Raw genomic sequence first — 46,122 nt, 5'->3', positions numbered from 1 at the left:
TACGAAAATCAGTGCAAGTGTTTTTCGTTTTTTGGAGTCGGCCATGCATTATTATGGCCCAAAATAATCCCCAGAATTTAGATGCGCTCGCCCTGCCTGCTTGGATGTGGTACACTAAGCGCAAGCTGAGGAGTGCTGCAATTCGTTATTTTACGGATCAGGCTCAGCTATCAAACCGCGCTCACCAGGGAAGCCCCCCGGTGGGCTTTTTCTTTTGTTAGACGAGACAAATAAGACAACTATCATGACTGAAAACAAAACGGACACTAAAACACTGGCTACCGATTTTATCGTGGCCGATCTGGGGCTCGCGGAGTGGGGACGCAAGGAGATTGCGATCGCCGAGACCGAGATGCCCGGCCTCATGGCCATTCGCGCCGAGTACGCCGCCGCGCAGCCTTTGAAGTATGCACGGATCACGGGCTCGCTGCACATGACGATCCAGACCGCGGTTCTGATCCAGACTCTGGAGGCACTAGGCGCACAGGTACGCTGGGCGAGCTGTAATATCTACTCGACCCAGGACCATGCCGCCGCTGCCATTGCCGATGGGGGAACCGCCGTCTTCGCCACGAAAGGCGAGACACTGACCGAGTACTGGGACTACACGCACAAGATCTTCGAGTGGCCCGACGGTAGCTACACCAACATGATCCTCGATGATGGTGGTGATGCGACGCTTCTTCTTCATTTAGGCACCAAGGCCCAGACGGATCTCTCCGTTCTTGACAACCCAAGCTCCGAGGAAGAAACCATCCTCTACGCCAGTATCAAGGCCAAGCTCGCGGTTGATCCGACCTGGTATTCTGTACGGCTGGCCGAAGTAAAGGGCGTCACCGAAGAGACTACCACAGGCGTTCACCGACTTTTGGAGATGAGCCGCAAGGGCGAGCTAAAGATGCGCGCCTTCAACGTGAACGACTCAGTTACCAAGAGCAAGTTCGACAACCTCTACGGCTGCCGCGAGTCGCTAGTGGATGGTATCAAGCGCGCCACCGACGTCATGATCGCCGGAAAAGTGGCGGTTGTCTGTGGCTACGGCGATGTGGGCAAGGGGTCTGCACAGGCACTGCGTGCGCTCTCCGCTCAGGTCTGGGTGACGGAAATTGACCCGATCAACGCGCTCCAGGCTGCGATGGAAGGCTACCGCGTGGTCACGATGGAGTATGCCGCCGATAAGGCTGATATCTTTGTGACCACCACGGGCAACAAAGACGTCATCACGCGCGCACACATGGACCAGATGAAGAACCAGGCGATTGTCTGCAACATCGGGCACTTCGACAACGAGATTGATGTCGCCGGGCTAGAGAGCCTTCAGTGGGACGAGATCAAGCCGCAGGTGGACCACGTGATCTGGCCTGATGGCAAGCGAATTATTCTGCTGGCCAAGGGCCGCCTCGTGAACCTTGGCTGTGGAACAGGGCACCCGAGCTACGTGATGAGCTCCAGCTTCGCCAATCAGACCCTGGCCCAGATGGAGATCTGGATGAACCCCGACAAGTACGAAATCGGGCAGGTCTACGTATTGCCCAAGCACCTAGATGAGAAAGTGGCCCGCCTCCAGCTCTCGAAGCTGGGCGCAATGCTCACCGAGCTCACTCCGGCACAGGCTGCGTATATCGGTGTTGACCAGCAAGGGCCGTACAAAGCGGATACCTACCGGTACTAGCATCCCTCCCCTTCCCTAGCTAAGATTTAGGGGAGGGGAATAATTTTTACTTGGGATCTGAAGGTAGGCGGATTTTTGTAGATATGGTCACTTCGCCATTTTCAGTATGCCCTGTGACCGACATCAAAGTTTCTTTTTTATCGAAATTAACTACTTCGCGAAATTCAATTTTTGTAGATAGATCATAATAGAAGCTCTCAATTTTTTTAGAAATGCATTTTTTGAGTAATAAAAGCGCGGAAATTCCTAATAATTCTAAAATAATTTGTTTATTTTTGGTTTTTAAGAATCGAAAAGAAATCGGGCCGTTTTTCAAAAAATCCGGTTGCACATCTAAAAAGAATGTTTTTAAATCAATAAGATTTTCAATTTTCAGATTGATATCAGTTAAGTTCAAAAAACGAAAACTATCCCCAGGTAAAACCATCTTAATATCATCTGCTAAATATCGAATGTCTGATTTTGCAGAAGGGATAGGACGGAAAATTTTAATTTTATTTTCAGATATTAGTTGCCATTTCCAATTATTCATGTCGCATAAAATATCTAAGACTATATTTAATGGCTGGTCTGATAAAACTATTAAATTTATTCGTTCTGAAAGAGATTCATGAATTATGAAATTAATATTTGTCATTTTTGATATTTGATCAAAAAAATCAAGTGCAGATCCATGAGATTGAATCGTTATTTTTTCATTCAGAACTTTTCGGGCTATCATTTTAAATTTTTTCTGCTTCAATAAGGAAACTTCCAATAGGATATATGATCTTATTTCTGGGTCTTTCTTTAAAAAGTATTAAAATCATGGTGGCAATCTTTAAATTCTTCTTTTTATCTTCAGGAAAAATTGCGTCTTGGACGGAAAAATCGATATAGAAATCTTTCTTAAGATTTAACAATGTATTGTTTTTATCCCACTCTCGAAAAGATTCCCGGACTAGAGTAGAGTTCATGACTTGAAAGAAGAGTACTCGCTGTGATTCTGTTAATTCATGAACAAAAAGATGCCTTTGTCGAAGTGTATTTTTTTGAAACTCATTCAATGTCATATAGATTCGACCGAAACCTTCTGATAATTGCTCATTATTACTTAATCTTCTTTGTAAAATATCAACCATCTCAGAACTTAACTTGCTGATTTCATTTAATTTAATCTGAGGTAACGATCCGTCGCCGTGAAAGACTTTATAGAGGAGAATACATGTATTTTTTTTCGTCCAAGTGTATTTTATTATCTCGCATAAATGATCTAATACTTTTTCTAAACTTCCAGTCACTTGAATTTTTTCGATATCCACATCTCCCGTGTCACTGATAAAATCATATCCTGATTTTTGATTGATATACTCTAAAATAAGCGATAGCTTTGTTTTTTGAAAATTAATATTCAGGAAAATAGTTTTATTTTGTAGCCTTTTAAATAGAAACATTTTGCTGTCCTTATAGCTGAATTTTCATAAATTTGAATATAAGGGGTGATATATTGTCTGATTACCACCCTTTATTTTCAAATCGGTGATTAATTTATTACATCTGAGAAATTAGCAAGGATTGAAGTAGTCATTGATATCGCTGTTGTACTATAACCACTAGCAACATGCCCTACAAAAGGATCTCCAACTGAGCCAGCAGGTGGAGTGTATCCATAGGGTTTTTTACCTGTAAGAGCTGTGCAGCTTGAACCAGAGATTAAGTAATTTTTTGGGGCAGAGTTTCGTGTCCAGTTACCAGATGGGGTAGCATTGGTATCAGTTCCTGCATAAGGATTGCCAATAACCGCTGATCCATTCACCGTACCACTACTCATTGCATAAGAAGAGTTGGTAATAGTGATACCAACCGAAGGGGGCATACCTCCCGCTCCCAATGCGAAGTTATACGTACAGGCGAAAAGCGCATCGCAAGCCCGACCTGCCGTTGCGCCCTCACCAGGATTTGGAGTAGGCGAAGAGAAAGATGCTGTGACATACCCAAGTTTCCCGGTCATGCTGAGCGCACTCCCAGAAGTAATGCTTCCTGTTTGTCCTGGTAGGAGAGCCGGTTCAAATTTACCAAAAATTGTTATAACAACATCTTCCTGGGTCCAAGTGCCATAATAGTTACCATAACCTCCTCCTGAACCACCTGGATACTGTGCAAGAGCAGGCAATCCAACCAAAAAAACAGGCCGACTGTGGCCTTAATAAACCGTGTTGACATATTATCTGATCCTTTCTCATTCGTAGAGACATAAATCACTCAAATCTTCGAGTAGGGTAATTACACCGCTGCTAAGATATTAGTCTAGATATTCTCTTTTGTCAAATTTATTTTTAGTTAGGGGGCCATTTTCACCAGTCGAAATTGGGCCGATGAAAGTTCTCCTTTTGGCAGGAGATGTCTTCAAAACCTATGGTTTATCGGCTGTTTTTCGGAGCGCCCATGGCACAAATAATTCAGAAATGGCCCGAATTGGAATTTCGGGGCATATCTGCCAGGGGGCGGGAATCTCTTTTCCAGGTTCAGGCGGCTTATGAGGCCGTCGCGCTGCCGCTGCGCTACACCGCACTATCTCTGTATCCAGCGGCTTTTCAACCACGTGCAAGAGCAATATCGCATGCTCTTGTCCGCATCGCGGGCATCTGTCCGCGTGCTAAAATGCGGCATGAAAAAAATTAGCCGACGAGAGATGGTCACGGGAGCGGCTGTGGCGACGGTGGGGGCGATTGTGGGTGAGGCGCAGGCCCAGGAGCCGATGAAAAGTGAAAAACTCACCGAGAATGATCTAGCCATTGCCGACAAACTCGTCGGGCGAGAGACGACAGAGGCGGAGCGGACACAGCTACTCAGTCGGATGGCAGAGTTTCAGCAGAGCTTAAAGGCGGTGCGAACTAGCCCGCTGATTGGGAATCTACCGCCCGCGTTTCACTTCAATCCCGTGATCGCGGGCGTGACACTTCCCACGGGCAAGAGTGAGGTGAAGCTCGCCAAAGGAAAGCTACCCGACTATAAAGGGGACATCAAGAGCCTGGCCTTTGCGAGCGTCGCGACTCTCACCAAGCTTTTAGCCAGCAAAAAAATCACCTCGCGTCAGCTCACCGAGATGTATCTGGAGCGTCTCAAGATCTACGGGCCGCGCCTGCTCTGTGTCGTTTCCTTGCTGGAGGATGCGGCCCTGGCTCAGGCGGATGCGGCGGATAAAGAGCTCGCGGCGGGGAAGTGGCGCGGGCCGCTCCATGGCATTCCCTTTGGGCTAAAAGACTTATTTTTTGTCAAGGACACGCGCACCACCTTTGGTGCGCCGCCCTACAGAAACCAGGTACTGGCCGGTCTGGATGCCACCGTGGCAGTGCGCCTGCGCGATGCCGGAGCGGTGCTCTGTGCTAAGTTCTCGATGGGGGAGCTGGCGATGGGCGATGTGTGGTTTGGCGGGATCACGCGCAATCCGTGGGATGTCACCCGTGGCTCGTCGGGGTCGTCGGCGGGCTCGGCGAGCGCGGTGGCGGCGGGGCTGGTGGGTTTTGCACTGGGCACGGAGACTTACGGCAGTATCGTCTCGCCCAGCCGCGAGTGCGGTGCTACTGGCCTGCGCCCTAGCTTTGGCCGGGTTTCGCGCCACGGTGCGATGGCGCTCTCCTGGACTATGGATAAAGTCGGCCCGATCTGTCGGAGTGTCGAGGACTGCGCCCTGGTCTTTGCCGCCATTCAGGGGGCTGATGGCCTGGATGACAGCGTGCTGGAGAATATTCCGTTTACTTGGAAGCCGGAGAGCAAGCTCTCGGCGCTTCGCGTGGGCTTCGATGAGGCGGGTTTTGAGCGGGCCAGCGGGGCGCAGAAGGAAGTGCTCACAGTGCTGCGCGGGCTGGGCGTGACGCCTAAACCCGTGCGGCTTCCCAAGTCCGACCCCGCCTACGCCGCGCTGCCTGGCATCACGATCCACGCCGAGGGTGCGGCGGCGTTCGCCGAGCTCGCGGCGGCTGGAGGGCTACGCGAGCTGGTGCAGCAGGGCAGTAGCGCCTGGCCCAACACGTTTCGCGAGGGCGCACTGATTCCCGCCGCAGACTACTTGCAGGCCCAGCGAGTGCGGCGGCACTTACAGCAAGAAATGGTCGGTGCACTGAGCGAAGTGGATGTCTACGTGACACCGGCGGGCAGTGCGCCTAGCATTACCTACACCAATCTCACCGGCCAGCCGACTCTCCTCACCCGCTGTGGCATGAGCGAGCGTGGCCTGCCGATCTCGATTGAGTTCACCGGTAATCTCTTCCGAGAGGATGCGATTTTGCGCCTTGCTTTTGCTTACGAGCAGGCAACCCCGTGGCATACGCAGTGGCTCGATGTCGAGAAGCTCCCTGTGGAGCCGCCGCCGCTCAAGCGCTAAATGAGGGACAAAGGCACATTTGCTTTCGACTAAGAGACCGCAAGAACGGTAAGAAAGGTAGGACAAAGGGATAAATTAGTTCGATGCGAACAAAGCGATTCTGGCCTGCTATGATGAAAAGGGCTTCGCTGCCCCTGAGCAGGCAGTGTTTGTCCGTCAGAGCTAATCGTTCGAATTCCCTCCTCACAAGATCGGATAGAATAGTCACTATCCGATCTTTTTATTTTGTTGCTTAAGGAGAGATTTTTGGAAGAAACGCCCGTCCGCCGCTCTGTTCGACTAGAAGATATTGCCCAAGAAGTCGGGGTCGCACGTTCCGAAGTCTCGCGGGTGCTCAATGGCCGGTTGCGGGCAGGCCGCAGTGTTGGCATGGAGAAGCAGGAGCGTATTCATCAGGTTGCCCAGGAGCTTGGCTACCAGCCTAACAAAGCGGCGCAGAACCTGGCGCACGGACGGACAGATACGGTTGGTTTGTTGCTCCAGCCTGGAGCGAGCTACGAACTCTCGCCGCACCACCATGAGATCATTGGAGTTCTGACCAGTAGCTTGGCGGAGCAGGGGCTCCACTTACTACTCCATCAGTGGTCTCCAGAAACGACCGACTCGCTGGTGCGCCTTGCGCGTGCGCGCACCTGCGATCTTCTGGTTCTCACCGACCTTTTCTGTGATGATCCCCGGCCTGCTCTACTGCGTGAGATGCGCCAGCCCTTTGTGATTCGTGGCTCGGCTCCGGAGCCGGGGATGCTTGCGGTAGGAATGGACAATCAGGCGGTGGGCCGTCTGGCGGTGGAGACTCTCATGCGCTATGGGCATCGCCAGATTCTTTTTCATAATATTGGGCGCAGGTTTATGGCGGGTGAGGGGCGTTACCAAGGCTGTAGGGCGGCCTGTCTGGAGCATGGCCTGGACCAGACTCTGCACTACGAAGACCAAGTCTGGGGTGAGGAAGGAGTCTATACCCTTGTCCGGGAGCGCTTCTCGCAACCTAACCCGCCAACGGCTATCTTCGCCTCGGATGAGTTCGCGACCATCGGGGCGCTGCGCGCACTGGAGGAGCTGGGGAAGCGGGTACCCGAAGATGTCTCCTTGCTGACGTGTCTCAATGCTCGGTTCATGCGCCGTGTTCTGCCCCATATCACCACGATCCTTACTCGCCAGCATGAAATCGCCACTGAGGTCGGTCGCACCGTGGGCCGCCTTCTAAACGGCGAGTTATTGGAACTGAAGCAGCACTTCTTGACGCCGGTTCTCGAAGAGCGCGGCTCCTGTGCGCCTCCGCCCGCATAGGCTACAATGGCGCATGTATCATATTCTCTGTATTGGGGCGCACCCTGATGACAACGAACTCAATGTGGGCGGACTCGCGACCCGACTGCGGCGGCGGGGTGACTTGGTTAAGTTCGTCTCCGTGACCAACGGCGACAAGGGGCACTTCGCCGATGTGTACAAAGCCGCTCCTGAGAAGCTTGCGGCGCGGCGCTTGATTGAGGCGCAAGAGGCGGCAGCAGTAATCGGAGCAACCTATGAGACACTGGGCATCCACGATGGCGAGGTCTATGTGGATAAGCCCACCACCGAAGCCATGGTGCGCTGCATCCGCTCGTTTGGTGAGCCGGGACGTGGGCCGGATCTAGTGATCTTCAACCGTCCGCTCGACTACCACCGGGATCATCGCTACACCGCTCAGCTCATCTTAGATGCAACCTACATGCTCACCGTCCCCCTGATGTGCCCCGATACTCGCCACTTAGACCGTATGCCCGTCTTTGCTTACTGGTACGATACTTTTAAAGACATCCAGCCCTTTGTCGCCGAGATTCAGGTGCCGATCACCGACTGTCTGGAAGAAAAAACCAGCATGGTCTGTCACCACGCCTCGCAGTTTTTTGAGTGGCTCCCCTACAACGCCGGAGTGCTCCACGAAGTCCCGAGCGACGACGAAGGCCGCCGCGCCCGGGTCCGAGGCATTGTCGAGGGGCGCGGTGCCTACCGCGCGGAGAAGTCCGCCAGTGCTCGCATTAACGGCGGTGCGTGCCACTACGCTGAAGCCTTCCGCCTCTGCGAGTACGGTCGCCAGCCGGACGACACTGCGCTACGGGCACTCTTCGGGCTCTAGCGCACAGGGCAGGGCCGTATGGTATCCTGAGGATGCGCAGGGCAGACCGGGAGCCAGTGCCCCTCTACCCGGCTTTTCGAGGAGAGAAATAGTTTCGATGAGTGTGACCTATGCCGATTCTGGCGTGAGCATTGATGCGGGCAACGAGGCAGTGCGGCGGATGAAGCAGCACATTCGTTCGACGTTTAACGACGGTGTCTTAGCGGATGTGGGCAGCTTCGGAGGCATGTTCCAGCCCAATTTTGGTGGCCTGCGCGAGCCCGTGCTGGTGAGCAGCATGGACGGTGTCGGGACGAAGCTCAAGATTGCTTTTGCCACCGGTAAGCACGACACTGTGGGCCGTGATCTGGTCTGGCACTGCGTCAATGATATTTTAGTGCAGGGCGCGCGGCCTCTGTTCTTCTTAGACTACTTCGCCACCGGCAAACTCGACCCGATTGTGGCCGCCGATGTGGTCAAAGGGCTCGCGGAGGGCTGCCGCACGAGTGGCTGCGTCCTGATCGGCGGGGAGACGGCGGAGATGCCGGGGATGTACCAAGACGGTGAGTATGATATCGCGGGCTGCATTGTGGGGATGGTGGACAAGAGCAAGATCCTGACGGGTGACTCGGTCGCGCCCGGCGATGTGCTGATCGGGCTGGCCTCTGAGGGCCTGCACACCAACGGCTACTCGCTGGCAAGAAAAGTGCTCTTTGAGGTAGGTAAGCTCTTAGTAGAGGAAGTCGCCGACGAGCTACTCGCGCCGCACCGCTGCTACGCCCCCGCGATCCTGCCGATCTTAGATGCGGGCAACACGATCAAGGCGATGGCCCATATCACCGGCGGCGGCTTCTACGACAATATCCCGCGCGCTCTTCCGGAAAACTGCGGCGCAGTCGTCCAGAAATCTAGCTTCACAGTGCTCCCGATCTTCGAGCGTATCCAAAGCATCGGCAATGTCCCCGAAGCCGACATGTACCGGACATTTAACATGGGCATTGGCCTCGTGCTCGTGGTAGATCCCACACAGGCTGATGCCACGCTTGCGGCGCTCCGTGCCTCGGGCGAGACGGCAATGGTAATCGGCGAGGTCACGGCGGGTGCGCATGAAGTAATTTTAACCCCCTAGCCCCCGTGCGACGGGGGAATCCCTATTGTCCCCCCGCTGGGCGGGGGCTAGGGGGTTGGCGAAACCAATTTATATTTTGTAAACTGTCTTTATGAACGCAACGCTGACACTGGATAAGGACTTCGTCCTCTCTGATATTGACCCACGGGTCTACGGCGGCTTCGCCGAGCACCTGGGTCGTCATATCTACACGGGCATCTACGAGCTTGGGCATCCCACTGCTGATAGCGATGGCTTTCGCGAGGACGTGATTGCGCTGGTGCGCGAGCTCTCCATGCCGATCATACGCTACCCTGGCGGTAACTTTGTGAGTGGCTACAACTGGGAAGACGGTGTCGGGCCGCGTGCGGAGCGCCCCCGTCGGCTGGAGCTGGCCTGGGGAATCACCGAGACCAATGAGTTTGGCACCAACGAGTTCATGAGCTGGTGCAAAAAAGTGGGCACTGAGGCAATGATGGCCGTGAACCTTGGTACTCGTGGTGCCGATGATGCCCGGCGTTTAGTGGAGTACTGCAACCATCCCGGTGGCACGCAGCTCAGTGATCTGCGGAAAAGCCACGGAGCCGCCGATCCGTACGGAATCAAGGTCTGGTGTCTGGGCAACGAGATGGACGGTCCCTGGCAGATGGGCGCACGCACGGCCTACGAGTACGGGCGTGTCGCCAATGAGTCCGCGAAGCTCATGAAGTGGGTGGATGGCAGTATCGAGACCATTCTTTGTGGATCCTCAGGACGGGGTATGGCGAGCTTTGGCAAGTGGGAGTGGGAGTCGCTGCACGAGAGCTACGAGAATGTGGACTATCTCTCGCTCCACACCTACTACAACAATAGAGCCAACGACACCCCGGCGTTTCTGGCCGAGACCGAGAACATGGGCGACTTTATCGCGGAGGCTATCGCGCTCTGTGATGCGGTGAAGGCATCCAAAAAAAGCAAGAAGACCGTCAATCTCAGCTTTGATGAGTGGAATGTCTGGTACCACAGCGGCGACTGGGGGCAGCTGGGGGCACGCTGGGACGATGTCCGGCCCCAGCTTGAGGACATCTACAACATGGAAGATGTGCTGGTGGTCGGCGGGATGCTGCTGGCGATGCTCCAGTACGCGGATCGCCTCAAGATCGGCTGCATTGCCCAGGTGGTGAATGTGATCGCCCCGATCATGACCCGGCCCGGTGGCGGTGCGTGGCGGCAGACGATCTTCTATCCGCTGCAGCAGTGCTCGCAGTACGGACGGGGCACGGCGCTACGCTGCGCGGTTAACTCGCCCACCTACGACTGCAAGACCCGCGACAAAGCGCCCTATCTTGCGACGACAGCCGTAGTGAGCGAGTCCGGCGACGAGCTGACACTCTTTGCGATCAACCGTAGCTTAACGGAGCCGCTGGAGCTGACAACCACGCTCCGTGGCTTTGGCAAGGCTGAGGTGATTGGGTGGACCACGATGCACCACGCTGATCTGAAAGCGGTCAACACCGAAACCGATCCTGATAACGTCATCCCGCAAGCCGCAACTGGCGCGACCGTGATTGGCGAGACGCTAAGTGCGACTCTTCCCGCCGCATCCTGGAACGTGATTCGGCTGCGCATCTAAATTCGGCTGCGCATCTAAAAAAAAGCCGCCCTGGCAGTCGCCAGGGCGGCTTTTTCGGCTTTTACGCCTGGCTAAACGTAATCGCCCCGGACTCGTTGACATCCACGGCCAGCGCTCCGGAGAGCACACCGTCGAGGAGTGACTGGTTCAGTAGCAGTGCCACCTGGCGCTCCGCAGCGTTCTCGCTCTTGGCGCGGCGCACACGGGTGGAAAGTGCCTTCAGTTCCGCTGCTTCCTCGTGAATTCCACGAGCCCAGAGCACAACGGCTAGCGCTTCTGTTTGCGTTGCACCCTGCGCACCACGTGATTTGAGGAGAGAAGCAACAAGAATCTGTCCCTGTGCTCCATGATCTACTATCGAACGCCGTCGGCGGCGCACTACGGGTGTGACTGGAGCCACTTCAGCACCTTCTGTCAATACTTTTGGTCGTCGTCCCATGTTTTTTCTCGTTTCTATTCTGTCCGTAAAGATTTTCTCTCTTCCTTGACAGGTAATACTAAAGTTATATCAGGGAAAAATAATCTCCGCTAAATTTTCAGAGAAAGAAGGGCGAAAAAAATAAAAAAAGTTTATCTTCCAGGAAAACATGTCGTGAGCATCTCCTGATAGATTTTTCTCTTGTTAGCGGGGCAAGATTTAGCAGATAGGCGTATACTAGCCCTTAACAATGTTGGCGAGTCTGGAGACCATTCTTGAGCGTGTACAACGCCATAACCCTCATGCAGATGTGGCTTTGCTTCGTCGCGCCTACGACTTTGCCACTCTAAAACACACGGGGCAGTTTCGTAAGAGTGGCGAGCCTTATATTATTCACCCCGTCGCTGTGGCACAGATTCTTGCGGAACTGGAGATGGATGAGGCCAGTATCTCGGCAGGCTTTCTCCACGATGTGGTCGAGGACTGCGGTGTCACGCACGATGAGATCAAAGAGCACTTCTCTGAGGAGATTGCTCAGCTTGTGGATGGGGTGACCAAGCTCAAGCTGGCCGACTTTGAGCGCCTCGCACCGGAGATGGCGGCCGCTGCCAAAGAAGCCGCTGCCAAAGAAGCGGAGACCGGAAAAGTGGATCCGCGCCGCCGCAAACGCCTGGAAACCCACTCGTCTGCGGAGAATCTTCGCAAGATTCTTCTGGCCACGGCGCGCGATTTCCGGGTGATGGTCATTAAGCTCGCGGACCGCCTGCACAACATGCGCACGCTTCAAGGGCTGAGTCCCGAGCGCCAGCAGCGGGTGGCTGAGGAGACGATGCAGATCTTTGCGCCACTTGCCCACCGGCTAGGAATCTGGCAGGTGAAATGGCAGCTCGAAGATTTGGCCTTCAAGTACCTCTATCCCACGGAGTACAAGGAGCTGAGTGAGCGTATCGCCCGCACCCGCGTGGAGCGCGAGGACGATATCCGCGAGGCGATCCAGAAGCTGCGTGAGGGGTTTGCGAGGGCGGGACTGACGCCCGATATTCAGGGACGGCCCAAGCACCTCTGGAGCATCTACAACAAGATGGTCAAGCAGGGGCTGGAGCTGACCGATATCTACGATCTCATTGCGCTTCGTGTGATTACTCCAACCATCCCGGAGTGCTACGGGGCGCTGGGCGTTATTCACGAGACCTACCTGCCTATTCCTGGCAAGTTTGATGACTACATCGCCAAGCGCAAGGCCAATCTCTACCAGAGCCTGCACACGAAGGTCTATGGGCCTCGGGGTGAGCCGCTGGAAGTGCAGATTCGTACCTGGGAGATGCACAAGACCGCCGAGTTCGGGGTGGCGGCACACTGGGCCTACAAAGAGCGCGGTGAGGAGGCCCGGGCGGGGCTGGATGCCTTTGAGCGGAAGATGGCCTTCCTGCGCGCCCAGCTCTTCGATGCACACCAAGCCGAGGCTAACCCGGGGGAGTTTCTCTCTCGTGCGAGCAGCGATCTCTTTGCCGACCAAGTCTTTGTCTTCACTCCCAAAGGCGATGTGCTGGATCTGCCAGCGGGTGCGACGCCGATTGATTTTGCCTATCGGGTGCATTCGAATGTGGGGGATCACCTGGTGCAGGCGAAAGTGAATGGGCGGGTGGTGAACCTCTCCTACAAACTCCAGAACGGCGATATCTGCCAGGTGCTCACGCGCCCGCAAGCCACACCATCGCTGGACTGGCTGATGTTTGCGCGGTCTGGCCATGCGCGTGGCAAGATCAAGAACTACTTCCGCAAGCTCAAGTACAGCGACAACGTGGTGCAGGGCCGCGAGCGGCTGATGGAGGAGCTAGAGCGGCTCGGGCTCTCCACCGCGATCCTACGAGAGAGCAAGAAGATGCTATCTCTGGCAAATACTCTTAATAAAGAGAGTGTGGATGATCTCTTTGCTGCGCTGGGGTTTGGCGATGTCGCGCTGGGCATGGTGGTCAACCGTCTGCGACCGGAGCTGGAGAAAGAAAAGAAAAAGACGGGGGAGGACTTCTCCCGTCCCCGCGCAAAAGAGAAGCTCGCGCTCGCTCCGGGCGGGGTAGACGGCGTTGCGGTGACGCGGGGGCGCTGCTGCCTGCCACTCCCGGGCGATGAAGTGCTGGGCTACGTCTCCCGTGGCCGTGGCATTATTCTGCACCGCGAGGGCTGCCCCAATGTCGCGGCCTACGAGGCGGAGCGTCTGAGCCCGATTGACTGGCAGCCCTCCCTGACCGAGCGTTTCGAGACAGGTATGATTATCGAGACCTTCGACCGCACCGGCCTCCTGCGCGATGTCACGGACTTCTTCTCGGAGAACAAGGTGTTCATTTTGGGCATCAATACGCGCTCGGATCGCTCCAAAGGCATTGCTGTTCTGCGCCTGGACTTTGAAGCCCCCTCGGCGGAGTACGTCGAAGCCCTTGTGCGCAAGCTCCACTCTCTCGAAGACTTACTGGCCGTGCACCGACTGGGTGTCGGCGCCGAAGACCCCAAGCCCGTCGAACGCACCTAAGTCGGCTCACCCTATGCGGACGATACCATGCTACAATAGTGGCAATGCTTCCTCTCGTAACTCTTCGTGGCACTCCGCTTGAGCAAGGCCGCCAGCACGGCGAGCAGCTTCAGGCGCGCATCGCTACCAATATCGCCGTGTACTTTGATCGTTTCTTACGCGAGACGCTGCTGGAGCGCGACGCCGTGCACGAAATCGCGGCGCAGTACGCCGGGCATATTGAGCGCCAGAGCCCGGCGTATTTTGCCAATATGCAGGGCGTGGCTGAGGGAGGCGGGTTTGAGTTTCTGGATATTGTCGCGCTGAACGTGCGCTACGAGATTCTCTACTACCAGTTTGGCAAGATGGCGATGGCGCGGGAGGCGCAGGCCGACGGCTGCACGCTCTTTGCGCTACTGCCCGAGGCGACCACCGAGAGGCATCTGATTATTGGGCAGAACTGGGACTGGATTCCCGAGGTGCAGGGCGCGGTCTTGCACACCCATGAGCCGGATGGTCTTCAAACGCTGGCGTTCACGGAGTCCGGGATTGTGGGGGCGAAGCTTGGTTTTAACTCGGAGGGAATCGGGCTGGCAATCAACGGGATCACGACGACCGACGATGACTGGACGCGTTTTAATAAGCCCGCCCACGTGCGCTTCTACGAGATTCTACGTCAGCGCGACTTCAACGATGCCGTCTCTGTGATTACCAGCGAGCCGCGTGCCTGCTCGACGAACTTTCTCATCGCGCAGCCGCCGGACTTTGTGCTGGACATCGAAGCCGCGCCGGACACCCAGGGATTTCTCTCGCCCGTGGACGGTGTCCTGACCCATGCCAATCACTTCGTCAATCCCGAAGCGCTCGGCCTGACCGAGCCGCCTAATCCCCGCCGTATCTACTCGCGTCGTCGCGAAGCCCGCCTGGCAGAGCTGCTCTTAGCTGCCAAACCCACCACACTCGAAAAGATCCAGACGGCGCTCCGCGATACGCAAGGCGACCCTTTTGGGCTCTGCCGCCACCGAAATCTCGCCGAGCCCCCGGAGCAACACTATGTCACCGTTACCAGCGCGATTATGGATCTTGATACAAAGATGCTTCACCTCACCGACGGCCCGCCTGACCAGAGCGACTACCAGACTTTCTCTCTTTAGTGCGCTCTGCGGGGCCATTTTGCCCTCCTTGCCCGCCCACGCGACGCCGGGCTATGCGAAAAAAGAGATGAAGCTCTGCCTGTTTTGCCATGTCACGGCCAAGGGTGGTGGGGAGAACAATGCACGCGGGATCTACTACGCCAAGAACAGCTACAGCCTCGCTGGGTTTGTCGAGCCGTCTGTTGCAACCTACACCAAGCGCGGCCTCGTCTCCGACCTGCGTGACAGAAGCGGCTCCGGCTGGGAAGTGACGCCCAAGAAAGTGGGTGATGGCCCGTCGGTGACTTACGACGGCGAGACGATGCGCCTGGAGTATCTCGCACGCCGCCCCGGAACTATTGCTCGGCTGAGTCACCGGCTGGAAGGGCTCAAAGACGGCGAGACCTACACGCTCTGGTTCACGGCTCGCGCCAGCCAGCCGTATGTGTTGCCTCTCACCGCTACCAGCACCGCCGATAGCCAGGGTACGGTGCGCAATATTGGGCTGGAAGAGAGCTTCAGTTTGTCTACCGAAGACAAGCCCTTCGCCGTCCAGTTCACCGCCAATAATCCTGATCCGGAGAAAAATCTCTTACTCTTCTCCATTGCCAAGACCACGTCCGAGAATCCCGTGCTCTGGATCAGTAATATTACTCTGGTTGCCGGGACACCCAAGCCCTCCCCCCCTGGATTATTTTTAGATGCTGCCGACGACGACTCCACAAAAATCCCTGACTTTGGCCGGGCGCACTTGGGCGGTATCTGGTTTGTGAAGATTCCCGCAGGCACTTACACGCGCGGCCTCACGGAAACCCAGAAAAGTGCCTTGCAGAAGGCCGGTCTCTGGAGTCGGCTTGCCGCTGAGGAACAACCCGCTCGCCCTGTTCGTATCAGCAAGCCGTTTTTTATCTCCGGGACCGAAGTGACTCAAGCACAGTGGAGGAAGTTCCGCGCCAACCCGTCGGCATTTAAGGGCGATACCCTGCCCGTGGACTCCGTGAGCTGGGACGATGCCAAGGCCTACTGTCAGTGGCTCAGCAAGCGCAGCCGCGCGACGTTTCGGCTTCCCACGGAGGCGGAGTGGGAGTACGCAGCGCGCGCGGGAAGCACCGGGCTTTTTCCGGCGACAAAAACCGGCGAGGCGACACTGGAGACGCTTCCGCAGCTCGCCTGGGTCTTTGCCAACGCGGGACAGAAACCGCACCCTGTCGGCAAGAAGGCTCCCAATGCTTGGAGCCTCTTTGATGTCTGTGGCAATGTCTGGGAGTGGTGCGAGGATAGCTACGTCCGGAACTTCTACACCACCAGCCCACTGATTGACCCACTGGCTCGCGATCCCAGCGCCACCGAGCGGGTTCTACGCGGCGGCTGCTTTGCCCTCGACCCCGCCAAACAGCGGGTCGGACAGCGTGGTGGAAACCTACCCAGCTTCAAGAGTCCCTATGTGGGCTTCCGGATCGTACGGGACTAGAAGCTCAGCCGGGTCTGCAACGTAAAGCGCTTCTCAATCGTGGCTTTGCCACCCGCGGCCTTGCTGGGGACATCGCGCTCGTACTCATAGAGCGCGCGGAGTGTGATGCCCCGGTTGAACTGGTAGTTGGCGCCCGCCCCGAGTGCCGTTGCGGACTGCGGTTTGTCGCCGAACTTCCAGCTACGGATCAGCCCGACGGCGGTAATATGCCGGGCGATGGCAAGGTTTCCTTCGCCAAAATAGCCCCAGACCGGGTTCTGGTCATCGGCCCCAAAGACAATCTCACCACGTGCCTGGAGCTTCTCCAGCTTATAAATCGCATCCACTGCCATGCGGGTTTTGTCTATAAACTGCCGCGCACTGGAGGTTCCCGAGGCGGGAAGCTGGGTATCAAACGTGGTCAGCGGGCCGCGACCCGTCAGAATCGAGCCACCGAGCTGGAGACGACCGCTCTCGGCCTGCGTGCGGAACGTGCTCTCCAGCCGCATGACCACCACTTTATTGCCGTCGAAATCCGAACGATTCGGGCCAGAACCCGTGGTGGCAGCGACATAGTAGCGGTAGGGGCCGTAGCTGCCCTCCAGCATCGCTCCCGTGTCGATTCGCAGCCCCAGGGACTTCTCGTAGAGTGACTGAATCGGCTGGAGCGGCGTGTCGTAGACGGCGGCCAGTCCGAAGGGGATCACGAACTGACCGGCCCTCACGGTGGCATCTACGCCTGGCAGGAGAAAGCGATAGAAGATATAAGCTTCCGAGGCGCGCACACGGTTGAGCGCCGTCCCCCGTGGCCCCTCGGACTCGCTCACCACCTGAAGACGTACCCCACCGCGCTCGTCACCGTCTTTGGGGTTGGCACGGATGTAGTCTAGTGTGTAGCGCCCCGACGCGATATAGCCACCTCGGGTATCCTTGCTGCCATTGCGGAAGCGCCAGTCCAGCGCACCTCCAAAGAGCCAAGTCTCTGGGCTGCGGTAAAACGGCTTGGGGCCAATTAAATCCGGGTCGCGTGAGGCAGTGGAGGCGGGGGGGCGACCCGGCTGAAATGTCCCACGTGGCGCGGGCGGGTAGATGGCAAAAAAATTAGGTCGCTCGGGCGGTGATAGCTGTGCCAGAGCCGGGAGTCCACAGAGTGTACTACATAAGATTCCGGAGATGCCTAAGGTGCTGAGACCCCCCAGCTTTTTCATAGCTGAAACAGACTCTCTGGCAGGCCCGTATTGACTTGAACCGACTCAACGGTTTGCACCGCACCAAGCTTACCAAACTGATTGTAGATCTCGACACGTGAGGGTAGGAAAATCCCGGGTCGTAGCTCACGGGGCTTGACATAGCGGATCTCTTTTTGAAGCTCGTTCTCACTGTTGAAAGAGAGACGCTTCTCCGTCAGTAACGTCTTCGGGTTGACCCAGACTTGCTCATGGCTCTTACTGTCGGTGCCGCGCTGGACAAGCTTATAGACCAGAAGAGTGCCCTCACGACGCTGGAAAACGGCCTGGTAGTCGGTGGTAAGCCAGTCTTTTGCAAACACACCGACGTCCATTAGGCTTTGTTTCTTCCCCGGGTTGCCTTTGCAGTCCTCGGTCTTCTTGAAGACACCAACCCGATAGGTCTTGCTATCTCCTACATAGATCAAGGTTGCCGAGAGTGGCCCTGCTTTTCCCTCGACGCGGAGCTTATTGGGTGCTTTGTAGGCAAGCTCGTAGGTGGGGACGCGGTACGATGTGGCGAATGCGCCCCCAATTTTTTTGAGCTCATCGAAGTTGGTTTCCTCGTGGACAATCCGCAGAGATACCGAGAGATCTTTGATCCGCTCGGTTGGTAGGGCTTCTGGTGGCGTTTTCTGCGGCATCGTCACGAGCGCCTACTTCTTCTTCGGCGCAGGTTTGGCCGGTGCTTTGAAGCCCTTCAGAGAGTGGCTATGTGTTTTGTACCACTCTCCTGCGGCGACCCGCTTGCCCCCACCCTTGGGGTTGACATGACAGAACGCACAGTTCTTGTTTTCTTTTTTTGCGTAGGCAGGCAGGGCATAGGCATTACCTGCAACACTCAAGACAAAGGCCACGAGGGCAATCCGACAGAGATTCATAATCGCTTTTTCTTCCTTATGGGAGTGGTCGTTTAGAGAGAACTCTCTCACCAGAGTTTCAGGTTATAGCTGAAATGGTGGTGGGGTGGAACCATTGGGTGCGAAGCCAGGAGGAGTGAGCAGCAACGCGTCCAGAGTAATCGCTCCCTCTGTACGTACTTCTAGCTGGTGCTGACCACGTGGCATGACCACCATCCCACAATCGTACCAAATAAGGCTCCCCAACGCAAAAGGCTCACCGATGGGCTGTGGGACGGGAGAGTTGGTGCCGCCGAATGGCTGCCCGTCTAGCTGTACTCGGAACGAGGCACGTGGGGAGGCGGCAATATACAGCCGCAGGGAGTTTTCGGTATTGATGGAGATTGGAAAAGTGGCGAGAGCGGGTGCTGCATCGAGAGGCCGGGCACTGCTTGTCAGAACTTGTCCTCCACTGGCACCAGGCCGATCCTCCACCCTATCAAAATTGTGTCCCCCGATCGCCTCCGCCTCTACCCAGAGGTAAGGGCGCAAGAGAGAACTCATTTGTCCTACGAGAGCTTGTAGGTCACGAAGCGCGTTATAAGCGGTTGTGGTGATATCGGTTTTATAGCGCTGCTTAAGGTTCTTGAGCTGGATGGAGTAGAGTGTCGCTTCCGTGAGTTTTCGCTTGAGCAGGGTTTGGAGCAGGCTCTCCGCCCGAGTGACAGTCTCGGGGAAGGCTTCCTGTGGCAGGGGGAGTGAGGCGTAGCTGTAGAGGCGCAGCGGCTCAGGCCCGATGGTCAGGGTGAGGATGTCTTTGGTGCGAATCCCACGCTCTGCGGGAAGCCAGGCGAGTGGGGCGACTCCTGGCAGACTGGACTGCTTGGGGATTTTTAGCTTGATCTGACGAGGGCCAGCGGGGTTCCATAGGTAGAAGACGGGCCCCTCCGGCTCACTGAGGCTATAGGCGCTCCCCGCGCTCCCAAAGTCGTAGAGGACATAGTCTCGGTCCGCAGGAAGCCACCAGCTCCCGTCTTGGAGTGCACGGGGCTGGAGAGGTTTGTGGGCACGGGGATAGAAAACCGCTTTTGCACGGGGCTGAGGAACCGAGGCGATTCCTAGCACACCAAGTTGCTGTGCGTACTCAGTGAGCCAGGCGAGCTGCTCTGGCTGCTGAGAGAGATCGTATGCCTGTCGAGTGGGGTCTGCCATGCGAGCACCGTCCACATAAAATCCACGTGCTCCCGTATCGCGCAGGGCATCCAGCATCGAGAAGAGCAGGCGCTTGTTGGCAAAGCCTGGCTGCGTTGTCTCAGGCAAACGAGCTTCCTGCGTGGCGAGAACCGGGAGCCAGAGCGGACGCTGGGCATCGGTCACCTGGGCGTAGGTTTCCGCCCCCGTGTAGGAGATCGGCTCGATTCCTTTGCCGTAGGCCTCCACCCCGATCCCGTCAAAGCCCGTTTGTGGCCCCACGCGTGCGAAGAGGGGGGAGAAGCCACGGGAGCGGTAGACAATAGGTACCTCCGCGACTCCCCGCTTGAGGGCGATGGCGAGCTGGCTCATGTAGCCACGGAGCGACTCGGTCTTAAAGTCCTCTAGATCTTGCCAGAAACGCGAGACACTGTCGCGCGCAGGAACCACGGTCTGCGTGCCTTTGTGGAAGAACTGAGGCAGCCCCTTCTCCGCCCACCAGAGCGGGACAAGCTGCGTCGCCTCTGTAAAGTCTTTTAGTGTCCCGCGCTCGGAGACTCCCCATTTTTCCTCAAGACTCGCAATGGTGGCGTAGCGGTGGGACAGATAGAGCGCCCACTCACTCTGGAACGCCGCGCCGCTGGGGACAATCTGCTGAGACTCGCCGGTGAGTGAGAGCGCCAGGCTCAGAGGGTCGGAGAAGAAACGAAAGCCCTTGCCCAGCTTCACCTGCCCAAAGAGCGTTAAGAGATCGTCGCGGTACTTATCAAAACCCTCCCAGACATTAGGCAGTCCCAGCTCCCCACCGGGAAGAAACAGCCGCTCCGGGTAGATTACGACTCGGTTTCGGCCCTCTTTGAAGGCGAGCCCCACGCGCGCCCCTTCCGCGACAATGTCGGCCTTGCCGGAATCGAGGATCTGCTTGCTCCCCGGATCCGCGAGAAACCAGAGGGCACTGCTGAGCCCCTTGACCGGAAAACGCACCAGCCCGCCGCTGCTGGGCGCATCTTGGAGGTAGCGTCCCGGCAGAATCTGGTAGCCCAGCAGCGGTGTGCGTGGGGCATCTGCCAGAGAGATTCCGTAAGTAAAACCCTCCGCCTCTGCCGCATCCAGCACCCGCTGGAGCGCCGCTGCTCTTACCAGAGTGATCCCCCCTTTGAGGGGCTGAAGGTAGATGTCCGTAATGCCCGCAGCCTTCAGGCGCTGAAGCGCCGCCACATCATCGGTGAAGTCGGCAGGGGTAGCGGCGGGTGCCCAGGACTTGACCTGGAAAAGCCCCCCAACTGGGACAAAGGGCTTGCCGTCCCAGAGCAGGGTGTGATTCTCCGCGACACGCCAGAGATGCTTCTCCCCGGCTCCGTCGGTGTAGACTCCCTGAGTGGAACCTGAGGCGCGCGGAGCAGAGCGCGGCGCGGGCTGAGGGGGAGGCTCCCCTTGGCGTGAGGGAAGCCCTTGTGTGGTCAGCGCCCAAGCGCACAGTAGATTCAGCATAGTTAAATTCCCAGGATCGTGCGTAGTTTTTTGAGGGCCGCACGGGCTTCCTCGGCAGTGATGGGGGAGGCAGCGGCGCTGGCTGCTAGTGCGCGGGCAAGGGCCGTTGCCGCGTCTGCGACGGGGCGGGGGGAGAGGGTCTCCCGAGCTTGCTCTAGCGCTGGAGCCACTGCGGCACATGCGGTCCGTAGCGCTGCTTCTCCCCCGTCTTCTCTTTCCTGTTTCTCTAAGGGCCGCTCTCGAGGCCCTAGAGCGGCGAGGAGCTGCGCTGGTGTCTGTGTAGGCACATCCAGGTTTATTACCTGCGGGGTACTCGGATCCGCTTCGGCAAACCACCAGCGCAGCTGCTGAGGCGTCGTCTGCGGCAGAATCTCTTCCAGTGCAGGCGGCGCTCCGTATCTTCCGACCCGCCTTTCCTGTCCGTCCTTCAAAATTCTTACCGGAGCGATTAAACCAATGCGAAGCGCGTCGGCTGCACAGCCCAGTGCCCGGAGCCCAGCGCGGGTTCGGGCGGCATAGGCCCCGTGGTCGTCGCTCCACAGATCAATGAGCTGGTCAAAGCCCCGTGCGAGCTTCTGACGGTGGTAGGTCAGATCACTTGCCAGGTAGGATGCTCCTCCCAGTGTGCGCACCAGTGGGCGATCTTGCTCGTCGCCCAGTGCGGCGCTCTTGAGCCAGAGTGCCCCTCCCCGCCAAGTCGTGTGCCCCGCCGCGGTGAGATCCGTCAGCAGCTTGTCTACCTCGCCGGAGCGGAGCAGCTCCGCCTCGGAGATAAACGAGTCGAAGGTGACACCCAGCTCGGCCAAACTGGCGCTCTGACGCGCACGCACGGCGGCCAGAATATCTGAGAGGGTCGCGCCACGTGCGGAGCGTGCGATCTTGGCGGCAAACGGATCGGCTTCAGCGGCGACACTGCGCGCAAAGGCGGTCAAAGTCGTGCCGGGCGCATCATTCACATAGAACTCGCGCGTGACACTATGACCGGCTTCGGCAAAGACACGGGCGAGAATGTCGCCCACAACGGCAGCGCGTGCGTGCTGGATCGTAATCGGGCTATTGGGGTTGGCGGAGACATATTCAAGACAGATATTCATTTTTTTATTACGGTGAGCAGCGCGAAACGTGGTAGCGCGGCGAGCTTTTTTAGTCGGGCGGCATTGGGGTTCGAGGCGATGCGATAAAACCACTCCAGTCCGGATCTCTGCATCCAGAGGGGGGCTCGCTTAACGGTTCCCGAGAACACATCAAGTGTCCCACCCACGCCAATATAAACCTTTGCTCCCACGCGCTCTTTCTGGCGCGCGATAAACTTCTCCTGGCGGGGGATTCCCATCGCCACCAATAAAATATCAGGCTTTGTGGTGGCTATCTGCTCCGCCACAGCGTTTTCTTCGTCGGCCTTGTAGTAGCCATCGCGGACGCCGCAGATTATCGCCTCTGGGAATCGTTCTCGCATTTTCTGCGCCGCCGCCTCGGCGACACCGGGAGCACCCCCAAAAAAGAAAACCCGCCAGCCTCTTTGCCCGGAGAGCTCGACCAGCTTTGCCGAGAGATCAACGCCACTGACTTTAGCAGGAATCGGGGTTCCCTGCCGCTTGCAGGCCCAGAGAATCCCCGCTCCATCGGGCGTGATGAGCGCCGCATTTTCCACGATTGCGGCGAAGTCTTTGTCCTCGCGAAAGGTCATCACCATCGAGGCATCGGCAGTGACAATATGATGGGGTTTGCCCGAAGCAATGAACGAGGCGACATACTCCAGCGCCCCCTCCATAGTCAGACGGTCAATACGCATCCCATGCAAGGTAATCGCGTTACGCGGCGGAAGCTCAGCCATAGACGTTTATTTTATCGCAAAGCCAGCCCTACCAGTCATCCAGAACTTGCGGCACTAAATTCTCTCGCTCGTACCAGAACGCCTGGGTCGGCGTGAGACGCACCGCCTTCCCGAGCCGGGCCGCACGCGTGCGAAACTCGGGGTGGCGTAACAAGCGACGGAGAAGCTCAGGAATCTGTCCTGCCTGGGAATCGGGGAGAGTTATACAGACAAGACAATACCGGGACGTCAGCTCCGCCCCCAGCCAGAAACACAGCCTCTTGCATCGCTTCGCGGGAGACACGGTCTCCGTAGCCTTCCACGATCTGGGACATCGCTTCACCAGCCGCCAGCCGATTGAGAGCACCCGCGACCTCAACTCGGGTGTACTTGAACGTCGGTCGCCCCCCACAAATTCCTAGGGCCCGGACAACATACTCCCCCAGCGGAATGTACTGGTACAGCTCTCCGCCCACAGTCTCGGTGACGATTTCCATGGGGCTATTTTATCCCAAAGAGCAGCTTCCCGGCGGCGATGAGCAACACGAGGGAGAGCAGGCGGCGCAGGCTCGGCGGGGGGAGGCGCTTGCTGCCCAATAGTGCGCCCAGCGAGCCACCCGCGACGGCGGCAATAGCCCAGAGCCAGAGAGTGGGAGAGAGGTGCGCGAGGCTGCTCGGTTTGCCCGCCAGCCCCGCCAGCGAGTTGACGAGAATAAAGGCGACGGAGGTGCCCGCGGCCTCTTTTGTCTTTGCCCAGCCCATCAGGAGCAGGAGCGGTGTCAGGAAAATCCCGCCGCCTGTGCCCGTGAGCCCAGCCAGAAACCCGATGAGCGCTCCGAAGGGAATGCAGACCCAGGCTGGAGGTGGCTGTGGGTTTTCGGCATCGGTGAGCTTGCCCAGAAGCAGACGCACAGCAGCAAAGAGCAAGACCACTCCGACCAGTGGCTTGTACCAGATTCCTGGTAGCGTCAGCGCCCCCCCGAAGTAGGCCAGCGGCACTGCTCCCAGCGCAAACGGCCAGAAGAGCCGCCACGAGAAGGCGCCCGCGCGCGCAAATGCCACGGTGCCAATGCTGGAGACGAGCAAGTTCAGCACCAGCGCTGTCGGCTTCATCACCTCAGCAGGCACTCCCACCAGCGCCATCGCCGCTAGGTAGCCTGAGGCCCCCGCATGCCCCACGGAGGCGTAGAGTAGTGCCGCCAAAAAGATCAGAATGGGCAGAAAGGTCACAAGGCGATTGTACCCGCCCTGTTTCGTCCGTCCACAGGGTTACCGCCCACACGAACGTGGGCGTCTGTGAGCCTTCGGCTGGGATGTCGCTCCGCGACTAACAAAACTCTCAGAGTCGCTTGCGACATTGTGGCGGCACGCCCGCAGACGCCCACGTTCGTGTGGGCGGATATAATGACGCCGTGAAGATAACAGTATTGGATGCGTCGCCCGCGCTGGCAGGGCTGAACCTAACGGAGCTGGAGCGTCTTGGGGAGCTGACGGTGCATGCGCACACGACGCTGGAAGAACTTCCGGGGCGCCTCGCGGAGGCGCAGGTGGTTGTGCTCAATAAAGTCCGGCTCTCGGTAGAAGCATTTGCGGTGGCACCGGCCCTCAAGCTGGTCACGGTTCTGGCGACGGGCCACGATGTGGTAGACGGCGCAGCGGCGCGTGCGGCGGGAGTGACGCTCTGCAATGTGGCGGGCTACTCGACAGCATCCACGGCGCAGCATGCCGTTGCGCTTTTGCTAGAGCTGAGCAATCAAGTGGGGCGGCACGCGGCTTCGGTGGCGGCGGGCGCGTGGCAGACGCGGGGGATCTGGAGCTGGGCGGAGACGCCGCTGGTGGAGCTTTCGGGCAAGACACTGGTGGTGGTTGGGTATGGTGCGATTGGCAGCCGCATCGGGCAAGTGGCGGAGGCGCTGGGCATGCGGGTGCTGCCCGTGACAAAAACGCAGCGTGCCGGAACCTACTCCCTGGAGCAAGCGCTTCCTCAGGCGGATGTGGTACTGCTCCAGTGCCCACTGACTCCAGCGACGAACGCTCTGGTAAATGCTGCGTTTCTCGCGGCACTCCGGCCTGGAGCGCTGCTGATTAACTGCGCCCGTGGGCCGGTCGTGGACGAAGCCGCGGTTGCGGCAGCACTACACTCCGGGCACCTCGCCGGGTTTGCCACGGATGTGCTCTCCACCGAGCCGCCTGCCCCCGATAACCCACTTCTGAGCGCACCCAATACCCTCATTACCCCTCACAATGCCTGGGCGACGGGGGCCTCTCGTGAGCGCCTGCTGGCCGAAACGTGTGCAAATATCCGAGCCTTTCGGGACGGCGCGGCCCGGAATGTGGTCAATGCGTGAAATTTTCTAGGAGAGCCGTAACCGACATGCCTATAATGACGTTAGTGACAGTAGGAGTTTATTTGTAATGCGACGCCTAACCCTGACGGCTTTTCTTGGCCTGACCCTGCTTGCTGCTCCCGCAGCACTGGCGGCGGGGCCAAAACTAACACTCGCCCCGCACTTCAGTGCGGCTCTGATGCCCGGTTATGAGCAACCGGTCACGGTGACTCTCACCAACCCGGCGGACGGTGCGGCTTTCTCCGGGGAGGTTGTCCTCAGCCAGGGGACGCAGCAGTGGCAGGCACCGGTTACTCTGCCCGCCGGGGCATCGGTGGCAACCGTGACCCTGCGTCTTCACTATGCCGCCAATAGCTGGCTTCCCTCTAAAGTACAGCTGCGCAGCACACGCGGCGAGGTCGTGGTGGCGCAGACCTGGAACCCCGCCGTGAAGCCGGAAGGGCTCCTGCGGGTTCTCGTGGTCAGCAAAGACGGCAGCGCGGGGGCATGGGAGGGCCTCAATGGTCAGGTCAGTGGTGTCCACCGCGCATCGGGCCGACTCGTGCCCGGCGGACCCCGTCGTGTGCCAGGACAGGTAGGGATGAATAGGGAGCTGCCGGACGAAGATTATTTTTCCGTTGTCGCCGCCACGCCCAGCCAGCTCACGGAGCAGGCAAGCGCACTGGCTCAGTTTGGAATTGTCGTCCTGACCAGCGAGCAGGGGCTGAGCGAGGCACAAAAGGCGGCGCTGCAGCGCTGGGTAAACGCGGGCGGCGTTCTGGTGCATCCGGAAGAAACCGACACCGCAGAGCGGGTAGAGCTGCTGGGAGCGGGGCGGATTGTCCACACCGCCACACAGCCTTCGGTGAAGGCGCTTGTGGCACCCCAGAACTATGTCGGTTCTCTGCGTGCCCGTTTTGCAGGGCAGGAGGAGGAGAACTACGCCTCTTCGACGGCGGGGCTCTTTCCGCAGGTGCTGAAAAGCTCGGGGATGCAGGCACCGCCATTTTCCACCATCGCGCTCTTTCTGGGAGCCTACTTACTTGCCGTGGTGCCGCTTCAATATGTGATCCTACGCCGCCTCGACAAGCGCGAGTGGGCGTGGGGAACGACTCCGCTGCTGGCTGGCGCTTTTGCCCTTGGGGCCTACGTCGTGGGTGGTCAGGGACGGAGCCGGGTGGCGTTCTACAACACGGCCACCGTGATCGAGACGGCTGCCGGGCGAACCACCGGAGCCGCTGTCGCGCGCTTTGGGCTCTACTCCCCCGACCGAACGACCTACAGCCTCACGGCTCCGACCGCCGATACGACTTTCTTTAGGACGGTCGGGGATCTGGCAAGCCTCAGTTCGAATCAAGTACCCGGTCAGCCCACGCGCCTCCAGGACTTTGCCGTGCCGCAGTGGGCCATGCGCAGTGTTAGCCTCTACACCACCGATCTGCCCTTGGGCGGGGGCGTGATGGCATCCCTGAAGCGCCGGGGAACTCTTCTGGAAGGCACCGTGACCAACAACACCGGGGCCACACTGGAGTCCGTTCAGGTTCACTTCGGCACGGTGCGCGCTTTTATCCCCCAGCTGGCTTCTGGCGCGACCCATACGATCAGTCTTAGTGCCGACGGCCAGGAGACGACTTGGCTCCAAAGTGTTGCTACCGCACCTCTATCGCTCGGTAGTACGCAGACGGCAGGGCGATTTTTCCCGATGCTGGCGAGCTCTGTGCCCTACGAGCAGAACACGACCAGGAACCCCTACGGCTATGTGCCACGAACCAATGAGGCGCTGATCACCGCGCTGACATCACAGGAGCTGGTTCCGGTGGCGATTGAGGGCGGACGAGCCACTCCCCGAACGACCGATAGCCTGCTGATCATCCACGTGCCTATTGGAGAATGAAGCCATTGCAGACGCCGGTTTCAACCGGCGGTAAAAGCGCGTACAATAGCCGCATGAACGTTTTATTTCTGGGAGGCACGGGCCTCATTTCAACGGCGATTGCGCGTAAGCTGCTTCAGCGTGGCGAGCGGGTCACTTGCTTCAATCGGGGCCGCAGTGAGAATCGCCTTCCCGCGCACCCGAACCTGACGATCATTAACGGGGATCGCAGTGATCGCGCGGCGTTTGAGGCGCTCTTTGCGGATAAGCACTACGATGTGGTCGTGGACATGATCTGCTTTAGCCCCGATGATGCCGCATCGAGCATTCGGGCGTTTAAGGGCCGCTGTGGGCACTTTATCTTCTGTTCGACCGTCTGTGTGTACTCCGGCCCTCCTGTCACGATTCCTACCCCGGAGAGCGAGCCCTACCACTCCGTCGGGGGTTATGGCAAGAACAAAGCCGCCTGTGAGCAGCTTTTTCTGAGTGATCCAGACTTCCCCGCTACCGTGATGCGTCCGTCGCATAGCTACGGCGAGGGCGGGACGCTTATCCGGCCCGTGGGCGGCTGGGGTTCGTTTGGGACGTTTCCAGAACGCCTGCGCAAGGGCCTTCCCGTGATTGTCCCCGGCGATGGTACGGGCCTCTGGGCGAGCTGCCACGTGGACGATGTCGCGGAGGGCTTTATCTCCGTGATGGGCAAGCCTGCGGCCCTTGGTGAGTGCTTCAATATCACCGGGGAAGAGAATCTCACGTGGAATGATTACCATCGGATTGTTGCCGAGGTGGTCGGTGGGACCTATAACCCCGTCTACATTCCCACCAGCGTGCTCTCTGACCTCGCCAAGCCCGACTGGACCGGCGGGCTGCGCGAGATTTTTGCTTGGCCCAGTATCTTCACCACCGATAAGATCAAGGCCGTTGGGGGCTATCCTGGCCAGAGTGTCTCCTGGCGCGAGGGGGCGGCGCGGACAATCGCCTGGATGGAGGCTAATGGCAAGGCTCAGCCCGCCGAGAGCGACACCTACGAGGGTCGGCTGATCGCAGCCTGGCAGGCGGCACTTCAGACACTGAACGCATTCGATGCACACGATTGAGCGCATTGCTTTTTTGCTACTGGTGGTTTGCTTAATTGCCATGATCGGGCGGCGGCTACGGCTACCCTACACCGTAGGACTAGTTGCCTCCGGGGCGCTTCTCTCCGCTACGGGGATGCTTACAGGCGTCGCGCTGACACAGGAGCTGATCTTCTCCGCGTTTCTGCCGCCCCTGATCTTTGAGGCCGCGTTCTACATCCCCTGGAAAGAGCTGCGGGCCGATCTCAAGCCGATCTTGCTACTCGCGACGGTGGGAGTGCTCCTGGCGATGGGGCTCACGGCGGTAGGAATGCACTTTCTGGCGGGCTGGCCCTGGCAGACGGCACTGATCTTTGGGACGCTTATCGCCGCCACGGATCCCGTCTCCGTGATTGCCACTTTCAAAGAGGCAGGAGTTCACGGGCGCTTGCGACTGCTGGTGGAGTCCGAGAGCCTCTTTAATGATGGCACGGCGGCGGTACTCTTTGGCGTGGTTCTGGCCTGGGCAACCAGTGGCCAGGTCTCGGCGACGCACATGGGGCTGGACTTGCTTCGTGAGGTGGGCGGCGGCTGCGCGATTGGCCTACTGGTCGCGTTGGCGGTGCTCTGGATCGCGGGACAAACCGACGATCACCTGGTAGAGATTGCGCTCACGGTGGTGGCGGCCTACGGCTCGTTTCTGGCGGCACAATATTTTCACTGCTCGGGTGTTCTGGCGACGCTGTGCTGTGGCCTGCTCCTGGGCAACTATGGCTCGCTCGGAGCGCTCTCCGATGCGGGGCGCGAGGCGGTGGGCTCGTTCTGGGAGTTTGCGGCGTTTCTGGTGAACTCGGTGGTTTTCTTGTTGATCGGGGCACAGGAGCACGGGCTGATCGGTCAGCTCCAGCGCTTTGGTCTACCGATCCTGATTGCCATTCTCGTGGTCATTTTGGGCCGTGGTGTGGCGGTCTACCCTCTCTGCGCTCTTCTGCGTCGCTCGGTACTTGCGATCTCTGTGGCCCACCAGCACATTCTTGTCTGGGGGGGGCTTCGAGGCGCACTGGCACTCGCTCTGGTGCTTGGTCTGCCTGCGAGCCTGCCACACCGACAAGAGCTGCTGGCGACAACCTTTGGTGTCGTGGTCTTCTCGGTCGTGGTTCAGGGGCTGACCTTCACCCCGCTGCTCAAGCGCCTGGGGCTACTGGAAGCATAGCGGGATTTGAAACCTGGCGCGAGCTTTTTACATACAAAGGCCCATATGCAAATTACGCTTTTTGACACAAACGGGTTCGACCGCACGATTACGCTTTCAGAAACGTCACTTACCGCGATTGCTGAGTCCCAAGTTGTCTGGATTGATGTAGATCGTTCCAAACAGAAGGATCTCACGGAGCTTGCAAGCTGGCTTGAGATTTCGTCCCTGGGTTTACCTGCCGAGGACGATGGCCGGGCACGTCCTCGCGTGGACAACTTCGGTTCCTGGCTCAAAGTCCGTGTGCTGACGGTAAGTGCGGATGAGATGGCGCAGCCCCTGTATTTTCTTGTGGGGCGCAACTGGATTGTGACGGTACATGATGGGGCCATTGAGGTACTAGACAGCTTTGATCGGCAAATTCGGGATGACTCACAGCTGGGGCGACTCTCCGGCACGAGTTTTCTTGCCGCGATGTTGGACTGGCACCTAACAGGGTTCTTCCGTGCTATCGAACGGCTTGAAAAGGAAGTGGATTCCTGGGACGATCGTGCGATGGCACCGCAGCCTGGAGTTCTTCTCCTGCCCAATCTGCGACAGCTTCGCCAGAAAATTGCGGCACTTCGACGACTTCTTATTCCACATCGAGAAGTGTATAGCGCGTTGATTCGCCCCGATATTAGCTCTGTTTTTGGAATGGTGGAATCCGATTCTATTTTTCTGACTTTGTGGAATCAAATGGAGCGAGCCATTGATAGCATTGATAATGCGAGAGAGCTTGTTCTTGGCTCATTTGAGATGTACTCAGCACAGACTGCTCAGAAAACAAACGATGTGATGCGAGTATTGACCGTAGTCACAGTGCTATTGCTTCCCATAGGGACACTCGCCGGAGTTCTGGGAATGAATTTCCAGGCACGTATCTTCGCGACTCAGGATAGAGGGTTCTGGACAACCGTCACTCTAATGGCGTCATTGATGACAACGGGGGCATTTCTGGCGTATCGGCTTGGATGGGTTCAGCTAAGCTTCCAGGAAGAGGGCACCACTCGCTTGGAGGCGGACGAAGCAAAGAAGTAGCCCTCCTGGCCGATACCCCGCGGGGGCATTCCTATTTTTTAAACGGGTTACCAAACTTGGTATCGCTCGTGAGCGTGTTGTCGGTGAGAGTGCGCAAGAACGCCACGAGAGCATCGCGGTCGGTGCCAGGAAGGGGCAGGCGCTGGGGAGTGCCGCCCGGCCCTTTGAGCCGGTTGTCGAGCGCGGGGCCCTCTTTCACGCCGCCGATGTAGTGATCCACCACTTGCTCCAGCGTGGAAAAGCGTCCATCGTGCATGTAGGGGCCGGTGATTCCGATGTTCTTGAGCGACGGAGCCTTGAAGATGCGGGTCTCGCCCGCATCCAGACCATTGCTACGGGAGTTGGCATCGAGCGAGAAGGTCGGCACACTATGGCACCCGGCGCAGCCTGCGCCACCCTGGTTGGGGGCGAGTAGATAGACCTGCTTGCCGCGCTCCTCTTGATTCGTGAAGCCCGCGAACTGCTGACCCACTCCTCGGCCTGGAATCCCTGGGTTAAAGACCTTGGCGAACTCGGTGTCGAACTTACTACTCACAGAGACCATGCTACGCTCGTACTGGGCAATGCTGCGCTGGATCCGATCCTCGGTGATCGTGCTGTCTCCAAAAACAAAGCGAAAGAGCTCGGGGTAGTAGGGCAGTGCGTTCATCTTGGCAACCACTGCCGCCATGCCCCCGTGCGCGGCATCGAAGCCCATCTCGACGGAGTTCTGGATCGGCTGGGTAGACTGGGCTTCCAGGCTTGCCGCGCGGCGATCCCAGAACATCTGCATTCCCGTGTAGAAGCGCGCATTGGCGATACGCATGCTATGCGCTCCCGTCAGGCCGCCCTCGAAGCCCACACTGAGTGTCTTGTTGTCCACAAAGCCGGTGCTCTGGATATGGCACGTCGCACAAGCCACCGTATCGTTGCGGCTGAGGCGCTTGTCGAAGAACAGGACGCGCCCTAGGGTTGCCCCTCGGTCTGTGACGGGATTGTTGCCGGGCGTATTGTCCTGGGAGCGCACAGTGGCATCGTAGTGCACCGGATAGGCAGGATTTGCGTAGTTGAAGAGGCTATTCACATCCAGCGTCGTGTACTCTTTGGTTCCCGCAAACGGATCGGGTGTGGGGGTTGGGGTGGGGGTCGGAGTGGGTGTGGGAGTCGGAGTCGGAGTCGGAGTCGGGCTTGGCGTAGGAGTAGGCGTTGGTGAGGGAGTTGGGCTCGGTGTCGGCGTCGCGCCCGGCACCGGGGTCGGCGTCGCGCCTGGCACGGGTGTTGGTGTCGCGCTTGGTACGGGTGTCGGCGTTGCACCGGGTTCCGGTGTTGCACCGGGGACGGGAGTGGGTGTGGAGACGGGCACCGGTGTGGGAGTAGGAGCGACGGTACCGCCCCCTCCGCCCCCGCAGCCCATTGTTGCTAGGGTAAGCGCTTGCAGACCCAGCGCAGCCGAGATCACGAAGCGACGACGAGGGGGGAGCAAGTTTTTTGTGTCCATAGTGGCCTCAGGGTAAATCTTAGTTGTGAAGAAGTCATGAAGCGAGAATCACCCGCCATACTGGCGGGGCCTGATGACTCGCCCCGTTCATGGGAGCGATTCGGGGTACAATTTGGGCTATGAACGACAAACGCTGCTACGAGCTTCGTATCTACACGGCGGGGGAGGGCAAGCTCGATGCCCTCAATGCCCGCTTCCGCAACCACACGCTGGGGCTGTTTAAGAAGCACGGGATGACCAGTGTGGGGTATTGGACACCACTGGCCAACCCGGAGCGCAAGCTCTACTACGTGCTCGCCTATCCCAATCGCGAGTTTCGTAACGCGGCGTTTAAAGCCTTCGGGGCCGATCCTGAGTGGCAGGCAGTCTATAAAGAGTCCGAAAAAGACGGCAAGCTGGCGACCAAAGTGGAGTCGCAGTTTCTGCACACGCTGGACTTCTCGCCCAAGCTCCCCGCAAAATCCACACCACTAAAACAGCCACGGGCGTTTGAGCTACGGACGTACTACGCGTCGCCGGGGAACTTAGCGCGGCTTCAGAATCGCTTTCGGCAGCACACCACGCGGCTTTTTGAAAAACACAAGATGACCAATATCGCCTACTGGGAGCTCGATCCCGATCAAAAAGGCGCGGACAACACGCTGGTCTATCTCATGGCCTACCCGAATGAAGCGGCGCGTAAGGCGTCTTGGGACAGCTTCCGCACCGATCCGGCGTGGCTGGTGGCGCGGGAAGCATCGGAGAAAGACGCAGGTGGGGCACTGACGCTCAAAGACGGCGGCGTGGTCTCGCTCCTACTGACCCCCACCGACTACTCGCCGCTGGTGTAGTGCGCTTCTCCATCTCCCTGCCGCTGAGATGGCAAACTCTGGGCACGTTCCGATAATTTGGTAGAACCCCGCTGGGGAATGTGCTAGAATCTCGCTATGCGTAAAACCATCGTGGGTATCGGACTGGGAGCCGGGTTGCTGGCCGTCTCGTTTGGGGTAGGAGCCGCGCCGTCGCAATCTCCCCCTTCGCTTGCTGGAGGGGGCCAGGGGGAGGCGAAAACCAAACTTTCCTACAACAAGGACATTCGGCCCATTCTTGCTGACAACTGCTTTCCTTGTCACGGCCCGGATTCGGCGGCACGAAAAGCCGGACTGCGCCTCGATAAGCTCGCCGATGCACGGGCGAAGGGGGCGATTCTTCCGGGTGATCCTCTCGCCAGTCAAGTGCTTCGTCGCGTCCGTCTGCCCCAGAGCGATGCCAGGAGCATGCCGCCCGCTGCCGGGCACAAGCGGCTCACGCTCCAGCAAGTCGCACTGCTGACGCGCTGGATCGGTGAAGGGGCGCAGTACGAGCAGCACTGGAGCTTTCTCGCGCCCAAACTACCCCCCATCCCCCGCCCGGCGGGGGGGACAAAATGGATCGCGAACCCGATAGATGCCTTTGTGCTGGCAAAGCTGGAGCAAAACAAGCTCACGCCCGCGCCGGAGGCAGATCGTCGGACGCTGGCACGACGGCTCTCGCTGGACTTAACCGGCCTGCCCCCCGAGTCCGCCGATGTTGAGGCGTTTGTGAGTAACACTGCGCCCAATGCCTACGAGAAACTCGTGGATAAGTTCATGGCAAGCCCGCAGTGGGGCGAGCATAGAGGGCGCGCCTGGCTCGACGCCGCACGCTACGCCGACACGCACGGGATTCACTTCGACAACTACCGCGAGATGTGGGCCTACCGCGACTGGGTGATCGCCGCGTTCAATCAAAACATGCGCTTCGATCAGTTCACCATCGAGCAGCTCGCCGGAGACTTACTGCCCGAGCCCACTCTGGATCAGCGCATCGCGACCGGCTTCACGCGCTGCAATATCACCAGCAACGAGGGTGGCGCAATCGCCGAGGAGTACCTGGTGCTCTACGCCCGGGATCGCACGGAGACGGCGGCGCAGATTTGGCTGGGGAGCACGGCGGGCTGCGCGGTGTGCCACGACCATAAGTTCGACCCGATCTCGCAGAAAGACTTTTACAGCCTCTCCGCGTTTTTTAACAACACGACTCAGAACGCTATGGACGGCAATATCAAGGACACGCCGCCGATTATCCAAGTGCCCGTGAACGCCGACCGCCCGCGCTTCGCACTCGTCCAGAAAGAGCTGGGCGAGGCCAAGAAAGCCACCGAGGCACGCAAGGCGACGGCAAAGGCGGATTTTGACAAGTGGCTCACTGCCCCAACCCGCACGGCGCTCGCTGTGCCCACTGAGGGGCTACTCTTTCAGGCCGCGCTCAGTGAAGGCAAGGGCAAGGAACTCGCCGTGACGCATGTTGGGCAGGCGGCCACCTACACCGCCGATGGCTCCGGGGCGAACTGGACCGAGGGGCAGCTCTCGGAGAAAGCCTTCCAGAAAAAGCCCGGCGGTGCGGTAGTACTCCCCGAAGTGGGAGACTTTGAGAACAATCAGGCATTCACGTGCTCCGCATGGGTGAAGCTTCCCGAGGGCAACACCGGCGGCGCGATCGTGGCACGCATGGACGAAGGCAATGCGCACCGGGGCTGGGACATGTGGGTGGAGGGCAATAAAGTCGGGAGCCATATTGTCTCCAAGTGGCCCGAGGACGCGCTCAAAGTGGTGACACAGGAGGCGCTGACTCCCAAGGTATGGCATCTAGTCACGATTACCTACGATGGTAGCCTGAAGCGCAGTGGGCTGAAGGTCTATGTGGACGGCCAGGAGAAAGCCACTGACGTGCAGGCGGAGAGTCTCAAGAGCTCGATCAAGACCACCACTCCTTTCAAGCTGGCACAGCGCAGCGGCGGAGCGTTTATTGATGGGCTCGGCCTGCAAGATTTGCGGCTCTACAACCGGGCACTACCGGCTCAGGACGTGGCGGCGCTCCTAGCGATGCGCTCGGAGTACCTGCTGGCGCTGGGCAGTGATAAGCTCAAACCCGCGCAGCGCGACGAGCTGTTCTCTGGCTGGCTGGTCGGGGGCGACGAGGGCTACAAGACGCTCTCCGCGAAGCTGACGAGCTTGCAAAGCGAAGAGGCGGCCATTAAAGGGCGTGGAACTGTGGCGCATGTGGCCAATGAGAAGACAAACATCCCCGAGGCCTACGTGCTCTTTCGCGGTGAGTACGACAAGCGCCGCGATAAAGTCAGCCCGATGACCCCGGCGTCGCTTCCCGCGATGGCGTCGAGCCTCCCGAAGAACCGCCTCGGGCTTGCCAAGTGGCTGCTTCAGCCGGGGCACCCGCTCACCAGCCGTGTGACTGTGAATCGTTTCTGGCAGGAGCTCTTTGGCAACGGCCTGGTCAAGTCCGCCGGGGACTTCGGGATCATGGGTGAGCTGCCCAGTCACCCGGAGCTACTGGACTGGCTCGCATTAGATTTCCAGAAGGACTGGAACATCAAGCGCTTCTTCAAGCAGCTCGTGATGAGCAGTACCTACCGGCAGTCTGCCGTGCTCACGCCCGACAAGAAAGTCCGCGACCACGACAATCGCCTGCTCTCCCGTGGCCCACGCTACCGGATGGACGGCGAGATGGTGCGCGACTACGCCCTGGCCAGTAGCGGCCTGCTCGTCAAGAAGATCGGCGGCGCGTCGGTGCGGCCCTACCAGCCCGATGGGGTCTGGGAAGCCGTGGCGATGATCGGCTCCAACACGCGCGACTACAAAAGAGACACCGGCGAGAGCCTCTACCGCCGCTCGATGTACACGATCTGGAAGCGCGCCGCGCCGCCCGCCTCGATGGAGCTCTTCAACGCCCCCAACCGCGAGACCTGCGTGGTCAAGCGTGAGCGCACCAACACGCCCCTGCAAGCCCTCGTCACGCTCAACGATGTCCAGTTTGTCGAGGCCGCACGGCACCTCGCCACCCGCGCCCTCAAGAGCGGCAACGCTTTAGACTTCATCGCCCGCCGACTTCTCGCCCGCCCGCTCACCGCCACCGAGAAAGTCATTACGGAGACGAGCTTAGAGGAGCTGAAAAAGCACTACGACGCCAATCCTAAAGAAGCGCGTGAGCTGATCAACTTCGGCGAGTCCAAGCCCGACCCGAGCCTCAACACCAGCCAGCTTGCCGCCTGGACCATGCTCGCCAACCAGATGCTAAATTTGGATGAAGTACTAAACAAATAGGAGAATAAAAATGGAACTCAGCGACCTTGGAAAACAGGCGGAGGCACTCTATCAGCGCTTTCGCCCACAGCTAGAAACCAAAGAGAATATTGGAAAGATTGTCGTTTTCGATGTGGATTCTGGGGACTATGAGCTGGACGCGACCGGAATTGAATCGTCGAAGCGCCTGCGGGAGCGCCATCCTCTCGCTAATCTCTACGCGCTCCGAATCGGCTATAAGGCTGTTTTTTCTTTTGCAGGGTACCTGGAACGAACGTCATGACGGGACAGGTTCTGGAGCGCCGACCGCTTCTAAATATTGTTTTTCGTCTGGAGGAAATGCCCAATCTTGGAATCGAGTTCGTTGTGGATACCGGCTTTACGGATTTTCTAACCCTTCCTCCCGAAGCAGTCTCAGCCCTGCGCTTGCCTTTTTCGCATCGTGCGTACGGCACGCTTGCGGATGGCAATCCGATAGAATTCGATGTCTACGCTGCCACGGTACTTTGGAATGATGAGGAGTGCCTTGTGCCCGTCGTTGCGACGGGGAGACGCCCCCTCTTAGGAACCAGTTTATTAGAGCAACATGAATTAAAAATTGAGTTTGTTGAGAAAGGTAAAGTCTCTATCACACCAATGGAGAAAAACGAAGAATGACACACACCAAAGTGGACTCTAGCATGCTCGATGCTGTCGGCTACGACGAAAAGACGCAGGAGCTAGAAGCCGTCTTCACCAGCGGAAAAGTTTATCGCTACTCTGGCGTGCCCAAAGAAGTCTACGAGGAGCTTCTCGCCTCAGATTCCAAAGGCTCGTTCATGCGCAGTGCGATTATTGACTGCTACCCTGACTACCAGGTGAAGCCAAAGCGCCGGAGATATTAAATAACCGCATGCCCACCGGCGCGATTCTCTACGTCCAATTTCCCGACTCCACCACATCGGGAGACTGGGAACGCTGGCGCGAGGCGTTTCTGGCAAAATTCGATCTTGGATTTGGAGATTTTGGTGAAGAGTATGTGACGTTCGCTAGAGCCAAGCTACTCATGCCCGATTGGGATTTTGCTCCCCAGTTGCCGTTTTTCGGAGGACATAAAAAAGGTATTTCGCTCTGGGAGGCATTTCCTAAAAGTATATTCCTTGAGGTGGATTTGCCTTTAAACGCGCATTATGGTCCTGGATATGAGCGTGGCAATCTAACTGCGTTTGTTGCCTATGGTGAGTGGTTTGAGGAGAATATCCCAGATAGTCGCGTTTGGTATGCAAATGATTGCTCGGATACGGCTTTGATTTACGATGCACCCGTTCGACGGATTTTGTTGGACTACTATCAGAAAGTAGGTCATGAGCCTTATGATGCAAAATACGAGGAGAAGTATCGCTGGGATGGAGTGCGTGAGGAATGCGGGCGGCTATGGGGGCTGGAGCAGGAGCGCGTTTTGGGGGAAGTGAGACAACACGATGGCATTTAGTGACTACAAAAATATCTCACAGACGCAGAGGGAGTTTGGGATTGCCTACCGCGAGGAGCGCTTTCTCTTCGCCGCGCCCGTTCTGCCGCCGCAGAGCTTTCTGGCCGACCTTGAGTTTAACCTGGCCAACATGGATATTTTTACGTCGAAGGCATCGCGCACCGAGCTGGTGATCTCGCCGCTACTCCGGGAGGCTTACAAGCGGTTTTATGAGCGCTATGCCTTCTGGATTCAGAAGCCGCTGAACTACAGCGAGAAGCTCTCCGGGATTCCGGACTATCTGATCGCGACGAAATCGGCGCTAGGTAAAACGGTGCTGGAGACGCCGCTTGTGGTGGTGGTCGAGGCGAAGAAAAACGACTTTGAGCAGGGCTGGGGGCAGTGTCTGGCGGAGCTGATCGCGGCGCAGAAGCTCAACGACAATCCGAGCCTGCCGGTCTTTGGCATTGTTACTGACGGTGAGCTGTGGAAGTTTGGGAAGCTGATCGGAGCGGAGTTTGTGCTAGAGACAACCGGCTACACGCTCACCGACCTCCCTGAGCTTTTTGGGGTACTGCTGCACATTTTGGAGACGGCTGACTGATGCCTCGGCTTTCACGGCGTGGGGTTTTAGGCAGCGCGGTGCTGCTCAGTGGGGCAGGGCTGACGAGCTGGCGCATGTTGCGCAGGCGTCCACAGCCAGCCGAGGCGCACGAGGCGCTTTTTGAGGGGATTGTCTACGAGCGGGAGAATAGGCAGGCGCCGCGCCCGATGGTGCTGCACTGGCTGAGCGTTGATCTGAGTGCGCCGGGAGTTCGGTTCCTGGTCACACCCGGAAAAGTGGACTCGGAGCGGCCACTGGTGGGGAAAAAGACCACGGCGTTTCTGGCGGAGCACGACTGTCAAATCGCGATCAATGCGGATTTTTTCTATCCCTGGTACTCCAGCACGATCTGGGATTACTATCCAAAACCAGGTGACCCCGTGGCGGTGGAAGGGGTGGCTGTCAGCGAGGGGGTACCCTACAACGACAGTGATGGACACTTGCTTAAGACCACACTCTGGATCAGCAAGGACAACACGGTACAGATTGGTTCGGAGCGCCCCCCGAGTGTCTGGAACGCTTGTGGCGGGCATAGGCTTCCGCTGGAGGGAAGCGCAGAGGACGATGAACTAAGCCCTCGTGTGGCGGTCGGGCTGGCGGGAAAGACGCTCCTGATTCTGGTGATTGACGGACGGCAAAAAGGCTACAGCGAGGGGGCGACGGTGAAAGACCTGGCGGAGCTGCTCCAGGCACGGGGCGCGACAGTGGCAATCAACTTGGATGGCGGTGGCTCGGCGACGATAGTGGCGCAGGGGCGGGGGATTTTAAACTCTCCGATTGACTGCAAGATCCCCGGGCGAGAGCGGCATGTTGCCAACCATCTGGGAATTTTTGCAAAGAAGCTGACTTAAAGAAATTGACTTGAGGCATAATAGAGCTATGAAGCACAATAAAGAACCGATTCATCCGCTTGTCGAAGAGTGGGTACGCCTGGAGACCCGGCGGCAGTTTCTACGCAGCGGAGCCAACGCCCTGGGAATGGCCGCGCTCTCGGCGCTGGGCGGCGAGGCATTCGCCGCGCCGCAAGTGCTCCCCCGCCGGGCGGGGGCTGGGGGGGTGGTGCCGGGGGCACTGCCGAAGCTGCACTTTGCGCCCAAGGCTAAGCACGTGATCTATCTGCACATGGTGGGCGGGCCGCCGCAGATGGATCTCTACGACTACAAGCCGGAGATGGTCAAGATGTACGATAAAGACCTCCCGGAATCTATTCGCAACGGCCAACGGCTGACCACGATGACCAGTGGGCAGGCGCGCTTTCCGGTGGCACCGAGCAAGTTCGCCTTTAAACAGTACGGCAAATCCGGCATGTGGGTCTCGGAGCTCTTGCCCAACACGGCCAAGATGGTGGACGATATGTGCTTCATCCGCTCGATGCACACCGAGGCTATCAACCACGAACCCGCCATTACCTACATGCAGACGGGCAATCAAGTGACTGGGCGCCCCTGTCTTGGGGCCTGGACCAGCTACGGCCTGGGCTCGATGAACTCCGATCTGCCGACGTTTGTCGTGCTGGTGGCGCAGCCGAGCAACACGGATCAGGTGCAGGCGATCTCCGCGCGCCTCTGGCAGTCGGGCTACTTGCCGGGCGAGCATGCCGCGTGCTCTTTCCGTGCGGCGGGCGATCCGATTCTCTACATCAATAATCCGCCCGGCGTGGATACCGGAGTCCGGCGGCAGACGCTCGATGGCCTGAAGGCGCTGAACCAGCTCAACTTCAAGACCGTCGGCGACGAGGAAACTCACACGCGTATCGCGCAGTACGAGCTGGCGTTTCGCATGCAGGCCAGTGTTCCCGAGCTGACGGATCTTAAAAATGAGCCCGCCAGTACCTACGAGCTCTACGGCGAAGCGGCCAAAAAGCCCGGCAGCTTCGCCCACACCGCGCTCACGGCCCGCCGCATGGTCGAGCGCGGCGTGCGCTTTATCCAGGTCTATCTCAATAACTGGGACACCCACGCCAATGTCGCCGGGCGGCTCCCGAGCCAGTGCAAAGACATTGACCAGGCGTGTGCGGGATTAATCCAGGATCTCAAGAACCGTGGCCTGTTCGAGGAGACGCTAATTATCTGGGGTGGGGAGTTCGGGCGCACTATTTATTCACAGGGCGGGCTCACCAAGGAGAACTACGGGCGCGACCACCACCCGCGCTGCTTCACGATGTGGATGGCAGGCGGCGGCTCCAAGCCCGGCACGATCTACGGCGAGACCGACGACTTCTCCTACAATATCGTCAAAGACCCCTGCGATGTTCACGACTTCCACGCCACTGTGCTTCATCTACTCGGGATAGATCACGAGCGCTTCACCTATAAGTACCAGGGGCTGGATCAGAAGCTCACCGGAGTCGAGCCCGCCAAAGTCATCAAAGAACTCATGGCATGACCGAGGAGTTTACCTGGAAGACTTTTCGCATTGTCTCGGCGCGTGATGCCGACGGCAATGTGCGGTGTGCGCTGGTCTTTAAGGGGGCAGCGCAGCACCACTCCCTGGAGCTTCCCGGCAAATTCTTTCTGGGCCGCGGCTTATCGGCGGCACCCGAGCCCGGCACACTTGCGCTGGCGCTGCTGGGCGTTTCTGTGCTGTTCATGCGTCGCCGTGCCTCTAGTTGCTCGGGGTAAGCCGGACAACCACGGACTTACTGGTGGGAGTCTTGGACTTGTCGGCGTGGCTGCGCAGGGGGATCAGGACATTGGCCTCGGGGAAGTAGGTCGCGCAGCAGCGGCGCGGGAGGGCGTAGGGAACCAGCACGAACTTCTCGGCGCAGCGCTCCTCGCCCTCGAAGACACTGACAATATCCACAAGCTCACCTTTGGTCAGACCCGCTTGCGCGGCATCGTCGGGGTGCACCAGCACGACACGGCGACCGCCGTAGATTCCCCGGTAGCGGTCATCATTGCCGTAGATTGTGGTGTTGAACTGGTCGTGTGTGCGAAGGGTCATCATGAGCCACTCGCCTGGAGGGAGCTGCCACCGAGGGAGCGGGTGAACCGTGAAGTGCGCCTTGCCGCTGACGGTGTGAAACTGGCGCTCACGGGGCGGGTTGGGCAGGACAAAGCCGCCGGGGACGCGCACACGGGTGTTGAAGTCCTCAAAGCCGGGCACCACGGCGGCGATCTTCTCGCGGATGCGGTCGTAGTCGCTCACAAACCCCGACCAGTCGTCGCCCAGAACGGCTTGCGCCAGCCCAGCCACAATGGCGGGTTCGCTCTTGAGTAGAGGCGAGGCGGGCCCCAGCGTCCCTCGCGACGCATGCACATTACTAACCGAGTCCTCGACGGTGACAAACTGCTCGCCGCTGGCCTGTGTGTCTTGTTCGGTGCGCCCCAGACAGGGCAGGATCAGCGCGCTCTCTCCCGTGACTAAGTGGCTCCGGTTGAGCTTAGTGGACACCTGCACCGTGAGGCTACACTGGCGTAGCGCCTCCGCCGTGGCCTCCGTGTCCGGGGTGGCGGAGAGGAAGTTACCGCCCAGTGCAAAGAAGACACTCGCTTTACCGGCGTGTAGAGCCTGGATCGCCTCGACGGTATCCAGACCGTGCTTGCGGGGCGGGTTGAAGGCAAAGACTTGCCCCAGGCGATCGAGCCAGGTGTCGGGCATCTTCTCGTAGATTCCCATGGTTCGGTCGCCCTGCACATTGCTATGGCCACGCACGCACAGCAGCCCGCCACCGTCCTTGCCGAGCATGCCCCGTAGTAACACTAAGTTGACCAGATACTGGACATTGGCGACGCCATTTTTGTGCTGGGTCAGCCCCATCGCCCAGCAGAGCACCAGTCGCTTGGCTTGGCTTGCCAGTACGCCCGCAGCTCGGATCTCCGCCTCGCTCACCCCGCAGCCCTCGGTGATCTCCTGCCAGCTCGTGGCGTCTAAGTCCGTGCAGAAGGCTTCGTAGCCCTGCGTGTGCGCCCCAATAAACGCCTCGTCTTGCGCCCCCGCCTCCTGCACCGCTTTGCAGAGTCCTTTGAGCAGCGCCACATCGCCGTTGATACGCACCGGCAGATGCAGGCAGGCTAGAGGGGTCGGCTGGTCGAGCAGGCCCCGTGGCTCCTGCGGGTGCGCGAAGGCGGTCAGTCCGGCCTCAGGGAGTGGGTTTACGGCGACGAGCTTCGCGCCGCGCCGCACGGCTTTTTGCAGGCTGGTGAGCATTCGCGGATGATTCGTGCCAGGGTTTTGCCCAAAGACAAAGATCGTGTCGGCGTTTTCTAGCTCGGCTAGTGTCACGGTGGACTTTCCCGAGCCGATGCTCTCGCCCAGGCCCACCCCCGACGACTCATGGCACATGTTGGAGCAGTCGGGCAAGTTATTCGTGCCAAAGCGCCGCACGAAAAGCTGGTAGAGAAAGGCCGCCTCGTTGCTGGCGCGCCCCGAGGTGTAAAAAATCGCCTCATCGGGCGAGGCGAGTGCTTTGAGCTTCTCCGCGATGAGTGCGAACGCCTCATCCCAGGGGATAGGTGCGTAGTGGTCGCTGCCAAGACGCAGCACGAGCGGCTCCGTGAGGCGGCCCTGGCGATCCAGCCAGAGATCGGAGTTTTGCGCGAGCTCCTGTACGGAGTGTTGGGCAAAAAACTCCCGCCCGATGCGCTTGCGGGTGGCTTCACTGGCAATGGCTTTTGCCCCGTTCTCACAGAACTCAAAGCGGCTCCGGTGCTCGGTGGGGTCGGGCCAAGCGCACGACGGGCAGTCGAAGCCCGTTTTCTGGTTGACCGCGAGCCAGGTCTTGACTCCGCGTACCCAGCCCTGCTCTCGGGTCATCGCCTCGGTGGACTTAATCACGGCGTTTTTTCCCCCCGCGAAGTGCTTGGGTTCCCCAAGCGTTACCTGAGTTTCAATGGGCGGCTGCGCCGCTGCTTTTTCTCGCTTAGACTGAGACAATGCGCCACTCTCCCGCGTAGATATTGAAGCACTCGCCGCGCAAAAAGCCCACCAGCGTGATATCCGCATCCTGGCACATCGCCACGGCCAGCGACGATGGTGCCCCGACTGCCACTAGCGCGGGAATACCAGCGCGGGCAGCTTTCTGAACCAGCTCGTAGCTCACGCGGCCACTGACAAACAGCAGATGCTCGGTGAGGGGGAGTAAGGCTTGCTGGAGCGCCCACCCGATCACTTTATCCAGCGCGTTGTGCCGCCCGATATCCTCGCGCAAGCAGAGCAGAGCACCATCGGCAGTGAACAGAGCCGCCGCATGGAGTCCGCCTGTGGCCTCGAAGACTTCCTGGGCCGCACGAACTCGCGCACTGAGCTGCGGAAAAAGTGCTTGTGGAAACAGCGGCCCCCCCTTGCGCTGGGGTGGCTCTTCAGCTTGGGGAAGCGTACTACGGCCACAGATTCCGCAGGCCGCATGGGTAGGAAAGCGGCGTAGGGGGGGCGGAAGCGCCACGCCCGGTGCGAGTGTTACCTCGCCGCCCCGAAGCTGGAGAATGTCAGCACGCCGCTGAATCACCCCTTCGCCGTAGAGAAACCCGAGCACAAGCTCCTCATCCTCACCCGGCGTCCGCATTGTCATGGAGAGAGCCTCCCCGCTCACGCGTATGGTTAAAGGCTCCTCGACCGCCAGGCAGTCCGCTCGATAGGTTCGCTTCCCCGCCTCGACGCGGAGAATCTCGACTGCGCTCGTTCGCATGGCCTGATTGTACCCAACAGAAAAAAACTAGCGCCTCCAGTGAATATTAAGGCATACTGATAATAAAGCGGGGGTAGCCTCCCTTGATTGAAGGAAATAATGAGATGCGTTTAATACCCTCCCGATTGTTGGTTGGTCTGGGAGCTCCTGCGGTAGCCCTCCTGAGCCTGGTAAGTACGGCAAAAGCCCAGCTGGTGTTTAACCTCACCCCCGCTCCTGCCGGCATTACGGCACAGGCCACCACCGGGTTTCAGCAGGCAGGGGCGCGCTGGTCGTCTTTTTTCTCCGATAGTGTGACGATCAATCTGGAGATTGGCTTCTCGGCACTAGGGCCGGGTATCTTGGCCTCAGCGAGCAGTGTGAGCGCGGACTACACCTACACGAGTGTTCGTAGTGCGTTGCTGACGGATGCACTCTCTGCGGATGATATCAGCGCCGTCGCGCACCTGCCCGCGGCGCCCGCGGTGAACTTGATGCTCAACTACACCAGCAACAGCCCCAATGGTTCAGGAAGCCCGACGCCGTACGTAGATAACGATGGCGATGCGAATAACACGACGATTAATGTCAATAATGCGAATGCAAAGGCACTGGGGTTGCTTTCCGGGACGAACCTGGCTCTCGATGCCTCGATTACGTTTAGCAATGCCTTCAACTGGGACTTCGATTCCAGCGATGGGATTACATCGGGTTTTTATGATTTTGTGGGGATTGCCGCGCACGAGATCGGGCACTCGCTGGGATTTGTCAGTGGGGTAGATGTTCTGGACACCAATAGTACCAGTAGTTTCTTTCGCGACGATCAGTTTATTTTTGTCTCACCATTGGATCTCTACCGACGTTCGGCGCTGAGTTTGGCAAACGGCGGCGATAGTACTCTGGACTGGACGGCGGGTAACTCGGGGGCATATTTCTCGATTGACGGGGGAGTCACCAACCTGGCACTCTTCGCCACGGGCAGAATTCATGGTGATGGGCGGCAGGCGAGTCACTGGAAAGATAACCTGGGGATTGGAGTGATGGATCCGACGGCGGCGACGGGCGAGCTACTGACAATCACGGCGCGCGATGTCCAGGGATTTGATGTGATCGGCTGGAACTTGAGCGCCTTGTCCGCCCCGGAGCCGGGCACGCTTGCGCTGGCGCTGCTGGGGATTCCGGCTATTGCGGCACGCCGCCGCCGCAGAGCGTAGCCGCGAGCGACGGACAAAAAACAAAAAAAGCCCCGGCCTACTGGCTGGGGCTTTTGTGTTGTATCTCAGACCTTGGCGGTCTTGACAGTCTTGATGATCCGCGAAGCGACCTTGTAGGGATCAGCGGCGGAGTTGGGACGGCGGTCTTCCAGCCAGCCCTTCCAGCCCTTCTGAACAGCACCAATTGGGATGCGGATAGACGCGCCACGGTCGGAGATCCCGTAGGAGAACTTGTTCCATGGGGCAGTTTCGTGCTTGCCGGTCAGACGCAGGTGGTTGTCCGGGCCGTAGACATCAATGTGGGCCATAATGATGTCTTCCGGAGCGAATGCCTGACAGATCTTGTCGTAGACATCCTTGCTACCCGACGTGCGTAGCGCTGTGTTGGAGAAGTTGGCGTGCATTCCCGAGCCGTTCCAGTCGGTGTCGCCCAGCGGCTTGCAGTGCCAGTTCACCCAGATATCGTACTTTTCACCGATGCGCTCCAGTAAGTAGCGTGCGATCCATATCTGATCGCCCGCCTCTTTGGCACCCTTGGCGAAGATCTGGAACTCCCACTGGCCTGTCGCGACTTCCGCGTTGATTCCCTCAACATTCAGCCCCGCTTGGAGGCACTGCTCTAGGTGATCCTCGACAGTCGCGCGGCCAAAGGCATTACGCGCACCGACGGAGCAGTAGTAGGGACCCTGAGGGCCTGGGTAGCCACGGTCGGGGAAGCCTAGCGGCTTATTGTTGCCAGAGTAGAGGAAGTACTCCTGCTCGAAGCCGAACCAGAAGTCGTTGTCGTCGTCCTCGATAGTCGCGCGGCCATTGGAGCGGTGTGGCATCCCGTAGGCATCGAGAACCTCGCACATCACCAGGTAGGCGGGAGTGCCTAGCTTGGAGCGCTCCGGATCGGGGCAGATAAAGACGGGCTTGAGCTGGCAGTCCGACGAACCGCCTGGGGCCTGCTCCGTTGAGGAGCCATCGAAAGACCACATCTCACAGTCCTCTAGCTTGCCGCTGAAGTCTGTTTCAATCTTGGTCTTGCTACGCAGGCTCTGCATCGGCTGATAGCCGTCGAGCCAGATATATTCCAGTTTTGCTTTTGCCATACTGAGAAAGATTCTACCCTTTTTTATGTTTCCGTTAGGTTTCCATAATTAAACGACCGAGGGGACTGTCTGCTTTAGCTGACAGGGGAATCGGCAACCGCACGGCACAGGTGCGCTGCGCACCATGCCGCATAGAA

The 46,122-nt window shown here is 58.6% G+C and carries 42 protein-coding genes and 1 riboswitch; of the genes, 25 read left to right on the top strand and 17 right to left on the bottom strand.

The window, feature by feature from the left end; all coding sequences use genetic code 11:
• Positions 1-121: 121 nt before the first annotated feature.
• Positions 122-190: riboswitch (S-adenosyl-L-homocysteine riboswitch) on the top strand.
• A 54-nt stretch (positions 191-244) separates the two neighbouring features.
• On the top strand, positions 245-1,672 hold the full coding sequence (gene ahcY / locus ACH2ED_RS19085; RefSeq protein WP_395094301.1) for an adenosylhomocysteinase: 1,428 nt from the start codon (positions 245-247) through the stop codon (positions 1,670-1,672).
• A gap of 46 nt (positions 1,673-1,718) precedes the next feature.
• On the opposite strand, the gene ACH2ED_RS19080 is transcribed toward ahcY, so the two are convergent.
• The 3 genes from ACH2ED_RS19080 to ACH2ED_RS19070 form a co-directional block, all read right to left on the bottom strand.
• Positions 1,719-2,393 carry a hypothetical protein gene (locus tag ACH2ED_RS19080; RefSeq protein ID WP_395094300.1) on the bottom strand — a complete coding sequence of 225 codons (675 nt, stop codon included), beginning with the start codon at positions 2,391-2,393 and terminating at the stop codon, positions 1,719-1,721.
• 1 nt (position 2,394) lies between these two features.
• The gene (locus tag ACH2ED_RS19075; RefSeq protein ID WP_395094299.1) at positions 2,395-3,105 is read right to left on the bottom strand and encodes a hypothetical protein; all 711 of its coding nucleotides are present in this window, start codon (positions 3,103-3,105) and stop codon (positions 2,395-2,397) included.
• Between the two features lie 89 nt (positions 3,106-3,194).
• Positions 3,195-3,833 carry a hypothetical protein gene (locus ACH2ED_RS19070; RefSeq protein ID WP_395094298.1) on the bottom strand — a complete coding sequence of 213 codons (639 nt, stop codon included), beginning with the start codon at positions 3,831-3,833 and terminating at the stop codon, positions 3,195-3,197.
• A 486-nt stretch (positions 3,834-4,319) separates the two neighbouring features.
• On the opposite strand from ACH2ED_RS19070, the gene ACH2ED_RS19065 reads away from it, so the two are divergent.
• The 5 genes from ACH2ED_RS19065 (at position 4,320) to ACH2ED_RS19045 (ending at position 10,850) form a co-directional block, all read left to right on the top strand.
• On the top strand, positions 4,320-6,035 hold the full coding sequence (locus ACH2ED_RS19065) for an amidase (RefSeq protein ID WP_395094297.1): 1,716 nt from the start codon (positions 4,320-4,322) through the stop codon (positions 6,033-6,035).
• Positions 6,036-6,281: 246 nt separating this feature from the next.
• Positions 6,282-7,322 (top strand): LacI family DNA-binding transcriptional regulator, encoded by a 1,041-nt coding sequence (locus tag ACH2ED_RS19060; RefSeq protein WP_395094296.1) that lies wholly within the window; start codon positions 6,282-6,284, stop codon positions 7,320-7,322.
• A 13-nt stretch (positions 7,323-7,335) separates the two neighbouring features.
• Positions 7,336-8,151: a PIG-L deacetylase family protein gene (locus tag ACH2ED_RS19055; protein ID WP_395094295.1), complete on the top strand. Its 816-nt coding sequence runs from the start codon at positions 7,336-7,338 to the stop codon at positions 8,149-8,151.
• A gap of 97 nt (positions 8,152-8,248) precedes the next feature.
• Entirely contained in the window at positions 8,249-9,259 is a 1,011-nt protein-coding gene (gene purM / locus ACH2ED_RS19050) for a phosphoribosylformylglycinamidine cyclo-ligase (RefSeq protein WP_395094294.1), read from the top strand.
• Positions 9,260-9,350: 91 nt separating this feature from the next.
• A complete protein-coding gene (locus tag ACH2ED_RS19045) occupies positions 9,351-10,850 on the top strand; it encodes an alpha-N-arabinofuranosidase (protein ID WP_395094293.1) in 1,500 nt (499 codons plus the stop codon).
• A gap of 61 nt (positions 10,851-10,911) precedes the next feature.
• Here ACH2ED_RS19045 and ACH2ED_RS19040 read toward each other — a convergent pair whose 3' ends face one another.
• Positions 10,912-11,289, bottom strand: coding sequence for a hypothetical protein (locus ACH2ED_RS19040; RefSeq protein WP_395094292.1), 378 nt, complete (start codon positions 11,287-11,289; stop codon positions 10,912-10,914).
• Between the two features lie 229 nt (positions 11,290-11,518).
• Here ACH2ED_RS19040 and ACH2ED_RS19035 point away from each other — a divergent pair, with 229 nt between their 5' ends.
• The 3 genes from ACH2ED_RS19035 (at position 11,519) to ACH2ED_RS19025 (ending at position 16,378) form a co-directional block, all read left to right on the top strand.
• Positions 11,519-13,795 (top strand): RelA/SpoT family protein, encoded by a 2,277-nt coding sequence (locus tag ACH2ED_RS19035; protein ID WP_395094291.1) that lies wholly within the window; start codon positions 11,519-11,521, stop codon positions 13,793-13,795.
• Between the two features lie 44 nt (positions 13,796-13,839).
• Positions 13,840-14,928 carry a C45 family autoproteolytic acyltransferase/hydolase gene (locus tag ACH2ED_RS19030; protein ID WP_395094290.1) on the top strand — a complete coding sequence of 363 codons (1,089 nt, stop codon included), beginning with the start codon at positions 13,840-13,842 and terminating at the stop codon, positions 14,926-14,928.
• 67 nt (positions 14,929-14,995) lie between these two features.
• Positions 14,996-16,378 (top strand): SUMF1/EgtB/PvdO family nonheme iron enzyme, encoded by a 1,383-nt coding sequence (locus ACH2ED_RS19025; protein WP_395094289.1) that lies wholly within the window; start codon positions 14,996-14,998, stop codon positions 16,376-16,378.
• Here the strand turns inward: ACH2ED_RS19025 and ACH2ED_RS19020 are convergent.
• The 9 genes from ACH2ED_RS19020 to ACH2ED_RS18980 form a co-directional block, all read right to left on the bottom strand.
• Positions 16,375-17,565 (bottom strand): hypothetical protein, encoded by a 1,191-nt coding sequence (locus ACH2ED_RS19020; RefSeq protein ID WP_395094288.1) that lies wholly within the window; start codon positions 17,563-17,565, stop codon positions 16,375-16,377. The two genes, ACH2ED_RS19025 and ACH2ED_RS19020, sit on opposite strands and share 4 nt — an antisense overlap.
• The gene (locus tag ACH2ED_RS19015; protein ID WP_395094287.1) at positions 17,562-18,227 is read right to left on the bottom strand and encodes a hypothetical protein; all 666 of its coding nucleotides are present in this window, start codon (positions 18,225-18,227) and stop codon (positions 17,562-17,564) included. The genes ACH2ED_RS19020 and ACH2ED_RS19015 overlap by 4 nt, the downstream gene beginning before the upstream one ends.
• 12 nt (positions 18,228-18,239) lie before the next feature.
• A complete protein-coding gene (locus ACH2ED_RS19010; RefSeq protein ID WP_395094286.1) occupies positions 18,240-18,464 on the bottom strand; it encodes a hypothetical protein in 225 nt (74 codons plus the stop codon).
• A gap of 63 nt (positions 18,465-18,527) precedes the next feature.
• The gene (locus ACH2ED_RS19005) at positions 18,528-21,104 is read right to left on the bottom strand and encodes a hypothetical protein (RefSeq protein WP_395094285.1); all 2,577 of its coding nucleotides are present in this window, start codon (positions 21,102-21,104) and stop codon (positions 18,528-18,530) included.
• A gap of 2 nt (positions 21,105-21,106) precedes the next feature.
• Positions 21,107-22,198 (bottom strand): hypothetical protein, encoded by a 1,092-nt coding sequence (locus tag ACH2ED_RS19000; RefSeq protein WP_395094284.1) that lies wholly within the window; start codon positions 22,196-22,198, stop codon positions 21,107-21,109.
• The gene (locus tag ACH2ED_RS18995) at positions 22,195-22,938 is read right to left on the bottom strand and encodes a WecB/TagA/CpsF family glycosyltransferase (protein WP_395094283.1); all 744 of its coding nucleotides are present in this window, start codon (positions 22,936-22,938) and stop codon (positions 22,195-22,197) included. The genes ACH2ED_RS19000 and ACH2ED_RS18995 overlap by 4 nt, the downstream gene beginning before the upstream one ends.
• 28 nt (positions 22,939-22,966) lie before the next feature.
• Positions 22,967-23,221, bottom strand: coding sequence for a hypothetical protein (locus ACH2ED_RS18990; protein WP_395094302.1), 255 nt, complete (start codon positions 23,219-23,221; stop codon positions 22,967-22,969).
• Positions 23,106-23,414 carry a DUF433 domain-containing protein gene (locus ACH2ED_RS18985; protein ID WP_395094282.1) on the bottom strand — a complete coding sequence of 103 codons (309 nt, stop codon included), beginning with the start codon at positions 23,412-23,414 and terminating at the stop codon, positions 23,106-23,108. The genes ACH2ED_RS18990 and ACH2ED_RS18985 overlap by 116 nt, the downstream gene beginning before the upstream one ends.
• Positions 23,415-23,418: 4 nt before the next feature.
• On the bottom strand, positions 23,419-24,147 hold the full coding sequence (locus ACH2ED_RS18980) for a sulfite exporter TauE/SafE family protein (protein ID WP_395094281.1): 729 nt from the start codon (positions 24,145-24,147) through the stop codon (positions 23,419-23,421).
• A gap of 182 nt (positions 24,148-24,329) precedes the next feature.
• On the opposite strand from ACH2ED_RS18980, the gene ACH2ED_RS18975 reads away from it, so the two are divergent.
• The 5 genes from ACH2ED_RS18975 (at position 24,330) to ACH2ED_RS18955 (ending at position 30,444) form a co-directional block, all read left to right on the top strand.
• Positions 24,330-25,265, top strand: coding sequence for an NAD(P)-dependent oxidoreductase (locus ACH2ED_RS18975; protein ID WP_395094280.1), 936 nt, complete (start codon positions 24,330-24,332; stop codon positions 25,263-25,265).
• A 67-nt stretch (positions 25,266-25,332) separates the two neighbouring features.
• A complete protein-coding gene (locus ACH2ED_RS18970; RefSeq protein WP_395094279.1) occupies positions 25,333-27,138 on the top strand; it encodes a hypothetical protein in 1,806 nt (601 codons plus the stop codon).
• Positions 27,139-27,191: 53 nt separating this feature from the next.
• Positions 27,192-28,214 (top strand): NAD-dependent epimerase/dehydratase family protein, encoded by a 1,023-nt coding sequence (locus tag ACH2ED_RS18965; RefSeq protein ID WP_395094278.1) that lies wholly within the window; start codon positions 27,192-27,194, stop codon positions 28,212-28,214.
• Entirely contained in the window at positions 28,201-29,385 is a 1,185-nt protein-coding gene (locus ACH2ED_RS18960) for a cation:proton antiporter (protein ID WP_395094277.1), read from the top strand. The genes ACH2ED_RS18965 and ACH2ED_RS18960 overlap by 14 nt, the downstream gene beginning before the upstream one ends.
• A gap of 45 nt (positions 29,386-29,430) precedes the next feature.
• On the top strand, positions 29,431-30,444 hold the full coding sequence (locus ACH2ED_RS18955; RefSeq protein WP_395094276.1) for a CorA family divalent cation transporter: 1,014 nt from the start codon (positions 29,431-29,433) through the stop codon (positions 30,442-30,444).
• Between the two features lie 31 nt (positions 30,445-30,475).
• Here the strand turns inward: ACH2ED_RS18955 and ACH2ED_RS18950 are convergent, their stop codons facing one another.
• A complete protein-coding gene (locus ACH2ED_RS18950) occupies positions 30,476-31,921 on the bottom strand; it encodes a cytochrome c peroxidase (protein WP_395094275.1) in 1,446 nt (481 codons plus the stop codon).
• A 119-nt stretch (positions 31,922-32,040) separates the two neighbouring features.
• Here ACH2ED_RS18950 and ACH2ED_RS18945 point away from each other — a divergent pair, with 119 nt between their 5' ends.
• The 10 genes from ACH2ED_RS18945 (at position 32,041) to ACH2ED_RS18900 (ending at position 40,693) form a co-directional block, all read left to right on the top strand.
• Positions 32,041-32,751 carry an NIPSNAP family protein gene (locus ACH2ED_RS18945; protein ID WP_395094274.1) on the top strand — a complete coding sequence of 237 codons (711 nt, stop codon included), beginning with the start codon at positions 32,041-32,043 and terminating at the stop codon, positions 32,749-32,751.
• Positions 32,752-32,847: 96 nt separating this feature from the next.
• Positions 32,848-36,039 carry a DUF1553 domain-containing protein gene (locus ACH2ED_RS18940; RefSeq protein ID WP_395094273.1) on the top strand — a complete coding sequence of 1,064 codons (3,192 nt, stop codon included), beginning with the start codon at positions 32,848-32,850 and terminating at the stop codon, positions 36,037-36,039.
• Between the two features lie 10 nt (positions 36,040-36,049).
• Positions 36,050-36,301: a hypothetical protein gene (locus ACH2ED_RS18935; protein WP_395094272.1), complete on the top strand. Its 252-nt coding sequence runs from the start codon at positions 36,050-36,052 to the stop codon at positions 36,299-36,301.
• Entirely contained in the window at positions 36,298-36,675 is a 378-nt protein-coding gene (locus ACH2ED_RS18930) for a clan AA aspartic protease (RefSeq protein WP_395094271.1), read from the top strand. The genes ACH2ED_RS18935 and ACH2ED_RS18930 overlap by 4 nt, the downstream gene beginning before the upstream one ends.
• A complete protein-coding gene (locus ACH2ED_RS18925) occupies positions 36,672-36,902 on the top strand; it encodes a KTSC domain-containing protein (protein WP_395094270.1) in 231 nt (76 codons plus the stop codon). The genes ACH2ED_RS18930 and ACH2ED_RS18925 overlap by 4 nt, the downstream gene beginning before the upstream one ends.
• Positions 36,903-36,910: 8 nt before the next feature.
• Positions 36,911-37,489 carry a hypothetical protein gene (locus tag ACH2ED_RS18920; protein ID WP_395094269.1) on the top strand — a complete coding sequence of 193 codons (579 nt, stop codon included), beginning with the start codon at positions 36,911-36,913 and terminating at the stop codon, positions 37,487-37,489.
• Positions 37,479-38,072: a hypothetical protein gene (locus tag ACH2ED_RS18915; RefSeq protein WP_395094268.1), complete on the top strand. Its 594-nt coding sequence runs from the start codon at positions 37,479-37,481 to the stop codon at positions 38,070-38,072. The genes ACH2ED_RS18920 and ACH2ED_RS18915 overlap by 11 nt, the downstream gene beginning before the upstream one ends.
• Positions 38,072-38,923 (top strand): phosphodiester glycosidase family protein, encoded by an 852-nt coding sequence (locus ACH2ED_RS18910; protein ID WP_395094267.1) that lies wholly within the window; start codon positions 38,072-38,074, stop codon positions 38,921-38,923. Before ACH2ED_RS18915 ends, ACH2ED_RS18910 begins: the two co-directional genes overlap by 1 nt.
• 28 nt (positions 38,924-38,951) lie before the next feature.
• Positions 38,952-40,457: a DUF1501 domain-containing protein gene (locus tag ACH2ED_RS18905; protein WP_395094266.1), complete on the top strand. Its 1,506-nt coding sequence runs from the start codon at positions 38,952-38,954 to the stop codon at positions 40,455-40,457.
• Positions 40,454-40,693: a PEP-CTERM sorting domain-containing protein gene (locus tag ACH2ED_RS18900; protein WP_395094265.1), complete on the top strand. Its 240-nt coding sequence runs from the start codon at positions 40,454-40,456 to the stop codon at positions 40,691-40,693. The genes ACH2ED_RS18905 and ACH2ED_RS18900 overlap by 4 nt, the downstream gene beginning before the upstream one ends.
• Here ACH2ED_RS18900 and ACH2ED_RS18895 read toward each other — a convergent pair.
• Together ACH2ED_RS18895 and fdhD are read right to left on the bottom strand one after the other, a co-directional pair.
• Complete coding sequence (locus tag ACH2ED_RS18895) at positions 40,677-42,947, bottom strand: FdhF/YdeP family oxidoreductase (protein WP_395094264.1); 2,271 nt, start codon at positions 42,945-42,947, stop codon at positions 40,677-40,679. The two genes, ACH2ED_RS18900 and ACH2ED_RS18895, sit on opposite strands and share 17 nt — an antisense overlap.
• A complete protein-coding gene (gene fdhD / locus ACH2ED_RS18890; protein WP_395094263.1) occupies positions 42,934-43,698 on the bottom strand; it encodes a formate dehydrogenase accessory sulfurtransferase FdhD in 765 nt (254 codons plus the stop codon). Before fdhD ends, ACH2ED_RS18895 begins: the two co-directional genes overlap by 14 nt.
• 104 nt (positions 43,699-43,802) lie before the next feature.
• On the opposite strand from fdhD, the gene ACH2ED_RS18885 reads away from it, so the two are divergent.
• Positions 43,803-44,891, top strand: a complete 1,089-nt coding sequence (locus ACH2ED_RS18885; protein ID WP_395094262.1) for an NF038122 family metalloprotease — start codon at positions 43,803-43,805, stop codon at positions 44,889-44,891.
• A 65-nt stretch (positions 44,892-44,956) separates the two neighbouring features.
• Here ACH2ED_RS18885 and ACH2ED_RS18880 read toward each other — a convergent pair whose 3' ends face one another.
• The gene (locus ACH2ED_RS18880) at positions 44,957-45,985 is read right to left on the bottom strand and encodes a glutamine synthetase beta-grasp domain-containing protein (protein ID WP_395094261.1); all 1,029 of its coding nucleotides are present in this window, start codon (positions 45,983-45,985) and stop codon (positions 44,957-44,959) included.
• Between the last annotated feature and the right edge of the window lie 137 nt (positions 45,986-46,122).

The sequence above is a fragment of the Armatimonas sp. genome, assembly GCF_043757465.1.
GTDB lineage: Bacteria > Armatimonadota > Armatimonadia > Armatimonadales > Armatimonadaceae > Armatimonas.
The sequence above is the reverse complement of the archived record's forward strand: the minus strand, read 5'-3'. Positions and strand labels throughout refer to the sequence as shown.

What these genes read in the sequence shown, in the direction of transcription:
- ahcY (WP_395094301.1), top strand. Translation starts at nt 245, where the DNA reads ATGACTGAAAACAAAACGGACACTAAAACACTGGCTACCGATTTTATC.
- ACH2ED_RS19080 (WP_395094300.1), bottom strand. Translation starts at nt 2,393, where the DNA reads ATGATAGCCCGAAAAGTTCTGAATGAAAAAATAACGATTCAATCTCAT.
- ACH2ED_RS19075 (WP_395094299.1), bottom strand. Translation starts at nt 3,105, where the DNA reads ATGTTTCTATTTAAAAGGCTACAAAATAAAACTATTTTCCTGAATATT.
- ACH2ED_RS19065 (WP_395094297.1), top strand. Translation starts at nt 4,320, where the DNA reads ATGAAAAAAATTAGCCGACGAGAGATGGTCACGGGAGCGGCTGTGGCG.
- ACH2ED_RS19055 (WP_395094295.1), top strand. Translation starts at nt 7,336, where the DNA reads ATGTATCATATTCTCTGTATTGGGGCGCACCCTGATGACAACGAACTC.
- purM (WP_395094294.1), top strand. Translation starts at nt 8,249, where the DNA reads ATGAGTGTGACCTATGCCGATTCTGGCGTGAGCATTGATGCGGGCAAC.
- ACH2ED_RS19045 (WP_395094293.1), top strand. Translation starts at nt 9,351, where the DNA reads ATGAACGCAACGCTGACACTGGATAAGGACTTCGTCCTCTCTGATATT.
- ACH2ED_RS19040 (WP_395094292.1), bottom strand. Translation starts at nt 11,289, where the DNA reads ATGGGACGACGACCAAAAGTATTGACAGAAGGTGCTGAAGTGGCTCCA.
- ACH2ED_RS19035 (WP_395094291.1), top strand. Translation starts at nt 11,519, where the DNA reads ATGTTGGCGAGTCTGGAGACCATTCTTGAGCGTGTACAACGCCATAAC.
- ACH2ED_RS19030 (WP_395094290.1), top strand. Translation starts at nt 13,840, where the DNA reads ATGCTTCCTCTCGTAACTCTTCGTGGCACTCCGCTTGAGCAAGGCCGC.
- ACH2ED_RS19025 (WP_395094289.1), top strand. Translation starts at nt 14,996, where the DNA reads ATGAAGCTCTGCCTGTTTTGCCATGTCACGGCCAAGGGTGGTGGGGAG.
- ACH2ED_RS19020 (WP_395094288.1), bottom strand. Translation starts at nt 17,565, where the DNA reads ATGAAAAAGCTGGGGGGTCTCAGCACCTTAGGCATCTCCGGAATCTTA.
- ACH2ED_RS19015 (WP_395094287.1), bottom strand. Translation starts at nt 18,227, where the DNA reads ATGCCGCAGAAAACGCCACCAGAAGCCCTACCAACCGAGCGGATCAAA.
- ACH2ED_RS19010 (WP_395094286.1), bottom strand. Translation starts at nt 18,464, where the DNA reads ATGAATCTCTGTCGGATTGCCCTCGTGGCCTTTGTCTTGAGTGTTGCA.
- ACH2ED_RS19005 (WP_395094285.1), bottom strand. Translation starts at nt 21,104, where the DNA reads ATGCTGAATCTACTGTGCGCTTGGGCGCTGACCACACAAGGGCTTCCC.
- ACH2ED_RS19000 (WP_395094284.1), bottom strand. Translation starts at nt 22,198, where the DNA reads ATGAATATCTGTCTTGAATATGTCTCCGCCAACCCCAATAGCCCGATT.
- ACH2ED_RS18995 (WP_395094283.1), bottom strand. Translation starts at nt 22,938, where the DNA reads ATGGCTGAGCTTCCGCCGCGTAACGCGATTACCTTGCATGGGATGCGT.
- ACH2ED_RS18985 (WP_395094282.1), bottom strand. Translation starts at nt 23,414, where the DNA reads ATGGAAATCGTCACCGAGACTGTGGGCGGAGAGCTGTACCAGTACATT.
- ACH2ED_RS18970 (WP_395094279.1), top strand. Translation starts at nt 25,333, where the DNA reads ATGCGACGCCTAACCCTGACGGCTTTTCTTGGCCTGACCCTGCTTGCT.
- ACH2ED_RS18965 (WP_395094278.1), top strand. Translation starts at nt 27,192, where the DNA reads ATGAACGTTTTATTTCTGGGAGGCACGGGCCTCATTTCAACGGCGATT.
- ACH2ED_RS18960 (WP_395094277.1), top strand. Translation starts at nt 28,201, where the DNA reads ATGCACACGATTGAGCGCATTGCTTTTTTGCTACTGGTGGTTTGCTTA.
- ACH2ED_RS18955 (WP_395094276.1), top strand. Translation starts at nt 29,431, where the DNA reads ATGCAAATTACGCTTTTTGACACAAACGGGTTCGACCGCACGATTACG.
- ACH2ED_RS18950 (WP_395094275.1), bottom strand. Translation starts at nt 31,921, where the DNA reads ATGGACACAAAAAACTTGCTCCCCCCTCGTCGTCGCTTCGTGATCTCG.
- ACH2ED_RS18945 (WP_395094274.1), top strand. Translation starts at nt 32,041, where the DNA reads ATGAACGACAAACGCTGCTACGAGCTTCGTATCTACACGGCGGGGGAG.
- ACH2ED_RS18940 (WP_395094273.1), top strand. Translation starts at nt 32,848, where the DNA reads ATGCGTAAAACCATCGTGGGTATCGGACTGGGAGCCGGGTTGCTGGCC.
- ACH2ED_RS18935 (WP_395094272.1), top strand. Translation starts at nt 36,050, where the DNA reads ATGGAACTCAGCGACCTTGGAAAACAGGCGGAGGCACTCTATCAGCGC.
- ACH2ED_RS18930 (WP_395094271.1), top strand. Translation starts at nt 36,298, where the DNA reads ATGACGGGACAGGTTCTGGAGCGCCGACCGCTTCTAAATATTGTTTTT.
- ACH2ED_RS18925 (WP_395094270.1), top strand. Translation starts at nt 36,672, where the DNA reads ATGACACACACCAAAGTGGACTCTAGCATGCTCGATGCTGTCGGCTAC.
- ACH2ED_RS18920 (WP_395094269.1), top strand. Translation starts at nt 36,911, where the DNA reads ATGCCCACCGGCGCGATTCTCTACGTCCAATTTCCCGACTCCACCACA.
- ACH2ED_RS18915 (WP_395094268.1), top strand. Translation starts at nt 37,479, where the DNA reads ATGGCATTTAGTGACTACAAAAATATCTCACAGACGCAGAGGGAGTTT.
- ACH2ED_RS18910 (WP_395094267.1), top strand. Translation starts at nt 38,072, where the DNA reads ATGCCTCGGCTTTCACGGCGTGGGGTTTTAGGCAGCGCGGTGCTGCTC.
- ACH2ED_RS18905 (WP_395094266.1), top strand. Translation starts at nt 38,952, where the DNA reads ATGAAGCACAATAAAGAACCGATTCATCCGCTTGTCGAAGAGTGGGTA.
- ACH2ED_RS18900 (WP_395094265.1), top strand. Translation starts at nt 40,454, where the DNA reads ATGACCGAGGAGTTTACCTGGAAGACTTTTCGCATTGTCTCGGCGCGT.
- fdhD (WP_395094263.1), bottom strand. Translation starts at nt 43,698, where the DNA reads ATGCGAACGAGCGCAGTCGAGATTCTCCGCGTCGAGGCGGGGAAGCGA.
- ACH2ED_RS18885 (WP_395094262.1), top strand. Translation starts at nt 43,803, where the DNA reads ATGCGTTTAATACCCTCCCGATTGTTGGTTGGTCTGGGAGCTCCTGCG.
- ACH2ED_RS18880 (WP_395094261.1), bottom strand. Translation starts at nt 45,985, where the DNA reads ATGGCAAAAGCAAAACTGGAATATATCTGGCTCGACGGCTATCAGCCG.